The 56,798-nt window shown below is 62.3% G+C and carries 56 protein-coding genes and 1 pseudogene (2 of these 57 running past the window's edge); 36 read left to right on the plus strand and 21 right to left on the minus strand.

Annotation, left to right across the window (positions count from 1 at the left end; translation table 11 throughout):
- The 3 genes in view from K9B33_RS14200 to nadA are tightly spaced (at most 44 nt apart) and all read left to right on the plus strand, a layout consistent with a single transcriptional unit that may run on beyond the window.
- Positions 1-692 carry the 3' portion of an MBL fold metallo-hydrolase gene (locus tag K9B33_RS14200; protein ID WP_224549674.1) on the plus strand. It extends 187 nt beyond the left edge of the window, so 692 of the gene's 879 nt are visible here — the last part of the coding sequence; its start codon lies off the left edge, out of view; it ends in the stop codon at positions 690-692.
- Positions 677-1,402 carry a DUF4230 domain-containing protein gene (locus K9B33_RS14205; protein ID WP_224549675.1) on the plus strand — a complete coding sequence of 242 codons (726 nt, stop codon included), beginning with the start codon at positions 677-679 and terminating at the stop codon, positions 1,400-1,402. The genes K9B33_RS14200 and K9B33_RS14205 overlap by 16 nt, the downstream gene beginning before the upstream one ends.
- 44 nt (positions 1,403-1,446) lie before the next feature.
- On the plus strand, positions 1,447-2,448 hold the full coding sequence (nadA, locus tag K9B33_RS14210) for a quinolinate synthase NadA (protein ID WP_224549676.1): 1,002 nt from the start codon (positions 1,447-1,449) through the stop codon (positions 2,446-2,448).
- A 6-nt stretch (positions 2,449-2,454) separates the two neighbouring features.
- On the opposite strand, the gene K9B33_RS14215 is transcribed toward nadA, so the two are convergent.
- On the minus strand, positions 2,455-2,883 hold the full coding sequence (locus tag K9B33_RS14215; RefSeq protein WP_224549677.1) for a type II toxin-antitoxin system VapC family toxin: 429 nt from the start codon (positions 2,881-2,883) through the stop codon (positions 2,455-2,457).
- Positions 2,880-3,131, minus strand: coding sequence for a type II toxin-antitoxin system Phd/YefM family antitoxin (locus K9B33_RS14220; protein WP_224549678.1), 252 nt, complete (start codon positions 3,129-3,131; stop codon positions 2,880-2,882). Before K9B33_RS14220 ends, K9B33_RS14215 begins: the two co-directional genes overlap by 4 nt.
- 86 nt (positions 3,132-3,217) lie before the next feature.
- On the opposite strand from K9B33_RS14220, the gene nadC reads away from it, so the two are divergent.
- Together nadC and K9B33_RS14230 are read left to right on the plus strand one after the other, a co-directional pair.
- A complete protein-coding gene (nadC, locus tag K9B33_RS14225) occupies positions 3,218-4,081 on the plus strand; it encodes a carboxylating nicotinate-nucleotide diphosphorylase (RefSeq protein WP_224549680.1) in 864 nt (287 codons plus the stop codon).
- Positions 4,074-4,781 carry a ribonuclease T2 family protein gene (locus K9B33_RS14230; RefSeq protein ID WP_224549682.1) on the plus strand — a complete coding sequence of 236 codons (708 nt, stop codon included), beginning with the start codon at positions 4,074-4,076 and terminating at the stop codon, positions 4,779-4,781. Before nadC ends, K9B33_RS14230 begins: the two co-directional genes overlap by 8 nt.
- Positions 4,782-4,990: 209 nt before the next feature.
- On the opposite strand, the gene K9B33_RS14235 is transcribed toward K9B33_RS14230, so the two are convergent.
- Together K9B33_RS14235 and K9B33_RS14240 are read right to left on the minus strand one after the other, a co-directional pair.
- Complete coding sequence (locus K9B33_RS14235) at positions 4,991-5,413, minus strand: DUF4112 domain-containing protein (RefSeq protein WP_224549683.1); 423 nt, start codon at positions 5,411-5,413, stop codon at positions 4,991-4,993.
- 90 nt (positions 5,414-5,503) lie between these two features.
- Positions 5,504-6,994 (minus strand): ABC transporter substrate-binding protein, encoded by a 1,491-nt coding sequence (locus K9B33_RS14240; protein ID WP_224549685.1) that lies wholly within the window; start codon positions 6,992-6,994, stop codon positions 5,504-5,506.
- Between the two features lie 139 nt (positions 6,995-7,133).
- On the opposite strand from K9B33_RS14240, the gene K9B33_RS14245 reads away from it, so the two are divergent.
- The gene (locus K9B33_RS14245) at positions 7,134-8,537 is read left to right on the plus strand and encodes an OprO/OprP family phosphate-selective porin (RefSeq protein WP_224549687.1); all 1,404 of its coding nucleotides are present in this window, start codon (positions 7,134-7,136) and stop codon (positions 8,535-8,537) included.
- 48 nt (positions 8,538-8,585) lie between these two features.
- Here the strand turns inward: K9B33_RS14245 and dapE are convergent, their stop codons facing one another.
- Positions 8,586-9,725 (minus strand): succinyl-diaminopimelate desuccinylase, encoded by a 1,140-nt coding sequence (gene dapE / locus K9B33_RS14250; protein ID WP_224549688.1) that lies wholly within the window; start codon positions 9,723-9,725, stop codon positions 8,586-8,588.
- Positions 9,726-9,807: 82 nt separating this feature from the next.
- On the opposite strand from dapE, the gene K9B33_RS14255 reads away from it, so the two are divergent.
- Both K9B33_RS14255 and K9B33_RS14260 read left to right on the plus strand, forming a co-directional pair.
- Positions 9,808-10,251 carry a cupin domain-containing protein gene (locus K9B33_RS14255; RefSeq protein WP_224549689.1) on the plus strand — a complete coding sequence of 148 codons (444 nt, stop codon included), beginning with the start codon at positions 9,808-9,810 and terminating at the stop codon, positions 10,249-10,251.
- Positions 10,252-10,253: 2 nt separating this feature from the next.
- A complete protein-coding gene (locus tag K9B33_RS14260) occupies positions 10,254-11,288 on the plus strand; it encodes an LD-carboxypeptidase (protein ID WP_224549760.1) in 1,035 nt (344 codons plus the stop codon).
- 49 nt (positions 11,289-11,337) lie between these two features.
- Here the strand turns inward: K9B33_RS14260 and K9B33_RS14265 are convergent, their stop codons facing one another.
- Complete coding sequence (locus K9B33_RS14265; RefSeq protein WP_224549690.1) at positions 11,338-12,609, minus strand: dipeptidase; 1,272 nt, start codon at positions 12,607-12,609, stop codon at positions 11,338-11,340.
- A gap of 107 nt (positions 12,610-12,716) precedes the next feature.
- On the opposite strand from K9B33_RS14265, the gene aat reads away from it, so the two are divergent.
- Positions 12,717-13,466, plus strand: a complete 750-nt coding sequence (gene aat / locus K9B33_RS14270) for a leucyl/phenylalanyl-tRNA--protein transferase (RefSeq protein ID WP_224549691.1) — start codon at positions 12,717-12,719, stop codon at positions 13,464-13,466.
- Positions 13,467-13,501: 35 nt separating this feature from the next.
- Here the strand turns inward: aat and K9B33_RS23170 are convergent.
- The 4 genes and pseudogenes from K9B33_RS23170 to K9B33_RS14290 form a co-directional block, all read right to left on the minus strand.
- Positions 13,502-13,924: pseudogene (locus K9B33_RS23170) on the minus strand (DUF2155 domain-containing protein); the annotation flags it as partial.
- Entirely contained in the window at positions 13,921-14,319 is a 399-nt protein-coding gene (locus tag K9B33_RS14280) for an NADH:ubiquinone oxidoreductase subunit NDUFA12 (protein WP_224549692.1), read from the minus strand. The pseudogene K9B33_RS23170 and the gene K9B33_RS14280, both read right to left, overlap by 4 nt.
- Before the next feature lie 50 nt (positions 14,320-14,369).
- Positions 14,370-14,897 carry a DUF192 domain-containing protein gene (locus tag K9B33_RS14285; RefSeq protein WP_224549693.1) on the minus strand — a complete coding sequence of 176 codons (528 nt, stop codon included), beginning with the start codon at positions 14,895-14,897 and terminating at the stop codon, positions 14,370-14,372.
- Between the two features lie 145 nt (positions 14,898-15,042).
- Complete coding sequence (locus K9B33_RS14290; protein ID WP_224549694.1) at positions 15,043-15,402, minus strand: hypothetical protein; 360 nt, start codon at positions 15,400-15,402, stop codon at positions 15,043-15,045.
- A gap of 290 nt (positions 15,403-15,692) precedes the next feature.
- On the opposite strand from K9B33_RS14290, the gene K9B33_RS14295 reads away from it, so the two are divergent.
- Positions 15,693-15,995: a LysR family transcriptional regulator gene (locus K9B33_RS14295; RefSeq protein WP_224549762.1), complete on the plus strand. Its 303-nt coding sequence runs from the start codon at positions 15,693-15,695 to the stop codon at positions 15,993-15,995.
- A gap of 169 nt (positions 15,996-16,164) precedes the next feature.
- Here the strand turns inward: K9B33_RS14295 and K9B33_RS14300 are convergent, their stop codons facing one another.
- On the minus strand, positions 16,165-16,692 hold the full coding sequence (locus tag K9B33_RS14300; RefSeq protein ID WP_224549763.1) for a regulatory protein RecX: 528 nt from the start codon (positions 16,690-16,692) through the stop codon (positions 16,165-16,167).
- Positions 16,693-16,840: 148 nt separating this feature from the next.
- On the opposite strand from K9B33_RS14300, the gene K9B33_RS14305 reads away from it, so the two are divergent.
- Positions 16,841-18,601 (plus strand): fatty acyl-AMP ligase, encoded by a 1,761-nt coding sequence (locus tag K9B33_RS14305; RefSeq protein ID WP_224549695.1) that lies wholly within the window; start codon positions 16,841-16,843, stop codon positions 18,599-18,601.
- Positions 18,602-18,736: 135 nt separating this feature from the next.
- Positions 18,737-21,034: a putative bifunctional diguanylate cyclase/phosphodiesterase gene (locus K9B33_RS14310; protein ID WP_263499591.1), complete on the plus strand. Its 2,298-nt coding sequence runs from the start codon at positions 18,737-18,739 to the stop codon at positions 21,032-21,034.
- 7 nt (positions 21,035-21,041) lie between these two features.
- On the opposite strand, the gene K9B33_RS14315 is transcribed toward K9B33_RS14310, so the two are convergent.
- The 5 genes from K9B33_RS14315 to aroQ all read right to left on the minus strand — a co-directional run bounded on the left by K9B33_RS14315 (position 21,042) and on the right by aroQ (position 24,683).
- Entirely contained in the window at positions 21,042-21,791 is a 750-nt protein-coding gene (locus K9B33_RS14315; protein WP_224549697.1) for a ParA family protein, read from the minus strand.
- Positions 21,792-21,952: 161 nt separating this feature from the next.
- Positions 21,953-22,297 carry an arsenate reductase family protein gene (locus K9B33_RS14320; RefSeq protein ID WP_224549699.1) on the minus strand — a complete coding sequence of 115 codons (345 nt, stop codon included), beginning with the start codon at positions 22,295-22,297 and terminating at the stop codon, positions 21,953-21,955.
- Positions 22,294-23,646, minus strand: coding sequence for an acetyl-CoA carboxylase biotin carboxylase subunit (accC, locus tag K9B33_RS14325; RefSeq protein ID WP_224549701.1), 1,353 nt, complete (start codon positions 23,644-23,646; stop codon positions 22,294-22,296). The genes K9B33_RS14320 and accC overlap by 4 nt, the downstream gene beginning before the upstream one ends.
- A 13-nt stretch (positions 23,647-23,659) precedes the next feature.
- A complete protein-coding gene (accB, locus tag K9B33_RS14330; RefSeq protein ID WP_224549703.1) occupies positions 23,660-24,148 on the minus strand; it encodes an acetyl-CoA carboxylase biotin carboxyl carrier protein in 489 nt (162 codons plus the stop codon).
- A gap of 94 nt (positions 24,149-24,242) precedes the next feature.
- Entirely contained in the window at positions 24,243-24,683 is a 441-nt protein-coding gene (aroQ, locus tag K9B33_RS14335) for a type II 3-dehydroquinate dehydratase (RefSeq protein WP_224549705.1), read from the minus strand.
- Positions 24,684-24,797: 114 nt separating this feature from the next.
- Here aroQ and thiS point away from each other — a divergent pair, with 114 nt between their 5' ends.
- Positions 24,798-25,823, plus strand: a complete 1,026-nt coding sequence (thiS, locus tag K9B33_RS14340; protein WP_224549707.1) for a sulfur carrier protein ThiS — start codon at positions 24,798-24,800, stop codon at positions 25,821-25,823.
- Between the two features lie 100 nt (positions 25,824-25,923).
- On the opposite strand, the gene K9B33_RS14345 is transcribed toward thiS, so the two are convergent.
- The gene (locus tag K9B33_RS14345) at positions 25,924-26,814 is read right to left on the minus strand and encodes a LysR family transcriptional regulator (RefSeq protein WP_224549709.1); all 891 of its coding nucleotides are present in this window, start codon (positions 26,812-26,814) and stop codon (positions 25,924-25,926) included.
- 91 nt (positions 26,815-26,905) lie between these two features.
- On the opposite strand from K9B33_RS14345, the gene K9B33_RS14350 reads away from it, so the two are divergent.
- The 16 genes from K9B33_RS14350 to K9B33_RS14425 all read left to right on the plus strand — a co-directional run bounded on the left by K9B33_RS14350 (position 26,906) and on the right by K9B33_RS14425 (position 43,563).
- Positions 26,906-27,616 carry a CoA transferase subunit A gene (locus K9B33_RS14350; protein ID WP_224549710.1) on the plus strand — a complete coding sequence of 237 codons (711 nt, stop codon included), beginning with the start codon at positions 26,906-26,908 and terminating at the stop codon, positions 27,614-27,616.
- On the plus strand, positions 27,616-28,488 hold the full coding sequence (locus K9B33_RS14355; RefSeq protein ID WP_224549711.1) for an HAD family acid phosphatase: 873 nt from the start codon (positions 27,616-27,618) through the stop codon (positions 28,486-28,488). Before K9B33_RS14350 ends, K9B33_RS14355 begins: the two co-directional genes overlap by 1 nt.
- A gap of 2 nt (positions 28,489-28,490) precedes the next feature.
- Positions 28,491-29,126, plus strand: a complete 636-nt coding sequence (locus K9B33_RS14360) for a CoA transferase subunit B (RefSeq protein ID WP_224549712.1) — start codon at positions 28,491-28,493, stop codon at positions 29,124-29,126.
- Between the two features lie 11 nt (positions 29,127-29,137).
- Positions 29,138-29,578: an HIT family protein gene (locus tag K9B33_RS14365; protein ID WP_224549713.1), complete on the plus strand. Its 441-nt coding sequence runs from the start codon at positions 29,138-29,140 to the stop codon at positions 29,576-29,578.
- A 15-nt stretch (positions 29,579-29,593) separates the two neighbouring features.
- Positions 29,594-30,889, plus strand: a complete 1,296-nt coding sequence (locus K9B33_RS14370) for a glycosyltransferase family 4 protein (protein ID WP_224549714.1) — start codon at positions 29,594-29,596, stop codon at positions 30,887-30,889.
- A 90-nt stretch (positions 30,890-30,979) separates the two neighbouring features.
- Positions 30,980-32,641 carry a beta-3-deoxy-D-manno-oct-2-ulosonic acid transferase gene (locus K9B33_RS14375; RefSeq protein ID WP_224549715.1) on the plus strand — a complete coding sequence of 554 codons (1,662 nt, stop codon included), beginning with the start codon at positions 30,980-30,982 and terminating at the stop codon, positions 32,639-32,641.
- Positions 32,634-33,920 (plus strand): capsule biosynthesis protein, encoded by a 1,287-nt coding sequence (locus tag K9B33_RS14380; RefSeq protein ID WP_224549716.1) that lies wholly within the window; start codon positions 32,634-32,636, stop codon positions 33,918-33,920. Before K9B33_RS14375 ends, K9B33_RS14380 begins: the two co-directional genes overlap by 8 nt.
- 297 nt (positions 33,921-34,217) lie before the next feature.
- On the plus strand, positions 34,218-35,102 hold the full coding sequence (gene rfbA, locus K9B33_RS14385) for a glucose-1-phosphate thymidylyltransferase RfbA (protein ID WP_224549717.1): 885 nt from the start codon (positions 34,218-34,220) through the stop codon (positions 35,100-35,102).
- A complete protein-coding gene (rfbC, locus tag K9B33_RS14390; RefSeq protein ID WP_224549718.1) occupies positions 35,099-35,644 on the plus strand; it encodes a dTDP-4-dehydrorhamnose 3,5-epimerase in 546 nt (181 codons plus the stop codon). The genes rfbA and rfbC overlap by 4 nt, the downstream gene beginning before the upstream one ends.
- A gap of 1 nt (position 35,645) precedes the next feature.
- Positions 35,646-36,512 (plus strand): dTDP-4-dehydrorhamnose reductase, encoded by an 867-nt coding sequence (rfbD, locus tag K9B33_RS14395; protein ID WP_224549720.1) that lies wholly within the window; start codon positions 35,646-35,648, stop codon positions 36,510-36,512.
- Entirely contained in the window at positions 36,505-37,575 is a 1,071-nt protein-coding gene (gene rfbB / locus K9B33_RS14400) for a dTDP-glucose 4,6-dehydratase (protein ID WP_224549722.1), read from the plus strand. The genes rfbD and rfbB overlap by 8 nt, the downstream gene beginning before the upstream one ends.
- A 203-nt stretch (positions 37,576-37,778) precedes the next feature.
- Positions 37,779-38,921 (plus strand): hypothetical protein, encoded by a 1,143-nt coding sequence (locus K9B33_RS14405; protein ID WP_224549724.1) that lies wholly within the window; start codon positions 37,779-37,781, stop codon positions 38,919-38,921.
- A 2-nt stretch (positions 38,922-38,923) separates the two neighbouring features.
- Positions 38,924-39,733 carry an ABC transporter permease gene (locus K9B33_RS14410; protein WP_224549726.1) on the plus strand — a complete coding sequence of 270 codons (810 nt, stop codon included), beginning with the start codon at positions 38,924-38,926 and terminating at the stop codon, positions 39,731-39,733.
- Positions 39,726-40,385 (plus strand): ABC transporter ATP-binding protein, encoded by a 660-nt coding sequence (locus K9B33_RS14415; RefSeq protein WP_224549728.1) that lies wholly within the window; start codon positions 39,726-39,728, stop codon positions 40,383-40,385. The genes K9B33_RS14410 and K9B33_RS14415 overlap by 8 nt, the downstream gene beginning before the upstream one ends.
- An 88-nt stretch (positions 40,386-40,473) precedes the next feature.
- A complete protein-coding gene (locus tag K9B33_RS14420; RefSeq protein WP_224549730.1) occupies positions 40,474-42,471 on the plus strand; it encodes a glycosyltransferase in 1,998 nt (665 codons plus the stop codon).
- A 102-nt stretch (positions 42,472-42,573) separates the two neighbouring features.
- Complete coding sequence (locus tag K9B33_RS14425; RefSeq protein WP_224549732.1) at positions 42,574-43,563, plus strand: phytanoyl-CoA dioxygenase family protein; 990 nt, start codon at positions 42,574-42,576, stop codon at positions 43,561-43,563.
- 35 nt (positions 43,564-43,598) lie between these two features.
- Here K9B33_RS14425 and K9B33_RS14430 read toward each other — a convergent pair whose 3' ends face one another.
- Positions 43,599-46,847, minus strand: coding sequence for a glycosyltransferase family 4 protein (locus tag K9B33_RS14430; protein WP_224549734.1), 3,249 nt, complete (start codon positions 46,845-46,847; stop codon positions 43,599-43,601).
- Positions 46,848-47,117: 270 nt separating this feature from the next.
- Positions 47,118-47,810: a hypothetical protein gene (locus K9B33_RS14435; RefSeq protein ID WP_224549735.1), complete on the minus strand. Its 693-nt coding sequence runs from the start codon at positions 47,808-47,810 to the stop codon at positions 47,118-47,120.
- Positions 47,811-47,956: 146 nt separating this feature from the next.
- Between K9B33_RS14435 and K9B33_RS14440 the strand changes: the two genes are divergently transcribed.
- The 4 genes from K9B33_RS14440 to K9B33_RS14455 all read left to right on the plus strand — a co-directional run bounded on the left by K9B33_RS14440 (position 47,957) and on the right by K9B33_RS14455 (position 52,746).
- Entirely contained in the window at positions 47,957-48,829 is an 873-nt protein-coding gene (locus K9B33_RS14440; protein ID WP_411974026.1) for a class I mannose-6-phosphate isomerase, read from the plus strand.
- Between the two features lie 81 nt (positions 48,830-48,910).
- Positions 48,911-50,005 carry a hypothetical protein gene (locus tag K9B33_RS14445; protein ID WP_224549737.1) on the plus strand — a complete coding sequence of 365 codons (1,095 nt, stop codon included), beginning with the start codon at positions 48,911-48,913 and terminating at the stop codon, positions 50,003-50,005.
- A 478-nt stretch (positions 50,006-50,483) separates the two neighbouring features.
- A complete protein-coding gene (locus K9B33_RS14450; protein WP_224549739.1) occupies positions 50,484-51,140 on the plus strand; it encodes a hypothetical protein in 657 nt (218 codons plus the stop codon).
- Positions 51,141-51,591: 451 nt separating this feature from the next.
- Positions 51,592-52,746, plus strand: a complete 1,155-nt coding sequence (locus tag K9B33_RS14455; protein WP_224549740.1) for a DUF2264 domain-containing protein — start codon at positions 51,592-51,594, stop codon at positions 52,744-52,746.
- Positions 52,747-52,889: 143 nt separating this feature from the next.
- Here the strand turns inward: K9B33_RS14455 and K9B33_RS14460 are convergent, their stop codons facing one another.
- The gene (locus tag K9B33_RS14460) at positions 52,890-53,609 is read right to left on the minus strand and encodes a hypothetical protein (RefSeq protein ID WP_224549741.1); all 720 of its coding nucleotides are present in this window, start codon (positions 53,607-53,609) and stop codon (positions 52,890-52,892) included.
- A complete protein-coding gene (locus K9B33_RS14465; protein WP_224549742.1) occupies positions 53,606-54,019 on the minus strand; it encodes a hypothetical protein in 414 nt (137 codons plus the stop codon). Before K9B33_RS14465 ends, K9B33_RS14460 begins: the two co-directional genes overlap by 4 nt.
- Positions 54,020-54,665: 646 nt before the next feature.
- Here K9B33_RS14465 and K9B33_RS14470 point away from each other — a divergent pair.
- From K9B33_RS14470 to K9B33_RS14480, 3 genes are all read left to right on the plus strand, one after another.
- Complete coding sequence (locus tag K9B33_RS14470; protein ID WP_224549743.1) at positions 54,666-55,709, plus strand: polysaccharide pyruvyl transferase family protein; 1,044 nt, start codon at positions 54,666-54,668, stop codon at positions 55,707-55,709.
- A 118-nt stretch (positions 55,710-55,827) separates the two neighbouring features.
- Positions 55,828-56,772 (plus strand): glycosyltransferase family 2 protein, encoded by a 945-nt coding sequence (locus tag K9B33_RS14475; RefSeq protein WP_224549765.1) that lies wholly within the window; start codon positions 55,828-55,830, stop codon positions 56,770-56,772.
- Positions 56,773-56,787: 15 nt separating this feature from the next.
- A protein-coding gene (locus K9B33_RS14480) for a hypothetical protein (protein ID WP_224549744.1) crosses the window boundary here: on the plus strand, positions 56,788-56,798 show its 5' end (the start). It continues 3,160 nt past the right edge of the window; only the first 11 of its 3,171 coding nucleotides appear in the window; it begins with the start codon at positions 56,788-56,790; the stop codon falls past the right edge of the window.

Genomic DNA, 56,798 nt, shown 5'->3' on the forward strand with positions numbered 1-56,798 from the left:
CGCTGACCGCGGCCATTGCCGGACGCCCGGTGGTGGCGATATTATGCACCCATACCCATCGCGACCATAGCCCGGCCGCGCGGCCGCTCAGCGCGATGACCGGTGCGCCGGTGATCGGCTGCGCGCCGCTGACGCTGGACGATGACGGGCCGCGGGCGGATGCCGCCTTCGACGCCGATTACCGGCCAACCCAAGTGCTGGACGATGGCGAGCAGGTGACGGGGCCGGGCTGGACGCTGGAGGCGGTGGCGACGCCGGGGCATACCTCCAACCATCTCTGCTTCGCCTTGCTGGAGGAGAATATCCTCTTCACCGGCGACCATGTGATGGGCTGGTCGACCAGCGTGATCTCGCCGCCCGATGGCGACATGAGCGCCTATATGCGCTCGATGCAGCGGCTGCTGGAACGGGACGACCGCATCTATTATCCCGCCCATGGCGAGCCGATCGAGACGCCGCAGCGGCTGGTGCGCGGCATGATGGGCCATCGCAAGCAGCGCGAGGGGCAGATTTTGCGCTTTCTGGCGCGCAACGGCGACAGCGCCATCCCCGACATGGTGGCCGAAATGTACAAGGGCGTCGATCCGCGCCTCTATGGCGCGGCGGGGCGATCGGTGCTGGCGCATCTGATCGATCTGGACGGCCGGGGTCTGGCCGCACCGCTGGAGGATGGGCGATGGCAGATGCGCTGAGGCGCCCATGGCAACGCTATGCCGGGCCGATCCTTGGCGCGCTGCTGATCCTGTTCGTGGGCGCGGCGATGCTGGTCGGGTGGCAGCGCTATGATCGCGACTATGTGGTCGCGGTCGAGGATGACGGGTCGGCGGTGACGAAGATCATCGCGGAGAAGATCGCGGGCGCCAGCGATTTGCGCGTGTCGCGATTGAATGGCACGGTCCAGAGCACGGCGAAGGATGTGCGCGGCTTTGGCTGGCTGAAATCCGATCAGCTGGTGAAGATGCCCTATTCCGTCGATTATTTCATCGACCTGTCGGGGCTGAGCGCGCGCGACCTGGAGTGGAACGAGAAGAGCCGCACGCTGATCGTCAATGCGCCCGATGTGACGCCGGACAAGCCCAATGTCGACGAGGCGCGCCGGACGCTGGTGCGCACCAGCGGCCTGTTCGTGACGCGGGCGGCGGGCGAGGCCCTCAGCCGGAAAGTGTCCGCCCATGCGCAGGCGCGGGCGGAGGCGTCGGCGCGCTCGCCCGAACGCATGGCGCAGGCGCGTGAATATGGGCGCGGCGCGGTGAGCAAGATCATGAGTGCGCCGCTGGCCGCGATGGGCTTTGGCGATGCGCGGGTGATCGTCACCTTTCCGGCCGAGCGGCGCAGCAAGGACCAGTGGGACGTCACCACACCGATCAACGAGGTACTGGCCAACAGGCGGCAGCAGCGCTAGGGCGCGGACAAAGGGCCAGCCATGGGACCGAGGAGTTACAGGGTATGAACGCGATCACGGATATTCCGCAGGGCACCGACCTGCGCGCCGAAATCGACCGGCTGCGCAAGGAGCGCAACGCCGTTATCCTCGGCCATTATTACCAGTCGCCCGAGATCCAGGATTTGTCGGACTTCGTTGGCGATTCGCTGGAATTGTCGCGCAAGGCGGCGGAGACGGACGCGGACGTGATCGCTTTTTGCGGCGTGCGCTTCATGGCGGAGACGGCCAAGATCCTGTCGCCGGAAAAGATCGTCGTGCTGCCGGACATGGATGCGGGCTGTTCGCTGGAGGACAGTTGCCCGCCCGCCCAGTTCAAGGCGTTTCGCGAGGCGCATCCCGATCATATTGCGCTGAGCTACATCAATTGTTCGGCCGAGGTGAAGGCGCTGTCCGACATCATCGTGACATCGTCATCGGCCGAAAAGATATTGGCGCAGATCCCCAAGGACCAGAAGATCATCTTCGGTCCCGACAAGCATCTGGGCGGATACCTCAAGCGCAAGCTGGGCCGCGACATGCTGCTGTGGCCGGGCGTGTGCATCGTGCATGAGGCGTTCAGCGAAACCGAACTGCTCAAGCTCAAGGCCCAGCACCCCGACGCGCCTATTGCCGCGCATCCCGAATGCCCGCCCTATATCGTCGACCATGCCGATTATGTCGGATCGACCAGCGGCATTTTGGACTTCGCCAAGACGATGCCGGGCAACACGCTGATCGTCGCGACCGAACCGCATATCATCCACCAGATGGAAAAGGCGGTGCCGCACAAGAATTTCATCGGCGCGCCGGGTGCGGACGGCAACTGCAACTGCAACATCTGCCCCTATATGGCGCTCAACACGATGGAGAAGCTGTATCTGTCGCTGCGCGATTTGCAGCCGCGCATCGAGATGGACGAGACGCTGCGCGTGGCTGCGAAGAAGAGCCTGGACCGGATGCTGGAGATGGCGAGCGGGACTGTGGGGCAGGGGGATGTAGGGGCGAGGGATGTGGGCGCGCGGTGAGGCGCGTCAGCCCCGATATGCGAGTCCCTGTTCGCTGAGCAGGGGCTTGTGCCACAATGTCTCGCAAGGGAAAGTGATGAAAGCGGGATCGCGGGTCACCAGGACGAGTCCTTCCAATTCGGCTTGCGCCGCGAGCATGCGATCGAACGGATCACGGTGTAGCGCCTCATAAGCACCGGCGTGCAGGCCATGGCGCATCGTCAGGTTTAATTGCCTGAAATCCGCATCCGCGACCGCCGCTTGATAGCGGTCGAGATAGGGGAGGAGTTGCGGCAACTTGCCCAAGCGCGCCTTGGTCGCGATTTCCCAGGCGCTGACGCTGCTGACAAAAATCTGGTCGGCGCCGCTTTCGATCATCGAATCGACAGTGTCGGGCAGCAGGCGCCGGTCCGTCCACCACCAGATCAGCACATGGGTATCGAGCAGCAGTCTCAATCGCCATGCCCCTCCCACAGGCGCAATTCTTCGTCCGGCAATGGATCGAAAATCTCGTCGCCGACCGCGAACAGTCCAGCAAACTGACCGCCCCGCCGTTTGGGTCGGGCCTGCACGGCGTCGATCGGCACCAATTTCGCATAGGGTTTGCCTGCCTTGGCAAGGATGATTTCCTCGCCGGCATGGGCGCGTTCCAGGAGTTTGGAAAAATGCGTCTTGGCTTCATGAACATTGATGATCGCCGTCATTCCGAAGATATGGACTTAGTCCATGGACTAAGTCAAGTGAGGAATCAGGTTGCGGCGCGTCGGGCGGCGGGGCTAGAGGATGGGCCATGACCTTCACGCTTCCTGTCTTATCCCTCCCCGGCTTCGACCTCGCCGCCTTCGTCGCTTCCACCTTGGCCGAAGATCTTGGCCCGGGCGGATGCGACGTCACCAGCGAGGCGGTGATTCCGGCCGATGCGGTGTTCGACGGGGTGATGGACAGCCGGGACGACGTGACGCTGGCGGGGCTGCCGGTCGCGGTCGCGTTCTTCCGCGCGCTCGACCCCGACGTCGCGATCGAATTGCTGGCGCAGGACGGCGACCGGGTGGCGGCCGGGACCGACATCATGCGGATCAGGGGCAAGGCGCGGGCGATGCTGACGGCGGAGCGGTCCGCGCTCAACACCGTCCAGCATCTGACCGGCATCGCGACGATGGCGCGGGCCTATGTCGATGCGATCGACGGGACGGGGGCGACCCTGCTCGACACGCGCAAGACCATACCGGGCCTGCGCGTGCTGGAGAAATACGCCACGCGCATGGGCGGGGCGACCAATCACCGCATGGGGCTGTGGGACGCGGCGATGATCAAGGACAATCATGTCGCGGTCGCCGGATCGGTCGAGGAAGCGGTGCGCCGCGCCGTGGCGGCCGGGGTCGCCAGCATCATCGTGGAGGTCGACCGGGTCGACCAGATCGAACCGGCGCTTAGCGCGGGCGCGACGCATCTGCTGCTCGACAATATGGATGCGGCGACGCTGCGCGGGGCGGTCGCTCTGGTGGACGGGCGCGTGCCGACCGAAGCGTCGGGCGGCGTCACGCTGGAAACGATCCGCGCAAAGGCGCAGACCGGCGTCACTTATATCAGCGTCGGGCGGCTGACCCAGTCGGCGCCGGCCGCCGACATCGGACTGGATTTCGCTTATGCTTAAGATGGTGCTGCCGTTGATCGCGCTGGCGACGCCCGGCATCGCCCTGGCGCAGGCCAATCAGTGCCGCCTGCCGGACGTCATCGCCCGGCCGCGAATCGAGGGGCCGACGGCCGAAGACCCCAAACGCGTCCTGCCGATCGGCTATTACACGCTGGCGGTCAGCTGGACCCCGCAATATTGCAAGACGTCGCGCGGGGGCGCGCGCGATGCGTTTCAGTGCCAGTCGGACAACAGCTTCGCCTTCACCCTGCATGGACTGTGGCCTGACGGCTATGGCGAGCAATGGCCGCAATATTGCAAGGCCGCCGGCATTCTGCCGCGCAAGGTGATCCGCGATCATCTCTGCGCGACACCGTCGGTCCAGCTGATCCAGCATGAATGGGTCAAGCATGGCACCTGTATGCCGACCAACCCGACTGCCTTCTTCGCCCTGTCGCGCAAGCTGTATCATGCGCTGCGCTATCCCGACATGGCGGAACTGGCGCAGCGCCCGACCCTGTCGGCGCGGGCTTTCGCAGAAGCCTTCGCGGCACGGAACAAGGGCATGGTCGCCGACGGCATTCGCCTGAACGTCACCCGCGACGGATCGCTGAGCGAGGTGTGGATCTGCATGGACCGTAAATATCGCTACATCAGTTGCCCGCCGCAGCAGGGCGGCGTCAGGGACCGGGCGCAACTGCGGATCGAACCGCCGCGCTGATCCCTGGAGCATCGTGCGGGAAAGTGGGAACCGGTTTTCCGCTAAGAACGATGCGAAAACAAAAAACTAGAGCGTGCGACTTGCGTCCGATCAAACGCAGCGCGCTCTAGAGCGATTTCCACTCAAACGGAATCGTGTGACGGTTAAGAAATCGCGTCAAACCAATAAATTAGAGCGGCCAATCCAACGCAGTCGGGTCACAGGCCGCTCTAGCCGTCGATCGTCACCGTCGCGGGATGGTGGCGGTCGAGATGCTTGCGAATGATGCGCAGATTCTTGGTGTTGGACTTGTAGAGAAAGTCGAACAGGTCGCCCGCGAAGGGGATGGCGCCGACCAGCGTATCGACGCCGACATTGGCGGCCATGCGGGTAATCTGCCATTTCGACATGCCCAGGTTGCGGGCTTCCCACACAATCCACGCGCCCATAGCCGCGGTGGCGAGGTCGCCGACGACGGGGACCAGCCCCACCAGGCTGTCGAGGCCCACCCGATATTTGGTGCCGGGGATGACGAACAGCCCCTCCAGCACCGCTTCCATCGCTTCGATCCGGCGGCGGATCGAGGCCGGGTCACGGCCGAAACCCGGTAGTTCCCGCGCTAGCCGGTCGAACTGGTCCTGCGAAATCGCCATCGTCTCTGTCTCCTCGCCCCGTTTGCGACGGGGGCCTGATCCCTATACGCACGCAACGCCCAAGCGTTCATCGCACGCATGATCCAATCCCTAATTGGTGGTGCGGAAGAGATGGTTCAATGGGTGACGCGCGCGCGCGGACGGTTGGAAGCCGGTGAGCCGCTTGGCCACCAGCGACCAGCGTACCGGCGCGCCGAGCGCAATATAGCCGTCATGCGCGACCATCTGCGCTTCGGCTTCGGCGATGCGGGCCGTGCGTTCCTCGGATGAGCTGGAGAGGCTGGCGGCCTGAAGCTGGGCGTCGGCGACGTCGCTGCAATGGATTTTGCGGGCGCAGCCGATACGGCCGAGATACCAGAGGGCGCTGTCATAGGCGGCGACTTCATCGATCAGGCGCAGGTCGGCATCCGCATTGATCGCGACGCGCTGTGCGGGCAGACCGATGGCGGCAAGGTCGCGCTGCAGCAGGCCGAACAGCAGCGTGGCGCCAGGACCGGCCGGCAGGGCGATGCGCAGCGATGGCGGTGCGCCATTGTCGGCGCGCCAGCGGGTGACGCTCGCCCCGGCCTGCGCCCGTCGTTCGTCCAGCGACAGCGCCGCCCAGGCCGGATCGGTGGGGGTGCGGCCCAGATCCATCGGATCGGGCAGGATGCGCTCGCTGGTCGCCCAGCCGCCCAGCGGGAACAGGGCGGGCAACTGGCTGCGGTCGATCGTCATGTTGATGGCGGCGCGAATCGCGGCGTCGTCCAGCAGCTTGCCCCGGCCAGTGACGGCCAGGCCGAGCAGGCCGCGCACCGGATCGACCCGCACATTGTCGCGATCGATCCCGGCCGGCACCAGCAGGGGCAGGTCGGTGAAGCGGCCGCCCAGCACCAATGCAGCATCGCGTTCGCGAAAGCGGATGATCGCCAGCGCGGCGCGTTCCGCGCGCAGGACGCGGGTCTGCCAGGGCGGAACCGGCTCGTCCGCCGCCGCGTCGTCGCCGCTGGCGCGGTCGATCGGAGTGAGCACCAGCGCATTGCCGCGCGCGGCGCGACGATAGGGGCCGGTGCCGCCGTCGCGCGACAGCACCGCCATCTGCGGCTGGGCCAGCATCTGCAGCACATAGGGGCGCGGTGCGGCCAGGCGAATCTCGATCACCTCGCCGGTCATCGGCACCACCGCCTGCACCGCGTCGAGCGGGCCGTCGGGATCGAGTCGCCGCAGCGATTCGATCCGCGCCATCAGCATCCGGGCGACATCGGGCGCGGTGACGCGCGCGCCATTGGCCCAGAAGGCGCGGCGCAGGCGAAAAATATAGCTGCGCCCGTCATCCTCTACGATCCAGCGCTGGGCCAGCGCCGGCAGGACTTCGCCGCCCGCGTCGAAGGCGACCAGTCCCTGCGCGGTCGCCTCCAGGATCAGCTTGGCGCCGGGGTCGGGCAGGGCGGCCAGCGGTTTCGCAAAATCGTCGCGATTGCCCACTACGCTCACCACGACGGGATCGTGGCCCTCATCGGAACAGCCACCCGCCAGCAGGCACAATATCGCACCGACGACCAATGACGGCTTTCTGACGGGAGGGCGGGCGCGCGTGAACATGGGACAAGGAGTAGCCTGCGATGGCCGCCCCGCCAACCGGGGATCACCGCCACAGTCATGTCATAAAAGTGACATGTCAAAGACGCGCAGTTGTCACGAAAAATTCATACGGGCTTGGCGAGACAGGAAGGGGAAATCGATGCGTCCCATATTGCGACCGGTGATGGGCCGACTGGCCGCCGGCACCGCCATCGCGCTGGCGATGGCGCCCGCGCCGCTGTGTGCGCAGGCGATCAGCGCCGCGGAAGCCGACGCGTTGCGCGCCCAGATCGCCGCGCTGAAGGCGCAGGTCGATCGGCTGGAGGCGCGGCTGGACAGCGCGCCGGCGGCGTCCGCGCCCGTTGCAGCATCGGCCGCCCCGCCTGCGCAGGTGGCGCAGGCCAGGCCGGCGAGCGACAGCGTCATCGGCTGGAAGGGCGGGCCGGTGTTCAGCAAGGGCGCCGCCAGCTTCCATGTGAAGGGCCGCATCCAATATGACGCCGGGCTGCTGATGACCCCGGACAGCATCACCGATCGCGCCAAGGGCTATTCCAACGAACTGCGCCGCCTGCGTCTGGGCGGCGAGGGGCAGTTGGGCGGTGGATTCGGCTACAAGCTGGAGCTGGAGCTGTCCGACAACAGCGTCGATCTGGTCGACACCTTCATCACCTATGAAAAGGGCAAATGGCTGGTCACGCTGGGCAATCACAACAGCTTCCAGTCGCTGGACGAACTGATCGGCGATACCGGCGGATCGGTGATGGAGCGGGCCGCCTTCACCGACGCGTTCGGCTTCGAGCGGCGGCTGGGTCTGTCGGCGCAATATCGGTCGGGCATCGTGCTGGCGCAGGCGGGTATCTTTTCCGACAGCGCGGATTCGCTGACCAACGATGCCGACGGGGCCGATGGCGGAGACGAAAATAACAGCTATGGCGTCGATGGCCGGGTCGTGCTGGCGCCCAGGTTCGGCAAGACGCAGTTGCATTTCGGCCTGTCCGGCCATTGGCGCGATTTCCAGCGGCTGGCGGAAAATCCGCAGCGTTATCGCCAGCGCGCCTATCTCCACAGCGCCAACAGCCGGTTCCTGGCGACGGCCAATATCCCGGCCGACGGAGAAAGCCATTATGGACTGGAACTGGCCGGCGAGCGCGGGCCGCTATGGTGGGCGGGCGAGGCCCACTGGCTGCGGGTTTCGCGGCCGGGGCTGGCCGATCCCACCTTCTTCGGCGGCTATGGCGAGGTCGGCTATGTCCTGACCGGCGAAACGCGCGGCTACAAGAACGGCATCTTCGGCATCGTGAAGCCCGACAGCCCGGTCGGCAGCGGCGGCTGGGGTGCGTTGCAGGCGACGGTGCGCTACGATTATCTGAGCCTCAACGACAAGGATATCGTCGGCGGCAAGCAGAACGGGATCATCGCCGCGCTGGTGTGGACGCCGGTCGAATATCTGCGTTTCAACGTCAATTACGCCCATCTGGATTATACCGACGCGGCGATCCTGGCCGGTGGCAAGAGCGATTATGGCGTGGATGTCATCGGCTGGCGCGCGGAACTGGATTTCTGACGCCCGCGGACCGGAACAGGCAGGTATCTTCCCCCGCCGCGCCCGGGTTCATCCCAGCGCCCGCGCCACCACCAGCGCATAGATGCGCGTCAGGTCATGCAGATCCTGCACCGCCACCGCCTCGTCCAGCTTGTGCATGGTCGCATTGTTCAGGCCGAATTCCACCACCGGGCAAATCCGCGACAGGAAGCGCGCGTCGGACGTGCCGCCGGTGGTCGACAACTCCGTCTCCACGCCCGTCACGTCGTGAATCGCGCCGCTGACCAGATCGCTGAACGCGCCCGGCGCGGTCAGGAAGGATTCGCCGCTGATCTTGGCTTCGACCGTGCCGCCCTCGGTCGCCGCCAGCCCCTTGATCCGCTCGATCAGCGACGCGCCGCTATGCTGGTCGTTGAAGCGGATGGAGATGCGCGCGGTCGCCGCGCCGGGGATCACATTATGCGCGACATTGCCGACCTCCAGGTCGGTGATCTCGATATTGCTGGGCTGGAACCAGTCGGTCCCCTCGTCCAGCACCTCGGCTTCGATCGCCGTCAGGATGCGCACCAGTTTCGGGATCGGATTGTCGGCCAGATGCGGATAGGCCACATGCCCCTGCGACCCGGCGACCCTGATCCACATATTGACCGACCCGCGCCGGCCGATCTTCACCACATCGCCCAGCCGCGCCGACGATGTCGGTTCGCCCACCAGGCACAGGTCCGGGCGCAGGTCGCGCGCCTGCATCCGGTCCATCAGCGCCAGCGTGCCATAGACGGCCGGCCCTTCCTCGTCCCCGGTGATGATCAGGCTGATCGTGCCGGGCAGGTCGTCTGGCAGCGCGTCCAGCGCCGCGACGAAGGCGGCGATCGATCCCTTCATGTCCACCGCGCCCCGCCCGTAGAGCAGGTCGCCGCGAATTTCCGGCGCGAACGGATCGCTGGTCCAGCCCGCGCCCGGCGGCACCACGTCCAGATGTCCGGCAAAGGCGAAATGCGGTCCCGCCCCGGTGGTGCGCCAGGCCAGCAGATTTTCCACCGGCCCGTCGGGCGCTTCGCCCACGGTGAACCGATCCACGGTAAAGCCGCGCGGGACCAGCATCGCCTCCAATGCGGCGAAGACTTCGCCGGTGGCGGGGGTTACGGACGGGCAGGCCAGCAGGCGCCGGGCCAGTGCCACCACATCGTCATTGGTGCTGGTCATGCTCATCCTGCCGCGTTAGCGAAAGCCATGCGGGTTGGCCAGCTTTTGGGGGCCAGCCCCAAGAGGACAGGCCACAGGAGGACCGGCCATGCCACGGATCGACCTGGACAGCATCGCGCAGACGAACAGCACCGGCTATCCCGCCGGCCATGCGGCTATCGTCGACGGGCGATGGGTGCGACGGCTCGGCCCCGCCCACGGCCTCAGCGATTTCGGCGTCAGCCATGTGGTGCTGAAACCCGGCGCGGCGTCGTCCCAGCGCCACTGGCATGAGGATGAGGACGAGTTCGTGCTGATGCTGGCGGGAGAGGCCGTGCTGGTGGAGGAGGGCAAGCGCACGCCGATGACGGCCGGCGACATGGCGGCTTTTCCGAAAGGCGATCCGAACGGCCATCATCTGGTCAATGAAAGCGCGGCCGATTGCGTGTTCGTCGCGTTCGGCCGGGTGCCGACGGGGGATTGCCATTATCCCGATATCGATCTTCTCTGGTCGGGCGGGGCCTACCGCCACAAGGATGGGAGCAGCTATTGACGATGCGGATGGACCGGCGCGGCGCGCTGACCGGAATGGGCGCGATGCTCGCGGCGATGAGTATATCGGCGCGCGCCGCGCCTGCTCCCCTGGTGAAGCCGCCGCGGCTGCGCGCGGGCGACACGGTGGGCCTGATCGAGCCGGCGGGGTTCAGCGACGACGCGTTCGACCTCGATCTGGTCAAGGAAACGATTGTCGCCATGGGACTGAAGCCCAAGGCCGCGCCGCATCTCGCCGGGCGCTACGGCTATCTGGCCGGGACCGATGCGGATCGGGCGGCGGACGTCAACGCGATGTTCGTCGACCCGCAGGTCCGGGCGGTCTTCGCGGTGCGCGGCGGCTGGGGCTGCGCGCGCATCCTGCCTCGGCTCGATTTCGCGACGATCCGTAAAAATCCCAAACTGCTGGTCGGCTTTTCGGACATCACCGCGCTCCATCTGGCCTTCGCCGCCAAAGCGGGCTTCACCACCATCCACGGCCCCAATGCCGCGAGCAGCTGGGGAGCGTTTAGCTGGGACGCCTTCCGCGCGGTCGCCTTCGACGCGGCGACGCCGACCTTTTCCACCCCGGTCGGGCATGACGATCGGCTGGCGCAGCGCACGGGGCGCATCCGCACCTTCCGCCCCGGCGTGGCGCGCGGGCGGCTGCTGGGCGGCAACCTCACCGTGCTGGCGGCGCTGATGGGCACGGCTTATCTGCCCGATTTCACCGGCGCGATCCTGTTCATCGAGGATGTGAGCGAACAGCCCTATCGCATCGACCGGATGCTGACCCAGCTATCGCTGGCGGGGATATTGGGCAAGCTGGCGGGCGTGGCCTTCGGCCAATGCACCGACTGCGGGCCGGGCGGCGCCAGCTATGGCGGCTTCACCCTGTCGGAGGTGCTGCAACAGCATCTGGAGCCGCTCGGCATCCCCGCCTTTCAGGGCGGCCAGTTCGGTCACGTCGCCAACCAATATAGCCTGCCGCTGGGTGTGGCCGCGGAAATGGACGCGGAAGCGGGGACGATCAGGCTGCTGGAGGCGGCGGTCAGTTAGGCGGTCTGAAAATCCTCCCCAGGCCTTTGGCGCAGAGGACCAGGGCTGCCTATGGTTTCACGCCATCCAGCCCCGCCACGGTCCCGCTCCCCGCCGGTTCGCCCGCCATCCCCGCCGCGACCTTCTCCGCCGCCGCCATCACGCGCAGCACATTTTCGCCCGCCAGCTTGGCGATATCCTTGTCGCTCCAGCCCCGGCGCATCAGTTCGGCCAGCAACGCCGGATAGGTCTGCACCCCGCCCAGTCCCTGCGGCAGCGCGCCAACGCCGTCGAAATCGCTGCCGATGCCGACATGGTCGACGCCGGCCACTTTGGCGATATGGTCGATATGGTCGGCGACCTGCGCCAATGTCACCACCGGCTCGGGATTGGCCTTCTCCCATGCCGCCAGCGCCGTCTTCGCGCCTTCGGGATCGCCGATATAGAGGCCGCCAAAGGGCGGTGCATTATAGCGTGCGACTTCCGCACTGCGGGCCGCGCTCCAGATACGGCGCGCTTCCGACACATATTGCGGCGCATAATTGACCATCACCACGCCGCCATTGGCGGCCACCTGCGTCAGCACCGCATCCGACACGTTGCGCGGCGTGTTGCAGATCGCCCGCGCGCTGGAGTGGGAGAAGATCACCGGCGCCTTGCTGACCCGCAGCGCGTCCAGCATCGTGCCCTCGCTGACATGGCTCAGATCCACCAGCATCCCCAGCCGGTTCAGCTCATGCACCACCGCCTCGCCGAACGGGGTGAGCCCGTCATGCTGCGGATTGTCGGTCGCGCTGTCGGCCCAGGCGATCGTGCGGGCGTGGGTCAGCGTCAGATAGGATGCGCCAAGCTGGCGATAGCTGCGCAGCACGGCCAGGCTGCCGTCGATCTGGCCGCCGCCCTCCACGCCCAGCAGCGATGCGACCCGCCCCGCCTTGTGCGCGGCGCGTAGCTCCGCCGCCGTGGTGACGAAGGCGAAGTCGCTGGGGTAACGGCGCGCAAAACTATGGGCCAGGTCGATCTGCTCCAGCGTGTCCTTGACCTGCTGCAGTTCGGGCAGGTCGGCCGACACCCAGACCGACCAGAATTGCCCGCCCACGCCGCCCGCGCGCAGCCGTTCGATATCGGTATGGAAGGTCGCCGGGTCCAGCCGGTCGAGCGCCATCGTCCAGCGTCCTTCCTTGGCCTTGTCGGCCAGCGCTTCGGGCCAGTCGTTATGGCCGTCGATCAGGGGGGTGGCCTTCAGCACCTTGGCGACCCGATCCGCATAGGGATCGGCGGCGGCGTGGACGGCGGGGGCGGCGAGGAGGAGCGGCAGCAGGGCCAGGGACAGGCTTTTCATGGGGCGGCAAGCTAGGGCCGCGCCGTCGCAAGTCAATCTCCCGCCGGATGCCATAATCGATCCAGAGGGCTTTCCCCTTCCGCCCCGTCTGCTACTCCTTGGCCAGAATGATGATCGATCCGCTCGTCCTGCTGCAGGCCTATTCCATCGGCGTCTTTCCCATGGCCGACGACCGCGATGCGGACGAGGTCTATTGGGTCGAACCCAAGCGGCGCGCGATTCTGCCGCTCGACGGTTTCCACCTGTCGCATTCGCTCTCCAAGACGATCCGCAGGGACCATTTCCGGGTCAGCGCGAACCGCGCCTTTGCGCAGATATTGGCGCTGTGCGCGCAGGCCGCGCCAGATCGCCCCTCGACCTGGATCAACCATCAGATCGAAGCCGCCTATCGCCACCTGCACGAAGCCGGCTTCGCCCATTCGATCGAGATATGGGAGGGCGACGAACTGGTGGGCGGCCTCTATGGCGTCGCGATCGGTCGCGCCTTTTTCGGCGAATCCATGGTGTCGCGCCGGACCGATGCGTCGAAAGTGGCGCTGGCCTGGCTGGTCGCGCGGCTCCGCGTCGGCGGCTTCACTCTGCTCGACTGCCAGTTCATGACCGATCATCTGCGCACGATGGGCGCCGTCGAAATCAGCCAGCGCGACTATCTTCAGTTGCTGGGCGCGGCGGCCGGCGGCGTGGCGCTGGGGGCCGGGGCGGGCGCATTGTCGCGCGGTTCGGGCGTGGCGGCCGAACGGGCGTTTGCGCCGCTCGCGGGCGATGCCGTCACGGGCTCGCCCTTGGCGCCCAGCTTCACCGTCTCCGGCCCGGTTTCGGGCCAGGCCATTGCACAGCTTCTGACCCAGACGTCATAGATCGGGTGCTGCACGACATTGCGGTCGGGCCGTTCGCGGAACAGCCAGCCGGAAAAATTGCGCCGCCATTTGCCGTCGGCGCTGCTGCGCACGTCCAGTTGGATGAAGGCGCCGGTTTCTTGCACATTTTCCCAGGGCGCGCTGGTTTCGCACGCCTGTAGCCGCACGATCGCGTCGCCCACGCGCAGCGCTTCGCCCGGCTTCATCGTCAGGTCGCGGGTCAGGCCGTTGCGCTTGTTGAGCAGGCCGACGACGGCGGTGCGTTCCGCCATCGGCGTGGTGCCGGGCAGGGCGGTGCCGGCGACCGACCGGATCGGCGATCCTTCCACCTTGACCGGGCCGGTCTGGTTGCCCGCAGGCACGTCATTCTTGCCGCACGCGGCCAGGGCCAGCGCGCAGGACAGCAGAGGCGCGTACAACAGGATCGGCGGGACGCCCCCCGCCGGACGCCGGCTCATGCCGCGTCGGGGCTCCACGCCTCATAATCGCCGGTCGCCTTCTGGCGCTGGCCGCCCTTTTCGAGCGCGCCCGACGGGCGATAGGCGTGGGCGGTGCCAGTGGCGTTGGGGGTCGATTCCAGTTCCCAGATGCGCGGCGGCGGCAGGAAGCTTTCGGGCGCACCCTCGATCGAATGATGCAGCCAGCCATGCCATTCGGCGGGCACGCGGCTCGCGTCGTTGACGCCATTATAGATGACCCAGCGGCGCGTCAGGCCATTGGGGTCGATGCCGCCCTGATAATAGACATTGCCCTGATGGTCTTCACCGACCTTGCTGCCCTTGCGGGAGGTGAAGAGAGCGGTGCCGATGGTCGCGCCATCCCACCAGGTGAAGATCTTGCCGAGGATTCCCATGGGCCAAGCGCTTAGCCGCTGCGACGGGCGCGGGCAAGGAGGATATGGCGCTATCGGGGCGCGGCCGGACAGAAATTGCGGTCGGTCGTGACCTTGCCGCCCGGCACCGCGCAACCGCCCCAGTTCACGCGGTCGCCTTCCGCGATGCCCAGCTCCGCCGCGCGCCCGCCGCGCAGTTCCAGCACGGCGGCGACGGGAATGCCGGCGGACACCGGGATGCGCGAATACGGTTCGGCGTTGCTCTTCAGGAAAGCGATCGTCCCGTCGGTATGGATGAACAGCATGTCGAGCGGGATCAGCGTATCCTTCATCCAGAAGCTCGCGGTGCGCGGCGGGTCCATCGGGAACAGCATCCCTCCGTCAGCGGCGAGTTCCTTGCGGAACATCAGCCCCTTTTCCTGCTCCTGCGGCGTGGCGGCGACCTCGACGTCGAACCGATGCCCGCCCTTGGCGGTCGAGATGACGACCGGCAGCGCGGCGGTGACGGCCTGCGCCTGCGCGCTATTGTCGGCAGCGGGCTTGGGGCTGGAGCAGGCGGCCAGCAGGCCGAGGACGAGAAGGGCGGGGAGGCGGATCATGCCCCCTGCCTAATGCGATTCGCGGCCGTTGGGGAGGGTATTAACCGTCAATGTGCTGGGGGAGGGGAGTAGCTGCAAGCGACCAAAAGAGGTCGCTTCTGTTTACCGATTTGGCCGTCGCTTTTGACGCCGAGTTCGCTTGTCATTATCGCCCCGACAACCAACGGATCGGTTGAGTTTTAGTCCCAAACAGACGACAGAAGATGTTCTGGACAGCTTGTGCTGCAATCATCGATAGCCAAAATGATGCGATGATGGAAAGGCCAACTGCGACATAAGTGGCCGTTTTGCTGAAGTCGCCGGTTAAGCGGCCTACAATCAGGCTAATACCCGTTGGGCCGAGAAGCAACGGTATCCGCACCGCCAAGATCGGAACAACCCAACCTGTCCGTGGTCTGCCCGGTAGGCTTGCCAGATAGCCGCCGATCAACCCACTTCCAAGCAAACCAACTATCCAAAGGACGCCAGCACGAATTGCGATGGTCTCTGTCGTCAAATCTGTCACGCTTCCCCCACAGGGAGGGGTTACCTAATTGAACGTCTTCAATCCAGCACCATCGTCCTTAACCTGACAGTCCGCTTCCCACCCCTTTTTGCCATTCAAAGATAAGCCGATATCGTCACGTCTCCGCGTTCTCCGCGCGATAAAAATCTAATCGTGCGGAGAACGCGGAGATTAAGCGGAAAGAGGCCTCCGGTCGTTTTCGCGCTGTTGAGAGGGCATGAAAACTGCGGCGACCTTCCAACCCAAAATCCCTCTTCCAATGTAGGATTTCATCTGATTTATCCTTGTCGATGGAACCGCACCCCACCGCCAATCCGCCCGCGCCCTGCGCGCCCATCGCGACCGACCCCGTCCGCTGGACGCCCGACAGGCAGCGCCGCTTCCTCACCAGCCTGCTCGCCACCGGCAATGTGACGCAGGCGGCCCGCGCCGTCGGCATGTCGCCCGCCAGCGCGCATCGCCTGCGCCGCCGCCTGGCCGGTACGCCGTTCGACCAGACCTGGGCCAATGCCCTGGCGCTCCATGCGCAAAGCCTGGCGGATCCCTTCGGCGCTGATCCCACCCGACCCGTGACCCGACAGCCGCGTGGCTGATGCGCGGGCGGCGCGCGATCCTGACCCAATAGGGACGCGACTATGACCCAAGGGGCGCGTCGCTATGGCCTCACCGGCGCTTGACCGACGCTTCGTCCTGTCTTTCGCGCGCGAAATCATGCCATCAACGGTGTGAACTTCGCGCCCATGACCCGGTTGTGACCCCGATCTATTCCTCTTCCGCCGCCATCGGCTCCCCTGGCGGGGCATCGACCCAGCGCCGTGCGACGGCATAATCATGACCCGCGCGCAGGAAAGCCGCGATCGCCTTCTCCCGCTGCTTGGGGTCAAGCGGCCCGGTCGCATAAGGGCCGACCCGCTTGCGCCGGGCGAAGCGGTCCGCCGCCGCCCAGGCTTCGGACGCGATCTGCGCATCGGCCTGTTCGCGATCCTCCTCGCCGATCCCCGCCGCGCGCAGTTCCTCGCCGATGCGCCGCGCGCCATAGCCGCGCCGAGCCAGCGCCCCGCTCTTCATCACGGCATAGCCGGCATCGTCGATATAGCCCAGTTCCCCGAAGCGGTCGGCCAGCCCTTCCGGGTCAGCGGGCTGTTCGCCGCCCCAGCCGCGCTCCTTGATCTTGCGCTTGAGATAGGCGAGCAGCTTGCCCCGGCTGGTGGCGAAGCGGGCGACATGGCGCAGCGCCATGTCGCGCAACGCGCTTTCGTCGAGCGGTGGAGGGAGGCGTTTGCCGGTCATCATGATGCAACATGCGACATGCGCCATCTTTATGCCACAGTCGGGCCGGAATTTCACCGCGCCTTGTCGGCTATGAGTGCGTGCTGGAATGCAATATCCGGTGCATGTCGCAGTCAAAGATGATAGCGGCCGCGCCTTCACGATTTTTATGACATTGGGTGAAACCAATATGACGGGTTCGCAAGAGATGATGGCACCGACGCCGACCACCGATGATCTGCCGCGCCGCTTCTCCGATTTCGGGACGCTGGGCGAAGCGCTGGACTATGCGGCGCAGGGCAAACGCGGCCTCAATTTCCACGATGCGCGGGGCAATCTTGCGCGGCCCTATCCGTTCAGCGAATTGCGCGCCGACGCGCTTGCCTGCGCCCACCGCCTGATCGCCCATGGCGTGAAGCCGCAGGACCGCGTCGCCCTGGTCGCCGAAACCGGCGCCGATTTCGCCCTGCTCTTCTTCGGCATCGTCTATGCCGGCGCCTGGCCGGTGCCGCTGCCGCTGCCGACCAGCTTCGGCGGCAAGGAAAGCTATATCGACCAGCTCAACGTCCAGCTTTCCAGCTGCGACCCGATGCTGTTCCTCTTCCCCAAGGAACTGGAAGAGATGGCCGGCGAATCCGGCCGGCAGAAATCGGTCGAAAGCATCGCCTTCGAGGATTTCATCGCCCGCGACGCGTCGCCCGTCGACCTGCCGCAGGCGCGCACCGACGAGATCGCCTATCTTCAATATAGCAGCGGCTCGACCCGCTTCCCCCATGGCGTCGCGGTGACGCATCATGCGCTCCTGTCCAACCTGTCGGCGCACAGCCACGGGATGCAGGTGCAGGACAGCGATCGCTGCATCAGTTGGCTGCCCTGGTATCATGACATGGGCCTGGTCGGCTGCTTCCTGTCGGTCGTCGCCAACCAGGTGTCGACCGACTATATGAAGACCGAGGATTTCGCCCGCCGTCCGCTGGCCTGGCTCGACCTCATCAGCCGCAATGAAGGCACCTCGATCAGCTATTCGCCGACCTTCGGCTATGACATTTGCGCCCGCCGCATCTCCAGCCAGACCAAGGCGGAGGACCGGTTCGACCTGTCCCGCTGGCGGCTTGCCGGGAATGGCGCGGACATGATTCGCCCCGACGTGATGCAGAGCTTCGTCGATGCCTTCGCCGATGCGGGGTTCAGCCCCAAGGCCTTCCTGCCCAGCTATGGCCTCGCCGAAGCGACGCTGGCCGTGACCATCATGCCGCCGGGCGAGGGGATCATCGTCGAACTGGTCGAGGAAACCGACCTGTCGGGCGGCGACGCGACAGAGGGGCGTCCCCAGCGCTTCCGCTCGATCGTCAATTGCGGCAAGCCGGCCAAAGACATGATCGTGGAAATCCGCGACGAGGATGGCGGCCTGCTGCGCGAGCGCCAGATCGGCAAGGTCTGGACCACCGGCCCCAGCCTGATGGTCGGCTATTTCCGCGACGAAGCCGCGACCAAGGCGTGCATGGCGGATGGCTGGCTCGACACCGGCGACATGGGCTATCTGAGCGACGGCTATCTCTACATCGTCGGCCGCGCCAAGGACATGATCATCATCAACGGCAAGAATCACTGGCCGCAGGATATCGAATGGGCGGTCGAGCAACTGCCCGGCTTCAAGCAGGGCGACATCGCCGCCTTCGCCATCACCACGCCGGGCGGCGAGGAAGCGCCCGCGGTGCTGGTCCATTGCCGCACGTCGGACAATGAAGAACGGTCGCGCCTGCGCGACCAGATCCGCGAGCGGGTCCGCGCCATCACCGGCATGAACTGCGTCGTGGAACTGGTGCCGCCACGCACCCTGCCGCGCACCAGTTCGGGCAAACTCAGCCGGTCGAAGGCGCGCAACCTCTATCTGACCGGCGAAATCCGGCCCTATGATATCGCCGCCTGACACTCGGCTCGATCGCGATATCCTCTCGGCCAAGGTTACCGATTGATAACCCATGACTGCTAACCCGGTCATGTGGGTAGCAAGCAGGACCAAGCCGTAGAACCGGACCGCCAGGCGCGCGCGTCGCTGCGCGCCATGGCGGGCCTTTCGCCCGTGAAGGACGAAGCGGGCCTGCGCGTGCTGGAGGCCCAGCTGCGATCCGCCGACAGCGTGGCCATCCTGCGTCATGGCATGAATATCTGCGGCCTGCTGTTTCTGTGGGAGGTCTTTTCTCATTGCTGCTCGCCGGTTCTGCTGGGCGGGTGGAGCGCGGCGCTGATCGCCGCGACGACCATCGCCCTGCTGCTCGACCGGCAACGGGGGCGCGCGAAGAATATCGGCCTGTCGCCATCCGATCTGCGGCGGCATGGGCTGGGAGGATTGTTGCAGGGGCTGGTCTGGGCTGCCTGCATGGTGCTGGTGTCGCGATCCGGCCAGACTGCTGAACTGGTGGCGCTCTGGACCCTCATCAGCTGCATCATGGTCTGCGGCGCGATCAGCTATGCGGCGACCCCGCTGTCCGCCACGGCCTATTTGCTACCCTGTATCCTGGGTCTTTTCGCCATGTTCGACCAAGGCGGCCAGATGCCGTTGCGGGCGCTGGCGACCAGCTACGCCCTGTCGCTGCTGGCTGGCTGTTTCATCTATGCCCGCACCTTTGCGCGGCAGCACAGCACGACCGCGCAACTGGCCGAAAAGAGCGAAGTCGTCAGCCTGCTGCTGCGGGAGTTCGAGGGAGGGGGATCGGACTGGCTGTGGCAGACCGACGCGCTGCGGCGGATCAGTGGCGTGTCCGGCCGTTTCGCCGAAACGATGGGGATGCAGCCGGCGGAGCTGGAGGGAGCGCCGCTGGTGCAAATGCTGGCGGGCAGCGGTTGGGACGACGGCCGGTTCGCAGCCGGCCTGCACAGCCTGGCCGACTATTTGAAGCGGCGCGAGAGTTTCAGCAATCTGCTCCTGCCGGTCGAGGTCAAGGGCCAATGGCGCTGGTGGGAGCTGTCGGCTTCGCCTCGCCACGATGAAAACGGCATTTTCCAAGGGTTCCGCGGGGTCGGGTCGGACGTGACGGCGCAGCGCGAATCGGCCGACAAGATCGCGCAGCTCGCCCGTTTCGATCCGCTCACCGGCCTGCCCAACCGCAGCCATCTGCGCGAGGTGCTGGACCAGTCGATGGACGCGGCGAAAGGCCGCTCGCCCGGCTGCGGTTTCCTGATGATCGATCTCGACCGCTTCAAGTCTATCAACGACACGCTGGGCCATCAGATCGGCGACAAGCTGTTGAGCCAAGTGGCGCGGCGGCTGCGCCAGGTCTGCGCGACCGACATATTCTGCGGCCGGATCGGCGGCGACGAATTCGCCGTCATCATGCCGGATGTCGCCGATAGCGCGGCCATCCCCCGCCTGTCGTCGGCGATCATCGGGGCGCTTTCCGCCCCCTACCAGATCGACCAGCATATGCTCTATGTCGGCGCATCGGTCGGATCGGCTTTGTCGCCGATGGATGGCCGCGCGTCCGAAGCCTTGATCCGCAGCGCCGACCTCGCCCTCTATCGCGCCAAGGATGAGGGCGGCGGTGTGCATTGCGCCTATGAGCCGCGACTCCACGCGCAGGCGGAGGAGCGGCGGCAGCTGGAACTGGCGTTGCGCGAGGCGCTGGAAAAGGATCAGTTGCACGTTCTCTATCAGCCCGTAGTCGATGCCGACCAGGGCGTGGTGCTGGGGTTCGAGGCGCTGGTGCGCTGGACCCATCCACAACTGGGCGTCATATCGCCGGTCAAGTTCGTACCGGTGGCGGAGGAAGCGCGGCTGATCGCGCCGATCGGCGAATGGGTGTTGCGCACCGCCTGTATGGAGGCGGTGACCTGGCCGGACGATATCCGGATCGCCGTCAATGTCTCGGCCGAGCAGCTGACCCATCCCAGCTTCGTCGCCGCGGTCGTGACCGCGCTGGCGCAGAGCGGGCTCGACGCGCGCCGGCTGGAGCTGGAGGTCACCGAAAGCGTGTTCATGAACGAGGATGCGGGCGCGCTCAAGGTGCTGGACCAGTTGCTCAGCCTGGGTATCCAGCTCTCGCTCGACGATTTCGGCACCGGCTATTCCTCATTGGGCTATCTCAGCCGTACCCGGTTCAACACGATCAAGATCGATCGCAGCTTCGTCGTTGGCGCGTCCAAGAATACCGCCGAAAGCCTGGCCATCATCCGGGCCGTGGTGACGCTGGCCGAAAGCCTGGGCATGAGCACCACGGCCGAGGGCGTGGAGACCGAGGCCGAATTGCAGATGGTCCGGCGGCTGGGCTGCAAGAAGGTGCAGGGCTATTATTTCGGTCGGCCGATGCTGCCCCAGGACGCGGCGCGCCTGTTTCCGAAACCCCAGCGGGCCGCCATCGGCTGACGCCGCTCTAGCCGGCCTGCAATTGCCGCTCGACCATCGTCCACAGCGAGGCGAAGGCCTGTGCCGGCGGCGAAGTCGGGGCGAAAGCGCCTAGCGGCTTGCGGCGCACCGTCATCTGCTCGATCGTGCTGGCCATCGGAATGGCGGGCCAGCCCGACTGGCTGTCCAGCGCCGCGCGATGCAGGCTGCGGCGGCGATCGACCATCGAATAGACCGGCAGGATCGGCGCATGGTTGCCGCCGCGCTGGACCAGGTAGCGGGCGACCTCGCCCATCGCCCGCTGCGACAGGGGGGACGGGATGACGGGGATGACGATCAGGTCGGCGGCGCGCAGCACCTGCTCGCTGGTCTCGGTCAGGCCGGGCGGGCAATCGAGGATGATCCGGTCATAGTCGCGCCCCAGGCTCTCGATCAGCTTGGCCAGCCGCTTCTTCTTGTCCATTTCGCGGAACAGATGGTCGAGGCTGCGCAAGGAGGTGTCGGCGGCGATCAGGTCCAGTCCCGGCACGGTCGACGGCTGGATCAGCTTGCGGACGTCCACATCCTTGCTGAAGATCGCCTGCGCCGCGTCGCGGCTTTCCGTGTCGGTGGAGAGCAACCAGCTCGACGCGGCCTGCGGGTCGAGATCCCAGAGGAGGGTGCGCCGCTTGGAGATGCAGGCCGATGCCCAGGCCAGGTTGATCGCGAAGGTGGTCTTACCCACGCCGCCCTTCAGACTGTAGACGGCGATGGTCGCCAATGTCGGTTCCTTTGCCATGAGGAGAGAAGCTACGGCTTCCCGCCATCAAAGCAAGCGCTCAGATCATGGCTTTGTTACGCGCCTGTGACGTGGCGACATGAGACAGGGAGTTGGACAATTATATCGCATTTTCAGAACATAGATCGTTTCGGATATGCAATGATAGAGTGTTTAGATTTTTATAGAATTTCCAATACCTTATCCTGCGGCCGGCAGAAGCGAACGCCCTTCTCGGTCTCGACGAAGGGGCGATTCACATAAGCCGGATTTGACGCCATTGCGTCCAGGATCGCACTGGCGTCCAAGGTAGGCAGGCCGCGTTCCTCTGCGTCGGTGCCCATCTTGCGGATCGCCTCCGCCGGGGTCAATCCGGCGTCGGCGATGATCTGCGCCAGCTTGTCGCGGGTGAACGGGGTTTTCAGATACTCGATCACCTCGACCTCGACGCCCGGCGTCTCTTCGAGGATCGCCAGCGTCTTGCGCGACGTGCCGCATTTGGGGTTGTGCCAGATGGTCGCCTTCACGCGTCGCCCTCCCGCGCCAACCATTCCTCCAGCCATTTGATCGTGTAGTTGCCGTTGAGGAAATCGGGATCGCGCAGCAGCGCCTGATGCAGCGGGATGGTGGTCTTCATCCCTTCGATCACATATTCCTCCAGCGCCCGCTTCAACCGCATGATCGCGCCCTCGCGGGTGCGGCCATAGACGATCAGCTTGCCGATCATGGAGTCATAGTAGGGCGGCACCTTATAGCCCTGATACAGGCCGCTATCGACGCGGACATGCATGCCACCCGGCACGTGATAGCTGGTCACGGTGCCCGGCGACGGCGCGAAGGTCTTTGGGTCTTCGGCGTTGATGCGGCATTCGATGGCATGGCCGGTGAAGCGCAGTTCGTCCTGCGTGACCGACAGCGGCTTGCCTTCGGCGATGCGGATCTGTTCGCGGACCAGATCCATGCCGGTGATCATTTCGGTCACCGGATGTTCGACCTGAAGCCGGGTGTTCATTTCGATGAAGTAGAATTCCCCATCTTCCCACAGAAATTCGATCGTGCCCGCGCCGCGATAGCCCATATCGGCCATCGCCTTGGCGCAGACGCCGCCGATGCGGTCGCGATCGGCCTGGCTCAGAATCGGGGAGGGGGCTTCTTCCAGCACCTTCTGGTGACGCCGCTGGAGCGAACAATCGCGCTCGCCCAGATGGATGGCGTTGCCATTGCCGTCGCCGAACACCTGGATTTCGATATGGCGCGGATTGCCGAGATATTTTTCGAGATAGACGGTCGCGTCGCCAAAGGCGGCCTTCGCTTCCGACCCGGCCTGCTGCATCAGCGTTTCCAGCTCGTCGGGCGAATTGCACACCTTCATGCCGCGACCGCCGCCGCCGGACGCGGCCTTGATGATGACCGGATAGCCGGCCTTTTCCGCGATCGCCTTGGCTTCCTCCAGGTCGCTGATCGCGCCGTCGGAGCCGGGGACGAGCGGCAGGCCCAGCGCGCCGGCGGTGCGCTTGGCTTCGATCTTGTCGCCCATGGTGCGGATATGTTCGGGCTTCGGCCCCACGAAGGCGATGCCGTGCGCTTCGACGATTTCGGCGAACTTGGCGTTTTCCGACAGGAAGCCATAGCCCGGATGGATCGCATCCGCGCCGCTGATCTCGGCTGCGGAAATGATCGCCGCGACGTTCAGATAGCTGTCCTTGGCCGCGGGCGGCCCGATGCAGATCGCTTCGTCGGCCAGCCGCACATGCATGGCGTCGGCGTCGGCGGTCGAGTGGACCGCCACCGTCTTGATGCCCATTTCATGGCAGGCGCGGTGGATGCGCAGCGCGATTTCGCCGCGGTTGGCGATCAGCAGCTTTTCAATGGCCATGGGTCCGACGGCCTTATTCAATGACGATCAGCGGCTGGTCGAATTCGACCGGCTGGCCATTGTCGACCAGCACGGCCTTGACCGTACCGGACACGGGTGCGGCGATCGCGTTCATGACCTTCATCGCTTCGACGATCAGGATCGTCTCACCGGCGGCGACCTGCGCGCCGATGCGGGCGAAGGGGGCGGAGCCGGGTTCGGCGGAGAGATAGGCGGTGCCCACGATCGGGGATTTGACCAGCGTGCCGGCGGGCAGTGAAGCCTCGGCCGGCGCGGCGGCGGGCGCCGGAGCAGCGGCTGCCACAGGGGCCGCGGCGGCGGGCGCAGGCGCGGCGGCATAGACCGGCGCGGTGCTGGCGGCGGCCTTGCGCGCGACGCGGATCTTGCGGTCGCCGTCCTCGACCTCGATCTCGGTCAGATTGGTGTCATCGAGCAGCGCGGCCAGATCGCGCACCAGCTGTACGTCTACCTGCATTGCGCCCTTTTCTTGTTTTTCGGTCATGTTGAAGTCCCTGGCCGGTGAATATCGTTTCTGGTGCCCGCGCCTATGCGCATTTACGGCAAAGCGCAACTTTTGTACGCCCAAACGCGCCCCTTCACAGTTCCAGCGCGGCTTCCAGCGCCAGCATGTAGGACATGGGGCCAAAGCCGGCGATCGTCCCCTTGGCCGCCATGCCGACATAGCTTTTGTGGCGGAAGGCTTCGCGTTGATGCGGGTTGGACAGGTGGATTTCGATCACCGGCACGGTCACGGCCTTGATCGCGTCATGCAGCGCGACCGACGTGTGCGTGAGGCCGCCGGGATTCATGATGATCGCGTGGGCGCCTTCCGCATGGGCTTCCTGCACCCAGTCGATCAGATGGCCTTCATGGTTGGACTGGCGAAAATCGATTTCGACATGGGCGCGCGTAGCGGCGTCGTCCATCCGCTCGGCAATGTCGTCCAGCGTGTCATAGCCGTAGATTTCCGGCTCGCGGGTGCCCAGCATGTTCAGATTGGGTCCGTTCAGCACATAGATTTTACGCATGTCGGCCATGGCGATCCCCTTGCATGTTGCGACCGGGGCAAGGCCGCCCCTATATGCGGCACGATCCTTAGCCCTTCATGTCTCGCTTAGTCGAGACATCTTCGCATGTTCGGGAAAGCTATAGTGAGCACAGACGGCACCATCTCCATCCACATCAATGGCGAACATCGCCGCATCCGCGACGGCCTGACGCTCGCGCAACTGGCGAGCGAACTGGGCTTCGTGCCCGAAAAGGTCGCGGTGGAGCGCAATCTGGAGGTCGTGCCGCGATCGACCCTGGCGCAGGTCATGGTCGAGGATGGCGACGAACTGGAGATCGTCCATTTCGTGGGCGGCGGCGATCATCCTGTCGCCGGCAACGGCGGGGCGGTATCCGCCGCCGACGATAGCTGGACCGTGGCGGGCAAGACCTTCCGGTCGCGCCTGATCGTGGGGACCGGCAAATATAAGAGCTTCGAACAGAATGCGGCCGCGCTGGCCGCTTCGGGCGCGGAGATCGTCACCGTGGCGGTGCGCCGCGTCAATGTCAGCGATCCCAAGGCGCCGATGCTGACCGACTATATCGATCCCAAGAAGATCACCTACCTGCCCAATACCGCGGGCTGCTTCACCGGGGAGGATGCGATCCGCACCCTGCGGCTGGCGCGCGAGGCGGGCGGCTGGGACCTGGTGAAGCTGGAAGTGCTGGGGGAAGCGCGCACGCTCTATCCCGACATGGTCGAAACGCTGCGGGCAACCGAGATATTGGCCAAGGAAGGCTTCAAGCCGATGGTCTATTGCGTCGATGATCCGATCGCGGCCAAGCGGCTGGAGGATGTCGGCGCGGTCGCGATCATGCCGCTGGGCGCGCCGATCGGATCGGGCCTGGGCATCCAGAACCGGGTGACGATCCGCCTGATCGTGGAAGGGACCAAGCTGCCGGTGCTGGTCGATGCGGGCGTGGGCACCGCGTCGGAAGCGGCGCAGGCGATGGAACTGGGCTGTACCGGCGTATTGATGAACACCGCCATTGCCGAGGCCAAAGACCCGGTGCTGATGGCCGCCGCGATGAAGGCGGGGGTCGAGGCCGGGCGCATGGCGTATCGCGCCGGGCGCATGGGCAGGCGGATGTATGCCGATCCGTCCAGCCCGCTGGCGGGGTTGATCTAGCGTTTATTCCGTGTGTTCCCGCGAAGGCGGGAATCCAGTTCTGCCGTCTGGCCTGGGTTCCCGCCTTAGCGGGAACACGCGGCGCTTTTGCAGGACCGCTCTAAGGCCCGGAATTCGCACGCAGGTCCAGCCGGCTCGCCCGGTCGAAAATCGCCAGCACCAGCGGATCGGACTCCGCTGCGCGCATCGCGACCTGAAATTCGACCGGGGGCATGGCGGGCGCATCGGGCACCGGCACCAGCCGCCCGCTTGCGATGGGTTGGCGCACCATCGGATGGGGAAAGATGCCGATCCCGCCGCCTTCCAGCACGATGTCGATCATCGTGCGGACATTGTTGCACAGGTTGAGCGGGCAATCGGCCAGGTCCGACGCGGCGATCGCCTCCTTCATGATGCGATAGAGCGGCGACAGGTTGGTCAGCGACCAGATCGGCGTCCCGGCCGCATCCATGGTGCGCACCGTCGACGGACTGGCCAGCCAGAGCAGGTCGACGCTGCCGATCGGCGCGGTGCGCAGCATCGGATGGGCGATCCGGCCGGCGGCAAAGGCGATGTCGGTGCGGCCGGAGGCGAGTTGCTGGATCAGGTCGACCGTCAGCGCAATGTCCACCTCCAGCGACACGTGGGGCAGGTCATGGCCCAGTTGCGCGACGAAGCCGGGCAGGCAACTGGCCGCAGCAATCTCGCCCGCGCCGATTCGGATGATCCCGGTCGCGCCCGATATGTCGCTACACCCCATCAGCACCCCCTGGAAGCGCGCCCAGAGCGGTTCGCTTTCGCGCACCAGCTCGCGCCCGGCCGGGGTCAGCGCCATGGCTCGCCCCTCCCGCCGGAACAGGGCGGTGCCCAGATGACTTTCCAGTTCGCGCACGCGCGCCGAAATGGCGGGCTGGGTCGTGTTGAGCCGCGCCGCCGCCGCTGCGAAGGTGCCCAGCCGGGCGATCCAGAGCAAGGTTTCAAGATGGTAGAAGGCGATGCGATTGATAGACATTGCTTATGCTTAACTGAAAAAACAAATCATTGGTATTGATTGGTCGCGCTGCCTAAGAACGGTGTGAACTTTCAAAACAGGAAGGATGCCGATGGCCAGGAAGCTTTACCCCGATGCCGCTGCGGCGCTGGAAGGATTGCTGTTCGACGGGATGCATCTGTGCGCGGGCGGCTTTGGCCTGTGCGGTATTCCTGAACGGCTGATCGACGCGATCCGCGATTCGGGGGTCAAGGATCTGACCATCGCCTCCAACAATGCCGGGATCGACGGCGAGGGACTGGGCAAGCTGCTGCGCACGCGCCAGGTCAAGAAGATGATCTCCTCCTATGTCGGCGAGAACAAGGAGTTCGAACGGCAATATCTGGCTGGCGAACTGGAAGTCGAATTCTGCCCACAGGGCACGCTGGCCGAACGCTGCCGTGCGGGCGGGGCGGGCATTCCGGGCTTCTACACCAAGACCGGCGTCGGCACGCAGGTGGCCGAGGGCAAGGAAGTGAAGAGCTTCGACGGCCAGGATTATATCCTGGAGCGCGGTATCTTCGCCGACGTCGCGGTCATCAAGGGCTGGAAGGCCGACGAGAGCGGCAACCTGATCTTCCGCAAGACCGCGCGCAACTTCAACCAGCCGATGGCGACCGCGGCGAAGATTTGCATCGCCGAAGTCGAGGAAGTGGTGCCGACCGGCAGCCTGGATCCCGACGCGATCCATCTGCCCGGCATCTATGTGAAGCGCATGATCGTGGGTGCGCCCTATGACAAGAAGATCGAATTCCGGACGGTGCGGACGCGGGAAGCGGCCTGATGTCGGTGACGATGCGCATGGCGCCGGCGCTGCTGCTGGCGCCGCTGGCCGCCTGCGCGACCGTAGCGCCTACGCCTGTTGCCGCGCCGGCCGCCAATCCGCCGGCCGGGATGCAGTATCTCTACGGGTCGGGCGAGGGCGCGGCGCTTTCGGTGCAGGCCTGGAACGCGCTGCTGGCCTATGTATCGGCCAAGGTGAAGGCGCGCCCGGCCGACAGCGTCGTGCTGGCGGAGGGCGCGCGCCTCGCCGCGCCGCGCTTCGTACCCTGTGGCGACAAGCCGTTCGCCGCGGTGTTCGACGTGGACGAAACGGTGATGCTCAACACCGGTTATGAATATCATGACGCGAAGACCGGCCGGGGCTTCGACGCTGCCGCCTGGGACGCATGGGAGAAGACGGGCGAGGGTGCGGTCGGGCCGGTGCCGGGCGCCGACCATGGGCTGGCCGCGCTGCGTGGCTTGGGCGTTACCGTCATCTTCAATACCAACCGGTCGGCCGCCAATGCTGATTCGACCGCGCGCGCGATCAAGGCCGCAGGGCTGGGCGATGCGGTGCATGGCCAGACGCTGTATCTAAGCGGCGACGATGCGATGGGATCGCGCAAGGATGGCCGCCGGGCGACGATCGCGGCGCGCTATTGCGTCATCGCCATGGGCGGCGACCAGTTGGGCGACTTTTCCGATCTGTTCAACGCCGCGCAACCCGTATCCGCGCGCCGCGACGCGACGCTGCAACCGCTGGTCGCGGGTCTGTGGGGCAATGGCTGGTTCGTAATGCCCAACCCCGTCTATGGCAGCGGCCTAAAGGGCGGGTTCGACGACATATTTCCGATGGACAAAAGGTGGGCGCCGCCCGCCATAGGGGAGAAATAATCATGCCCTGGACTCGTGACGAAATGGCCGCGCGCGCGGCGAAGGAATTGCAGGACGGTTTCTACGTGAATCTGGGCATCGGCATTCCGACGCTGGTGGCGAATCATATTCCCGATGGCGTGGAGGTGACGCTCCAGTCGGAAAACGGCATGTTGGGCATCGGCCCCTTTCCCTATGAGGGCGAAGAGGACGCCGACCTTATCAATGCGGGCAAGCAGACGATCAGCGAATTGCCGCAGACCGCCTATTTCAGTTCGGCCGACAGCTTCGCCATGATTCGTGGCGGGCATATCGACCTGACCGTGCTGGGGGCGATGGAGATTGCCGAAAATGGCGACATCGCCAACTGGATGATCCCCGGCAAGATGATCAAGGGCATGGGCGGCGCGATGGATCTGGTCGCGGGCGTCAAGAAGATCATCGTCGTCATGGAGCATACGAGCAAGAATGGCGATCCCAAGTTCATTCCGGCCTGCACCCTGCCGCTGACCGGCAAGAATGTGGTCGACATGATCGTGACGGACCTGTGCGTTTTCCAGCGCCCCGACCATGACAGCCCGTTCAAGCTGGTCGAATTGGCGCCGGGCGTGACGGCGGAGGATATCGCGGCTAAGACCAGCGCTCATTATGTGAGCTGAGGACGGCCAGGATGAGCCTTGACGGCGTGTATGACGACAATAATCCCTTCGCCCTGATCCTTGCGGGCAAGATTCCGTCGACCAAATTATACGAGGATGCGCACACGCTCGCCTTCCTCGACATCCTGCCGCAGTCGAAGGGGCACAGCCTGGTCATTTCCAAATGGTCCAGGGCGCGCAACATCCTGGAGATAGAGGATGAGGCGCTGGCGCAGGTGATGGCGAGCGTGAAGAAGGTCGCCAACGCCACGCGCCGGGCGCTTGCCCCCGACGGCATCCACATCGCCCAGTTCAACGGCGCGCCGGCGGGGCAGACGGTGTTTCACCTCCATGTCCATGTCGTGCCGCGCTGGGAAGGCGGACCGCTGGGATTCAGCGCCCATGCGCAGGGCGATTTCGCCGACGCGGCGCAACTGGCCGCGCTCGCCGAACAGATCCGCGCGCAGTTCTGACAGCGGACCGACTCCTTGGTTCTCAAACCGTTCAAGGCGCCCGGCGCCCGTCTCGCATTGCGGACCAAGCGGCCCGCCAAGCCTTCCACCAGCATGGAGGGCGACGCCGAAATCATCCTGGACCTGTCGCGTTTGCTGTCGCGCTGTTTCCATCCCACGCCGACGGGCATAGACCGTGTCGAATATGTCTATGCGCGCGAGTTGCTGGCGCGAATGCCCGATCGGCTGGCCTTTGCCGCGGTGCATCCGGCCGGCGGCTATTATGGTCGGCTCGATACGTCGGCCGTGCGCCAGTTCCTGGCCTTCACGATCGCCAAATGGCGCAATGTGGAATCGCCCGATCAGCGGAAGAACCGCGCGACCATCATCGCGCATCTGTTCGCGCTGCGCCCCCGGCCGGTACCCCGCGCCAGCCGGCCGCGCGTCTATCTGCAGGTGTCGCCGCATCATCTGGACGATGAGGAGCAGGTCGGCGCGATCCTGCGCGCCGAAGGGGCGAAGTTCGTCACGCTGGTGCATGACGTCATCCCGCTGTCCCATCCGGAATATGCGAGGCCGCAGGGCGCGGAAGAACATCGCCGCCGCGTCCGCACGATCGACGCCCATGCTGCGGGGATCATCGGCAACAGCCAGGCGACGATCGATGCGCTGGCGCCGCACATGCAATATGGGCTGGAAGGCCGCGCCGTCCGGGTGGCGCATTTCGGCGCCGATCCGCAGGATGTGTTCGCGCTGAAAGGCTATGCGGGGCCGGAGCGGCCCTTTTTCGTCTATATCGCGACGATCGAGCCGCGGAAAAACCATATGCTGCTGCTCAATGTCTGGCGGCGGCTGGTGGAGCGGCTTGGCAAGGATGCCCCGGTTCTGGTCATGGTCGGGCGCCGCGGCTGGGAGATCGAGAATGTCATCGATATGCTAGAACGCGGCGAGGCGGTGCGCGATCATGTGGTCGAGGCGGGAGAATTGTCCGACCGGGAAATGGAGGAACTGATCGCCGGAGCAAGGGCCATGATCATGCCGTCCTTCATCGAAGGTTTCGGAATGCCGGTCGTCGAGGCGTTGTCGGCCGGCGTCCCCGTGATCTGTAGCGACATTTCCGCGCACCGGGAGGTCGGCGGCGACGCGCCCGACTATCTCGACCCGATCGATGGCCTGGGGTGGCTGAGGTTGATCGAGGCTTATAGCCAGCCGAACTCGCCGGAACGCGATGCGCAAATCGCCCGGATCGCCGCCTGGCGTGGACCGACTTGGCAGGGCTATTTCGACATCGTAACGGATTTGCTGGAAGAAGTCACTGCGCAAGTTTCTTGACGCTCGCCGACGCAGCCCGCATGGAAGTGTAGAACCGATTGAAAGACCGGCCGTTTGCGCTGGATGGGGGCAAGTTGATCGAGCCAGGACATGATCTCTGGCGCTGGCGTGGCAAGCCTGCTCATGCATAGACCGGTGACCCATCCCTTGTTCCTGCGATCGCCGCCCTTTCCCGGCGTGGCGACATCGGTGGCGGCCGTGAGCGTCGCCGCGCAAGGCGCGCCGGTTCAGGACAGCGTGCTTCATGCCATCGCGGATGCACGGGTGGGCGGCGCCTTCTGGGGCGACCGGCCGCAGGGTGTCGCCATCGTCGTGCGCGCCGGTGTCGCCGTGCAGGCCGACCGGGTCAGCGGGATCGATCCGGACCACATCGGCATCGTCGGCGATATGCCGTCATCGGTGCATGGGCGCATATTGCGCGACCCTGTCGATCCCTGGCATCTGATCGCCGCCGCCGATGCGGTCCATGCCGATGCCGAGGACGAACTGGCGGTCGTTGCCGGCATGCTGGGCGTTGCGGTGTTCGATGCGCAGGGGGAAGAGGTGCCGGCCGACCGGTTGCGGGATGTCGCGCGTGCGCGCATCGGCATGGCGCGCTATCGCGACTGTTTCACGGACCGGGACGTGCCGGTCGAGCAGGTCATCGAGCGGCTGGGCGAATGGCGCCGCCATCTCGACAGCAATCGCGATATCGCCGCCGCCAGCGGCATGGCCTTCTGGAAGCGGGACATGATGCGCCAGTTTCTGTGGGACGGGTTGCGCGCGCCGCCTTTCCTTGCACCAGAGAAAGGCCTGCGCAGCGCGCAGCAATCGGGGCGTGCGCTGGCCATCTGGCCTTCAAGGGTGCCTGCCTCGACGGTGAGGGATGCCGAGCGGATGCAGGTTCCGATCTGCCGGGTGGAGGACGGGTTTCTGCGGTCCAATGGGCTGGGGGCCGGGCTGCATCCGCCCAGTTCGGTGGTGGTCGATCATGCCGGCATCTATTATAATGCGCTCGTTCCCAGCGAGCTGGAGCAATTGCTGGCCACCCATCCCTTCCCGCCGACGTTGATCGAGCGGGCGAAGCGTTTGCGGACCGCCATCAGCGATGCGGGCGTCACCAAATATGGGATCGAGGGTGGCCGTATGTTGGATTTGCCGGCCGGTCGCCGCACCGTGCTGGCGATCGGTCAGGTCGACGACGACATGTCCGTCCGGCTGGGTGGGGCAGGGGTGGAAGGCAATCTGGACTTCCTGTCCCGCGTGCGTCGCAGCGAGCCGGACGCATGGATCATCTACCGCCCCCATCCCGACGTCCAGGCCGGGCATCGCCGCGGCCATTTGAGCGATGCCGCGATCCTCAGCCATGCCGATGCGATCGATAGCGGGGCGCCCTTGATGGAAATGGTGCAGGCGGTCGATGACGTGCATGTCCTGTCGTCGCTGACCGGGTTCGAGGCGCTGGTGCGCGGGCAGTCCGTGACCGTCCACGGCATGCCCTTCTACGCCGGCTGGGGCCTGACCCGCGATCTGGCCGAACCCACCGGCCGCCGGGGGCGCCGCCTTACCGTGGATCAGCTTGTCGCCGGAACACTCATTCTCTATCCTCGATATATTGATCCGGTGACGCGTTTGCCGTGCGGGCCGGAATTGATGGTGGATCGCATGGCAAGTGCATCGACACCGAACGTCACCTGGCTTATCAGGGCACGAACGGCACAGGGAAAGCTACGAAGATTTATGACTTTGTGCGCAGAGTTTCTTCATGACTGACGCCTCGATCCGGACATTTCTCTTCCTGCAGGGCCCGCATGGCCCCTATTTTGCAATGCTGGCCGATGCCTTGCGCGCGCGGGGACATAGCGCGCTGCGGATCAATATAAATGGCGGCGACAAAGTCGACTGGCCGGGTGACGCCAGCGATTATCGCGGCACGTTTCGCAACTGGCCTCTGTTTTTCGACGATTTCATCGTCAACCATGGCGTGACCGACCTTATCCTCTACGGCGACTGCCGACCCTATCATGCCTCCGCGCACGGCATGGCCAGATTGCGGTCCGTGCGGGTACATGTCGTCGAAGAAGGGTATATCCGTCCCGACTTCCTGACGTTGCAGGATGATGGCGTGAACGGCAATTCGACCCTGCCGCTCGATCCGCAATGGTATTTGGACGAAGCCCGGAAGCTGGATCGGGCGGAGGTGACTTTTCCGCCCGTGCCATCGACCTTTCACGCGCGTGCGCGCAACACCATGCGCAACGGCATGGCGTCCGCATTGATGCGGCCGCTTTTCCCCTATTACCGCACGCATCGGCCACATAGTTTCATCATGGAATCAGTGGCATGGACCTATAAACTGCTGGTGGGCAAGCATGACGCGGCCAAGTCGCTGAAGGAATGGGAGAAGGTCAGAGGCCGTCCCTATTTCGCGCTGCCGTTGCAGCTCAATTCGGACTATCAGATTCGGATTCATTCGCCATTTGGCGACATGCGCGCCGCGCTGCGTTTCGTCCTCAAGAGCTTTGCGCGCCATGCGCCCGATGACGTCGCGCTGGTGGTGAAGCGGCATCCGCTCGATCCGGGCCTGGTGTCCTGGTCACGGCTGACGCGCAGGCTCGCGGCGAAATATGGCATAGGCGACCGGGTCTTCTACCTGGAGGAAGGCGACATCGCAGAACTCGTTCGCAACGCGGAGGGTGTCGTAACCGTCAACAGCACGGTCGGTACATTGGCGTTGAACGAAGGCAAGCCTGTCACGGTGCTCGGCCATGCGGTCTACAAGGTGCCTGGAATCGTCAACACCGGTCCGCTCGACGCCTTCTGGGCCACGCCCGGAAAGATGGATCACGATCTCTATTCCGCATTCCGCCGTGTGCTGATGGATCGTTGCCTTATCCATGGTGGTCTTCTGAGCGAAGAAGGGCTGACGTTGCTGGTCGATAATGCGGTGCGCCGTCTGGCTGGGAAACGGACACCTGCGACAGGCGCTACGATCGTCGCTCATCCCGCCATCGGCCGTAAATCCCTTGCCAATTCCCGTCCGTCAACTTGAACCATTTACCGGACGATTTGAGAGCGAACGATGTGACAGGTGAGGCTGGCAAGGCGCAGTTTTGCAGCGGCTGAAAGACGAAAGGCGTCTCGGGGGAAAAGGGAGAGCCGGTTTTTCCGCCAAAATCGATGCTGAAAAACTGGCGTGCGCGATCTGGATTCGACTAAATATCGCATTCCAGGCTCAAGATGATTTCGCAAGTCGCGATCCGACCGCAACGGGACCGATCATGCGGCAATATTATATTCCGTTTTCTGATGTTCGATCGAATGCGGCTTTGAACAGCAAGGACCATAGATGCGCAAGGGTATCATTCTCGCTGGCGGTTCCGGGACGCGGCTCTACCCATTGACAAAGGGCGTGTCGAAGCAATTGATGCCCGTCTATGACAAGCCCATGATCTATTATCCGCTATCGACGCTCATGCTCGCGGGTATGCGGGATATCCTTATCATCACGACGCCCCATGACCGGGCGGCATTCGAGGCCGCGCTGGGCGACGGGTCAGGGCTTGGCATCCACCTGCAATATGCGGTCCAGCCCGAGCCGGCAGGACTTGCCCAAGCCTATCATATCGGCGCGGATTTTGTAGGAAGCTGTCCTTCCGCGCTGATTCTGGGCGACAATATCTTCTATGGCCATGGCTTGGCCGACATGGTCCGCACCGCCGCGGCGCGCGAAACCGGGGCGACGGTGTTCGGCTATTATGTGAAGGACCCCGCGGCTTATGGCGTCGTGTCCTTCAATGCCGACGGACGGGCGGAAACGATCGAGGAAAAGCCTGCGCAGCCCAAGTCCAACTATGCCGTCACCGGACTGTATTTCTATGATGGGCACGCGGTCGAACTGGCGCGCAGTCTGGTGCCCTCGCCGCGTGGCGAACTGGAAATAACCGATCTCAATCGCCTCTATCTCGAACAGGGCAACCTATCGGTCGAGATCATGGGTCGCGGCTATGCGTGGCTCGATACGGGCACGCATGGGTCGTTGCTTGACGCGGCAATGTATGTTCGGATCACCGAGCAGCGCCAGGGATTGAAAATCTGTTGCCCGGAGGAAATCGCCTGGCGTCAGGGCTTCATCAACGATGCGCAGTTGGAGGAGTTGGCGGCGCCGTTGCGCAAGAGCGGCTATGGCGATTATCTTTCCGGCCTTCTCGAAGGCAGGGCGGCGCATTCATGAAGGTCATTCCCACCGGCATTGCGGGTCTGGCGATCCTGGAGCCGCGCCTGTTCCAGGACGATCGCGGCTTCTTCATGGAAAGCTGGAACAGCCGGACTTTCCGGGACGCCGGCCTGGACCTGACATTCGTCCAGGACAATCACAGCCGTTCGGATCGGGGCGTGCTGCGCGGACTGCATTTCCAGCATCCCAATCCGCAGGGCAAGCTGGTGCGGGTCACCAGCGGCAGCGTCTGGGATGTCGCGGTAGACCTGCGGCGATCTTCGGCGACATTCGGGCGCTGGTTCGGGGTTGAACTGTCGGCGGCGAACAAGCGGATGTTCTGGATTCCACCGGGCTTCGCCCACGGCTTCCTGTGCCTCGAAGACGGGACGGACTTCCTGTATAAATGCACGGCTTTCTATCAGCCCGCGCAGGAGCATTCGTTGCTGTGGAACGATCCGGCGCTGAATATCCCATGGCCTGTGGCTGGGATGGATATCCAGCTATCGGCCAAGGATCGCGACGGTCTGCCCCTGGCGCACATCCAGGCGTGCGACTGAGATGGGGGACAAGAAAGCGCTCATCCTGGGCGCCCATGGCCAGCTTGGCCGTTGCCTCGCCGCCGCCGCACCTGATGATGTGATGGTGACCGCTCTCGGATCGCATGACCTCGACATAAGGGATAGGGCAGCCGTTGGGCGCTTCATTCGCGATCTGGCGCCGGACTTGGTGTTCAACGCAGCGGCCTACACCGCCGTCGATCGTGCCGAACAGGAGGAAACGATCGCCCATGCGGTCAACGCCACCGCCGTCGGCCATATCGCCGAGGCGGCCGCTGATGCGGGTGCAACCTTGATCCATGTTTCGACCGATTTCGTATTCGACGGCGCGTCGGCCACGCCCTATGCGCCGGACGATCCGACCAATCCGCTGTGCGCCTATGGGCGCACCAAGCGGGCGGGGGAATTGCTGGCGGGCGACGCCGCTCTGGTCGTGCGCACCGCATGGCTTTATGGCCCTGACGGTGCAAATTTCGTGCGCACGATGGTGCGGCTGATGGCCGAACGGCCCGAAGTGCGGGTCGTGGCGGATCAGGTGGGGTCGCCAACCTATGCGCCAGATCTGGCCGCGGCGTTATGGCGCCTGTCGGCGCTGGGCGTGACAGGTGTGCATCATTATACCGATGCTGGTACAGCGAGTTGGTATGACTTCGCGGTGGCGATCCGGGACGAGGCGCTGGCCGTGGGGATATTGGCGCGCGGGGTGCCCGTCATCCCGATCGATACCGCCAGTTTCCCGACGCCCGCCCGCCGACCGGCTTATTCGGTGCTGGACAAGGGTTCGACATGGGCGGCGCTGGGGGAGCCATCCTCCCACTGGCGCGCCAACCTGCGCCGGATGATGACGGAGATAGGCACGCATGGCTAAGGTGATGGTGACTGGCGGCGCCGGTTTCATTGGCGCGAATTTCGTCCATTTTTGGCGTCGCACGCAGCAGAGCGATGAAATCGTCGTGCTCGACGCCCTGACTTATGCGGGAAACGCGGCCAATCTGGCGGGATTGGACGGTGTCGATCTGATACATGGCGACATTTGCGATACCGCGCTGGTGGACAAGTTGATCGCCGATTACGGCATCGACACGATCGTGCATTTTGCGGCCGAAAGCCATGTCGACCGGTCGATCACCGGCCCCGATGCGTTCGTCACGACCAATGTCGTTGGCACGCACAGCCTGCTCAAGGCGGCAAAAAATGCCTGGCTGGACCAGGGGACGGGCCGTCCGCACCGCTTCCATCATGTTTCGACCGACGAGGTCTATGGTTCCCTGGGCCCTGACGACGCGGCATTCCACGAGCAGACGCCTTATGCGCCCAATTCTCCCTATTCCGCGTCGAAGGCCGGCTCCGATCATTTGGTGCGTGCCTATCACCACACCTACGGGCTGGAAGTGACGACCAGCAATTGCTCGAATAATTACGGGCCGTATCAGTTTCCGGAAAAGCTGATCCCGCTGTTTACGCTCAATGCTTTGGCTGGACGAACAATGCCCGTCTATGGCGATGGCATGAATGTGCGCGACTGGTTGCATGTGGAGGATCATTGCGTCGGCATCGGCCTTGTCCTGCAGCATGGCAGGGTGGGCGAAACCTATAATATCGGCGGCGGTCAGGAACTGCGCAATGAACAGGTGGTCGAAGCCATTTGCCATGGGGTCGATGCGGCGTTTGCGGCCGACCCGTCCCTTGGCAGCCGATACCCCGATGCACCGGCGGCTCAGGGGCGGTCCACGATGGAACTCAAGACCTATGTCGAGGATCGCAAGGGGCATGATCGGCGCTATGCGATCGACGAGCGCAAGATACGCAGCGAACTCGGTTACGTGCCTGCCCGCGATTTTCCGCAAGGTTTTGCCGAGACGCTGGACTGGTATCTAGCCCATGAGCCTTGGTGGCGCCCCCTTGTGGCGCGCGCCAGCCTTGCCGTCTGAACGATCAATATATGGCTTGAGACGGTCGGCATCGACGTGCGATGGAACAGGTAATGCGGCCAGGCGAGGCGGCCCGGCAGGGTCCGGGCAACAGAATTTTCTTGGACTTTAAGAAGCTTTTCTGCCATTGCGTGGCCCTAGCGGGCATATCGTATTTGGAGTAACCGCGCAATGAACTTTAAATCGGGATCGAGATGCCTGTGATGCACGACGTTGTCTATCCAAATGATGGGGTTCGCTTGAGCCGATTTCGGGATTATCTCTCCAAGTTAAAGCCAAGCTTCTGGGCAATTGTTGTTATTCCAACATCCATAGCTATTATATATTATGGATTGCTTGCATCCGATGTTTATACATCCGATTCCTATTTTGTTGTAAAAAGTTCTCAGCGCGAGAAGTCGGTCACCGGATTTGCTTCCTTTTTTGCCGGTGAAGGGGCGGGTGGCTCGACTGACGAGGTTCATGCGGTCGAGGAATATCTGAAATCGCGCGACGCCCTGCGGGACGTCAATAAGGATGGGCTGGTGACGAACGCCTTTACGCGTTCTTCCATCTCGATATTCGACCGTTTTGGTAAGCTGGGAAGTGACAGTGAGGAAGCGCTGTACAAATATTTCAGCAAGCGGGTGGATTCCACTTATGACGGCGGGACATTCGTCGCGCATCTGAAGGTGCAGGCCTATACGCCGGACGATGCCTTCGAGATCAACCGGCGTCTGCTCAATCTGGGCGAAAGTCTCGTCAATCGACTGAACCAGCGTAGCCGGACCGACCTTGTTCGCTACGCGGAAAAGGAGGTCGATGAGGCGAGGGCGCGGGCTGCGACGGCAGCCGTGGCGCTGTCTACCTATCGCAACAAGCGCGGCGTGGTGGATCCTGAAAAGCAGGCGGCCGTTCAAATTCAGCTCGTGACGAAGTTGCAGGACGAACTGATCGCCAATCAGACGCAACTTGATCAATTGAGGCAGTTTACCCCGGAAAATCCCCAGGTTTCCGTCTTGCAGGAGCGCGTCGCGAGTATTCGTCGGCAAATGAGCACGGAGATGCAAAAGGTTGCGGGAGGCGCCCAGTCGCTCGCAGGCAGCGTCGCGGGCTATGAGCGTGTCCAGATGGATAGCGAATTTGCGGCCAAGCAATTGGCGAGCGCGATGGCCTCGCTGGAGGATGCCAAGAATGAGGCGCGTCGCCAGCAAATCTATGTCGAGCGTATCGTGGCGCCGAACAAGCCGGATGCCGCCCTTTACCCCAAGAGGCTTAAGGGTGTGGTTTCGGTCTTGCTGCTGGGCCTTGTGATATACGGCATCTTCCAGCTTCTCGTGGCCGCCATTTTCGAGCATCGCCAATGATAATGGGTTGGGATTTTGCTGGAGGGCTGACGCGTTTTTTTAAATCCCTGATGGTGCAGAAGCGCGTGATTTTCGCGCTTCTCATGCGCGAAGCTCTGACCCGGTACGGCCGGCATAATATCGGCCTCTTCTGGCTCTTCGCGGAACCCATGATGTTCACTCTGGGCGTTACCGCCCTATGGTCTGCGACAGGTAGAGGACATGCCAGTCAGCTACCGATCGCGGCATTCGCGCTGACCGGCTATTCCAGTGTTCTTCTCTGGCGTAACATGCCTGGTCGATGCATCGGCGCCATTCAGCCCAATGCATCGCTGATGTATCATCGCAACGTGCGGATCATAGATATCTTCATGTCGCGGCTGATCCTGGAGGCGATGGGCGCAACCGGGTCCTTCCTGGTGCTGACTCTCGCTTTCAATTATGTCGGCTTGATCGATTTACCTGAAGATGTCTTCAAAATCATCATCGGATGGACATTGCTCGCCTGGTTCGGTGCGGCGCTCGCGATTACGTTGGGGACGCTTGCGGAACATTCCGAACTGGTCGACAAGCTCTGGCATCCGGCCTCTTACCTGATGTTTCCATTATCCGGGGCTGGCTTTTTGATGAGTGCGGCGCCGCCGGCTTTCCAAAAAGTCGTGGGCTGGATCCCCATGGTCCATTGCACCGAATATATCAGAGAAGGCTATTTCGGGTCCAAGATCGTGGCCATTCACAATCTTGGCTACGTCCTGCTGGTCAATTTGATTTTGACGGCCTTCGGCCTTTTGCAGATCAGAGTAATCGCACGGAGGGGTGTGCTCAGTGATTGAGTTGCGGGACGTAACGAAAAGCTATCGCACCTCCACCGGGCTAGTGACGGTGCTCGACAAAATAAATCTGCGTGTCGAGAAAGGCGAGAAAGTCGGCATTCTGGGCCGCAACGGTGCCGGCAAGTCCACACTGGTGCGTTTGTTGGGCGGCGTCGAGCAGCCGACATCGGGCAAAATCCAATGGGATATGAGCATATCCTGGCCATTGGCGTTCGGCGGCGCGTTTCAGAGTTCGCTGACGGGGCTGGATAATCTGCGGTTTATCTGTCGCGTGTACGGCGTCGATTATCGTGACAAAATCGACTATGTGGATGATTTCTCCGAGCTAGGGCGGTATCTGCGGGAGCCGGTCAAGACATATTCTTCGGGTATGCGGGCGCGCCTGGCCTTTGCCGTCTCCATGGTGATTGAATTCGACTGTTTCCTGATCGATGAGATCACGGCCGTCGGCGATCAGCGCTTTCATGAGAAATGCCATGTCGAGCTGTTCGAGAAACGCGCTGACCGCGCGTTCCTGGTCGTATCTCACGATAATTCCTTCATACGCGACCATTGCAACAAGATGGGCGTCATTTCCGGCGGTCGCTTGGAATTGTTCGACGAGGTAGAAGCGGGTTATGAATATTATCACAAAGTGACCCATACGCATTGATCGTATCGGAGCCGGCTGTCCGATGAAGAATCTTCTAGGCATCGCGAGCGCGCGCCTTGCGTCCCGCAGGGCAAAGAAAACACAGGATGTGCGCGATTGGCTGCTGGCCGCCGACGCTTGGGGGCGGGTGGTCCGCACCGTGCGGCGTAGCAGCCGCATATGGCTCCAATATGCCCATGCGCTGCGACGCTCTGGCCAGTCTGTCGAGGCGGGGGATGCCTATCGTCGCGTTCTGGCGTTGAAGCCGGGCACCGCGGCCGCCTGGACGGGCCTTGGTATTGCATTCAAGGCGCAAGGACAGCGATCGGCGGCCATCGATGCTTTCGTCCAGGCGTTGCGGATCGACCCTCTATCGAGATCGGCTCGCGAGGAGCTTCTTCGCTATGGCGCGCGCGGAGCCGTGCCGGAAGCCGCCCATGGTCGTGCCGCCATCGCCGATGCGCTGGCTGGTCTGCGCCTGAGCCTGGACCAAGCCAATATCTGGCGGGACGAGGTCGAACAGGCCGGAATCTTTCCCGCGCTCGACTATGATGCCTTTCGCAAGCAGTCTATTATCGGCCCGCCTCCCGGCGAGGGAGCCGGCCTTGATTGCCTGAACATAAGGATCGATGCGCGCGGAGCGGCCCCTGCGCGGCTTCGTGCGACATTGCGCAGCCTGATCGTGCAAAGTCGGTCGAATTGGCGAGCGGAAGTCCTGTCTTCGTCCGATCTGCGGGAATCCCCGATCGGCAGCATGGCGCATGTCGAGCCGCGCATCCATTTCATCGATGCAGCATGGGCCGACGAAAGCGGATATATCCTCCATCTTCAAGCGGGAACGGTGCTAAACCCGCACGCATTGGCCTGGTTCGGCTGGACTGCCGGAGAGACGGGCTGTTCCCTCGCCTATTGCGACCATGACCATATGGCGCAGGACTGGAAATATGGCGCATCCTATAGCGCTCCGGTGCTGCAGCCGGTCTATGATCCTTATTGGTTCGACGATGCGTTGGTGTGCCCCGCCGCCTTCCTGACGTTTGGCGACGTGCCGGGCGGCGGCGATCGCAGGACGGTGCTGCGATCTGCCGCGGCACGCGGCACAGTGGCCCATATTCCGCGTATCCTCGCCTCCAATATGGGCGGCTCGGCGTCTTTCGTCGCTTCCGCCATGCCGGAAGGATTGGGCGCCGCTGCCCGATCGATCGCCGTCGTCATTCCCACGCGCGACAATCCGGCCTTGTTGGAACGTTGCGTAGCCAGTTTGCTGGCCAAGGCGGATAATCCCCAGCAAATCGAGATTTTGATCGTCTCCAATCGGTCGGCTCATGCCGAAACCCATGCGCTGCTTGGGCAGTTGGCGAAGCGGCCGTTGACGCGCATCCTGAATTTCGATGAGCCGTTCAATTGGTCGCGGGCCAATAATGTCGCGGCGCAGGAGACAAATGCGGAGATATTGTTGTTCCTCAATGATGATACCGAAATGTTATCATCCCATTGGGACTCGCTTCTGATCGCAACCTGGGAAAATGACGATAAGGTGGGCGCCGTGGGTGCGCGCTTGCTTTACCCTTCCGGTGGCGTTCAGCATGCCGGTATCATCCTGGGCCTGGATGGAGACGGGCCGCAGCATGAAGCGCGGTGGCAGAATGCCGATGAGTGCGGGCCACATGGGCGTTGGCTTCGGTTGCGCACAACTTCTGCGGTGACCGGCGCCTTTCTCGCCATGCCTCGTCAGCTGTTCGTGCAGGTGGGCGGCTTCAATGAGCTGGATTTCGCCATAGCCTATAATGATATCGACATGTGCCTGCGGCTTCGCGAATTGGGACGGGTCATCCTCTATGATCCCAGACTGATCTTGACTCATTATGAGTCGGTTTCGCGCGGTGCGAACTTGACCTCGCAAATGCTCGAGTGGGATCAGAGCGAACTCCATACGCTGTACATGGGTTGGGGCGACGCCTGCCTGCGCGATCCCGGTTACAACCCGCATTTTGCAACCGGCGGATATCCCTTTGACGGCTATCGCGACCCGCCGCTGGAAGAGATATTGCGTCATGTCCAGCATAGCGCATCCCCGGAACCCTGGCGTGTCGCGCGCCGTTCCTGATAGGGTGGGCATGTCGCTTGTCCTGTCACGCCGCCGACAGGCCTGCGCCGGCGATCGGTATCTTTGGACGTCGCAGAATAACCGCCATTTTCGGAAAGCCGGATGATGTTGTCAAAAAAGCAAATGTTGCCGGGCCTGCCGTTGATCGAATCGCCGCTGTTTCCAAGCTTCGTTGCCGACATGGATCTGAGCGAGTCGGAACGGACCGTCGCGGAAGATCTTTATCGGCGCGGCTACGCGGTGATCGATTTCCCTGATCCGACGATTGCAGAACGCATCGACCGGATAAAGAATCGGCTGGCTCCCATGTTCGCCATCAACATGGACGATCCTGATGCCGTCATGCCGGAGGGAGATTTGCGTATCCAAGACGCATGGCAACAGGATGAAGATGTCCGGGCGATCGCCTGCAACACGCAGATGATCGATCTGCTGAGCAAGCTTTATGGCCGGCCGGCCTTCCCCTTCCAAACGCTGAATTTCCCGGTCGGAACGCAGCAACATATGCATAGCGATTCCATTCATTTTTCCAGCCTGCCGGAACGGTTCATGTGCGGCGTTTGGCTTGCGATGGAAGATATCGGACCGGAATCCGGTCCTTTGATCTATTACCCCGGTAGCCATAAATGGCCGATCGTCTCCAATGAAATGCTGCAAATTTCGAGAGAGAACGAGCCGCGCAATGCGCCGCAGGCGCCATATGAACCGATCTGGCGATCCTTGATCGAGCAAGCGGGCATCGAGGGGGAAACTTTTCATGCGCGCAAGGGGCAGGCGCTGATCTGGCTTGCCAACCTGCTACACGGGGGCAGCACCCGCACGGATTTGCGGAGAACACGCTGGTCCCAGGTCACGCATTACTATTTTGAAGGCTGCACTTACTATACGCCTGCCTATTCCGAACCCGCGCCGGGTCGGATCGATACGCGGCATATCCTGAACATCGCCACTGGCGACATGATGCCCAACATGGTGCTGGGCAAGGTCGTGCCGGAATTGATGCCGCCGGAGCCGATATTGCAGAAAAAGCCGCTTTGGCGTCGACTCCGCCGACGCCTTATTGGCAAGGGACGCCCCCGGAAGACCGGCTAGGCGCGTTGCAAGGCCTGCGCCGTCCGGCCCGCCGATCAGGCTGGCTGATCGGCGGGAATGGGCTCTGCCTGCGATATGCGGCTGATCTTCCCGGACACCAGCTTAAGTCTCCATTCGACCTGATCCTGGTTGCCCAGCAGGATAGCCAAACTATCCGCCTGGACGAAAGCGCGTGCCGGACATTGCACGGTAAGGAGCCCATAGCCGGCAGGGTCCAGTCGGGAAAAGCTCGAGACGATTTTGCAATCGCCGATCGAACGTGATGCGTCGTCCAGCATGGCGATACGAAGGACGTCGCCGGATGCATGATCCGACATGTCGATGCCGTGATGGGTTGCGTTCATCAAGCCCAGCAGGAGGAATTTGCCCGATTGGCCGGGAACCGAAAAAGGTTCGCGCAACAGCATCGGCCTCAAGTCCGCAACCGAACCGTCCCGGTCTTTGCCGGGGCTGACGGGCGGCTGCGTCAGATCGAGGCGGAATGTGGTGCCGAACCAATCCACCGCTTCCTGCACGACCTCCACATCGACGTAGCGCGCCCCGCGCGCGAGCCAGTCCGCATTGACGTAAATGGGGAGATAGAGCTCATCGCCCGGCGGCAGCACGAATGGTATGGGCGTGCGCGGATTTTCATAGTCCAGCATCGCTCCATCTTCGGCAACGATATGGGAGCCGATATTGATCTCCATGCCCTTGCCCGGCAGGCCATTGCTCGACCACAATTTCGAACTCTCGTTACGCAAGGCAATGATGAACTGCAGCCGGCGGCCATCGTCGGACACGATCGGTCCTTCGACATATCGGAAGCTGTGCTTGCGATCAGGCAGGTCCAGCGGCTGACGCATACGGATGTTGCCGATCAGCGCCGGCACCGCATTGGGCGAGAGATTGCGTGGGCGATAACGGCGATACCAGTTGTCGCCCAATATGATGTCCCGCACCTCCTGCGCGGTTCCTTCCCAAGTGGGCCAAGCTGTTCCGTTCTGGGTATAGGCCAGGCGGTCCTGTCCCGCCATCTCCTCGACGACCTGCGCCAGGGCGCCTGCATTGCCCATCTCGAAATATTGGGCGACCGGCGCGCCTTGCCCCACCTCTCGAAAGACCGGGATGTCGCTGAGGATCACCGGGCAACCGAAATGCCCTGCTTCGACCACGGGCAAGCCAAATCCTTCCAGATAGGATGCCATGATCAAGGCGGTGACAGCGCTATAGGCGGCGCGCAACTGCCCGTCGCGGACCTCTTCTCGCAGGAAAAGGCGGCGTTCCGCCTCCGGATGGACCTTGATGCGCTCGTACAGAATCCGGGTGTTCCAGCCCGGCTTGCCGATCAGCAGCAGGTTGACATCGACGCCGCGGGACCACAGTCGTTCAAATGCGTCGAGGACGATACTGTGCCCCTTGCGCGGTTCGATCGTCCCGACCATCATGAAAGTCGGTCGGTCGCCCAGAAAGTCCAGCCATTCCGGATCCGCGGGCGCGGCACTGAAATCGGCGCCCAGACGGATATATCCCACGTTCATCGGTCGCGGCAGCTCGATCGCTTCCAGCAAGGCGTAAACCTCGTCCGCGACGGCCCGCGAAACGCAGATAATTCCGGTGGAGTGGCCCAATATGAATTCGAACCATCGTCTGAAGACAGCCGGCATACTTTCGATCGTCATGCCCGGTTTGGTCAGCGGCCCGATATCGTGAATGCCGTGGACCACGGTTTGGCCCATCGCCATGGCATTCAGCAGGCGCGGCCCCTGAATTTCCGGATATCCCCAGGAACTGTCGATCAGGAAATAGCTGTCGTCGGCCGAGTATGGCAGGCTATCGAGCGGGTTTCGTGTGATCGCTGCATTGCTGAGGTTCTTCATGCGATACCATCCCGATGAATCATCGGCATAGCTGAGAACAGTCTCCGATACTGAAGGCGTATCGCTGTTGACCAACGCTGTCGTGAGACGATGGATGACGCGCTGAATACCGGAAAGCAAAGTGCTTTGCGCCGTCGAGGTCACGTCCATGATCAGTCGAGGTGGCGCCGCGTTCGCGGGGCGAGCTTCTATCGCCGGCGCGCGGGAAGGCGCTGATACCAGCTTTTCTTCCAGCATGGCGCGCAACGCCGATACCGTGATCTCCGCGGATTTTTCCCAGCTGAACTCCTTCGCGCGTTGCTTGCCGAAGGCGACGGCGTCCTGCCGAAAGGGCGTATCCTTCAGAATGTGGCTCAGCAGCTTGGCGAGTTCGTCCGGCGTCTGGCCATCGAACAGCAGATCTTCCCTGGCAACCACTTCGCCGACCGCACCGCCGCGCGCAGCAATGAAGGGGCAGCCGGAGGCCATGGCTTCCAGCGCGGCCAAGCCGAAGCCCTCCATCAGCGAGGGCTGAACGGCTATGCTGGCGTTTCGATACAGTTTGACGAGTTGGGCATCGGATACCCATCCGGTGACGACCAGGCCGTCATCAGGCAGGCCATTGGCCGCCCACAGGTTGCGGAGTGGCGCAAGTTCCGGTTCGCTGTGATCGCCCGCGAGCACGAATTGCATCATGCCGCTTTGAACAGCCGGGATACGGGCCAGCGCTTTGACGAGCATGCCGACATTCTTGCGCCAGTCCAAACCGCCGACGTAGAGAACATAGGCCGTCAGCGCCTTTGGCAGCTTGACGTTCGTCAGGTCGGCCGCGAGCAGGTCCTCGAAATCTGCGGGCAGACCGGCACCGATCGTAACGCAATTATCCTTGTCGAACAGTTCCCGATATTCGTCCTGCGTAAAATCGGAATTGCACAAGACGAAGTCATATTTCGGCAGAGAATAAAATCGGCGATAATAGGCCGGTGCGATATTGGGGTGATGGAAATAGCGTTCCGGGAAACGGTGCGGGATCGCATCATGAAATATACAGGCGGTGGGACATTCGACATCGTCAAGGGTGACGAGGGGGGAGCTGTTGTCCTCAAAACCCTCGAAGGAACTGGGGCATAGCGCCACATCCGGCGCAATGGCGTTGATATGCGCCGCCAAGATGCGGTCATCGGCGATGCGCTGTGGCGTGTAGCCATGCGCAATCTCGCCCGCTGAGGCCGTCCCATACCATGTTTCTATGCGAATGTTCGGCAGCGTGTCGGCCAGATAGGTTCGGGCCGCGACAGCCTGATGCTTCAAATTCGCATTGAACGACACAGTAAGCTGAACGTCGGTCCGCAGGTGCAGCGCACGCAGCAGTTCACTGACATAGCGTCCGATGCCGCGAACATTGCTGGCCGTTTGAAGGCACTGACCGTCTATCCAAATATGCATTTTCTGCTGCTTCCGCAATGTTAACTCAGCATTCGAACGAGGCGTATGCATCGCCTGCATTGCCGCACCTCATTCCCGTCGATTCGCGTGTGGCTCACTTGCTGTTTCTCGCCGTTCCGCCTTTCATGCAGCGCCCCACGATCAGGCGGGCGCCAAAAAGGGGGCGCAGCTATTCAAGGCCACAGGACAGGCTTGTCGGGGCTCGCACGCATTCCCGTTATCCCGTGACATGACTGCCGCCGCCAGGCCAACAGTGGCGACAGTCAGGTTTCAATCTATCCCGTTACTGCGTCCTTCCGCCAAGCCGTGCGATATATAGTGGATCAGCGGGTCGATGCCGGCGCCGGCGACGTCGGGATATAAAGTGAGATAAGCATCGGCATCGAACAGGCCACGACGGCGGAGGCGCCGTCGAATTTTTATCGAGCGCCAGGCGTCCGACATCAAAAACCACCAGCGCGGCCGGTCATGCATGAGGACATAGACGGTACGCAGCCATTCGGCTTCGTGCGCATAGCGCTTCGCTTCCTGATTGGCGTCTTGCAACCGCGTCATCACTTTGATGATCTCGGACTGGGCGCGCGCTTCGGCGGTACGCGCGGCCATGCGATCGGATTCGGCGCGCGACAACAAGTTGCTTTCCGCAGCGGCTGCGCTGGCGGACAATCGCATGACCTGTTCGTCGGCTGCGGATAATTTGGTTTCAAGCTCCGCTATCTTGCCTTCCATGGCTTTCGCGCGCTCCATCCACCATCGCGCACCGGCGGATGGCGCCACCTGCTCGTCCTGCGCCGCGTCGGCCTGTGGCCGTGGCGATTGTTCCGATGATGTCGTTGCCGGTGCTTTCGACCGTGAGGTCGCTGCATCCGCTTCGGGGCGTTTGCGGCCCACCCTTTCCGGCGTACCGGGGATGTCTCGCTTCATCGCTTTGGGAATCGCGTCACCGCGATCGTTCTGCTTCAACTCTGCCTCCCTGCCTCATTCACGCGCTAACCTGATGTCATGGAGATCGGCGCGGCGCAACCGGAGAGGAAAGGCCGACACTTGTACGCGGCAGAAAATCTTTCCTATCGCCTTCATATCGACGTGATCGCGCAGCAGTAGATCGAATGCATATTGTCCGGGCGTCAAAGCCTGCCTATAGCTCGCGGGCCATAGATATTTGTTGGATCCCTATTCGCATGACCGCTACGAAGTTGAAGGCGCATTATGTCGAAAAGATCTGGGGAAGGTCGGATATCGCGAATTTGCCAGCTTCGCTCGAGGGCAGGCACATCGGTGAGATTTGGTACGAGGGGGCAGCCGCAGCGCCTTTGCCGTTGCTCATCAAAACCATATATACGCGCGAGAAATTGTCTATCCAGGTTCATCCGGACGACGCATATGGGCGTAGCCATGGCGTCGCGGGCGGCAAGGAAGAATGCTGGTACATATTGGACGTCGAGCCAGGCGCGACCTTGGGTATCGGCACGATCGTCCCGATGGATGCCGAGGCGCTGCGCCACAGCGCGCTGAACGGCGAGTTGGAGCAGATGATGGATTGGAAGCCGGTGGCGCCGGGCGACTTCTACTTCATTCCTGCCGGGACCGTACACGCCATCGGGGCCGGAATTTCGCTGGTCGAGGTGCAGCAAAACGTCGATATCACCTATCGCCTCTACGATTATGGACGTCCACGGGAATTGCATCTGGACGATGGGGTGGCCGTCAGCAAGGCGGCCCCTTATTTGCGCGAACCCGTGCGCCATCCGATCGGCGAGACGGCTGCCTTGCTCGATGAAGGGCCGTTCAAGGTTCATTTGCGCCATATGGCAGCGCGCGACACGCTCGACCTTGACGGTCCGCAATATTGGGTGATGGCGTTGCGCGGGAAAGGCCATTTCGGCGAGCTCCCATGGGAAGGGGGGGATTGTTGGCTGGTAGAGGGCGGTGCATCCATCTCCGCCGACATCGCTTCGGATATTATCATCGCTCATTGTTGATCGATTGCAGCTCCAGGCATCGCCAAAGCCGCGGCGGGAGCCATTTTGCCATGCGCGTGCAGGCATGTTAGTGGGGCCGATATGACAAAAGTAAAATTCGTGCAGACTTCAGATCATCTCTTTTACAAGAGAATGATGGATGCGACCTCGAAGACTGTAATAGCGTATTGCCGCAGTAACAATTTCGAATATGAAAGTTATACTGGCATTAAATTTGGTGATATGCCGTGGCATGCGGCCTATAATAGGATCGCGCAACTCAAGGAAATTCTTTCCAGAGGCTATGATGGATGGGTTTTCTACCTTGATGCCGATGCCTATATAGCCGATCTTGGCTTTGATCTGCGTAATTTCCTTGCAGACAAAGCGCATTTTGCCGGGATTTTTGCGGGTTATCACTCTCCAGATGTGAGCTATACGATAAATTCCGGCGGATTTGCGCTGAATTTTGCTCATCCAATAGCCCGTCAACTGGTTACGGACTATTTTCTATCTCTTGAACGTATCGGAAAAGAAGAGTTCAGTCGATCTTTGATATGGGGTGAGGATATCCCGGAAGATCAGTTGATGCTTCACCTGATTCTCAAGGATTATGTCGAGGAGCGTCACCTGGAACCTCATTTCATGTTCCAGCTTCCGGATCAAAGTCATGTCAACAATGGCCCATTCATAAAGCAAATCCTGCGATCGCATATCGGAGATTTTGAATCCCGATGCGCATATATCGAGGATGAAGTGGAAAAGGTGCTGTCGGGTGTCGGGTATCCGGCGCTGTCAGCGCCCGGAATCTATATTCCCGCAAAGCATGAAGTCATTCGATCGCAAATAGCCAGGAAAACAGACTGCGGCCTCTCCGTGGATGGGCAGGTCGGCACTTTGTGTTTTGGTCCCTATATTGCTTTGGCGCCGGGGACATATTTGGCGCGTGCATTCGGTCGGGTCAGGTCACTGCCGCGAGGCGGGCGTTTGCATATTCAGGGCGATGTCGTTTGCGACCACGGGCGGAATGTCCTCGCCGAAGGAGAAAATAGACTGGAGCAGGAAGGTTACGGCATATTGATGTCTTTGCCTTTTCAACTCAGTGAGCGGGCGGACGCGCTGGAATTCCGATTGAACATGCTCGACCCCGCCGGTTTGGATCTTCATGCGCTGCAGTTCCTGCCCGTGCGGGAGTAGGCATTTTTCGCGAAGCAGGCGTGCATCAGAGATTCTCGGGCGAGCGAGAATCTGATCCATTGCAGGATGCGACCATCATCGCGTGACGCGGAAGGTCTAGGCGAGTGGTAAGATTGCCAGAGCATCGCGCGCTGGCGCTGGCATTTCTTGCGCCAAGGCCTGCCATCCTGACGGATCGAACTTGACGCAAAGAGTGCCGGGCCTGAAGTCGGGCGATCGACTGGCGTCTAGGCCCGGGCGGGATGCCTGGGCGCACGCGGGGGCGTGTTGCGGCCGACATTCCGTCCGAAGCCATCACCGTATAAGGTCGATCATCCTCATGTTGACAGGCACTTGAGGCGAAGAGGGCGGCTGCGGCCGTGCAGTCGCCTGTGGCGTAAAGGTTTGATCGGCGCTTGCCCATCCGATCGGCAATGTACATAAAGGAAGAATGCTACATTCAAAGAGGCCATGCGCGTCTTGGGATTTTGGAGAGTATATGCCACAAAAAGAAAAAAAAGAATATATCTCAAACGATATAGTGGATTATGTCACATACTTATCAGGTAATGATACCGTTATTGTGTGGTTTGGTGGGATAAATGAACCATTCATGAGCGAGAATTTTGCCAATTCTCAGGATAAAGATATTGTTTTGTTGAGAGACTGCGGGAATGACTGGTATTCTACCGGCGTCCTGCCAGAGCATTCGTCGATCGAGGAGGGCGTGGAATTTCTCGATACTATTCTGGCCAATTATAAAAAGAAGATATTTTGCGGACAGAGTAGTGGGGGATATGCCGCTTTGCTGTACTCATGGCATTGTGATGCTGATTTATGTATTCCGTTCGCGCCGCAAACGAGCAATATGTTCAGCGGGCAGTGTACGATGATTCCCCATGTCCCAATAGTCGATGTGGCAAAACTTCATTTGGATACGCCACGTCCCCATATTGTCATAAATGTGTCACGATCTGAGGCGGAGCATGAGGACGAGTTCTTTTGGGACGACTGGCGCCACATTAGGCGACTGGCGGCTAGTCCCTATGTGACGATCATTGACCATCCCTACCATGCCCATGCAGTGACCGTGCGTCTGCACCAGGATAGCCGATTATATCTGCTCGTCCGGAACCTCATCAATATCTACGCCTGATGGCTGCAGAGACGGGGCCGGCCGCGGCGTCGGCCTCCCATGGCGCGATCGCAGGCTGTCATCATCAGGTCGCCGACGCGCATGACCCGCATCGACGTCCGGCCATCGGCAGTATGGCGCAGGCTCGGCGCTTGCGGATCACGAGAGACTGCCGAAGACGGGAAGGGTTTCTCGCGAGTAGGTTGGGGATAATATTCTCTTCTCCGGAAGATCGCGCTTTTGTGGCGTTGTGCTGCAATAGATGCGGTCTTACGGAAGACTGGCGTGAGGAAGCCGCCAAGCTGGAGCGACCTGACAGAATGTCGGGTTCGGGCGCTGGCTATTCGCTTGGTTCAATTCAAGATCGACAGGAGCGGCTCGCGTCGAAGGGCGCGCGCCCTCCTTTCGGTGTCTGCTTGAACGGGTGCCGGCCAAACTCGTCCGACTTTCCTCATCGAATGGAGGGCATGACGTGATCGAAGAAGCTCGGGGCGACAGCCACCGTCGAATGAAAGCCTTGATTGTAAAAATCTCGGCGCCGGTTTTGGTCGCCGCCAAAAGGGGCGGACTGGCTGCTCAAATGCCAGTTGAGGTTGCGCCAGGCAAAAAAGATAGAAGGCAATTTAGTGCCCTGGAGGCGGTGGGGCGGCTTCTGTGCGGACTATCCGCCCTGCTCGAACGAGAGATGCTGGACGGGACCGTCGGGGCGATAGATATCTCGGATGTCCACAACCTGATTGGAGCCAGCGTCGACCCCGATGGCCCGCATAAACTGAACTTTTCAGACGGATTGCAGCCATTGGTTGATGCTGCATTTCTTGCTCAGGCCGTGCTGCGGGCGCCCCATGCGCTGTGGACAAGCCTGTCGCCGGATATCCAGCGCAATCTGGTGGACGCATTGCATCAGGCGAGAAAGATTGAACCCTATTACAATAACTGGCTTTTGTTTTCCGCGACAATCGAGGCCATGCTGGCGAAAATCGGCGAACCCTGGGATCCGGTTCGCATCGACTATGCGCTGCGTCAACATGAGCTTTGGTATGCCGGAGATGGAATTTACAAGGATGGCCCCCATCTGCGGTGGGACTATTATAATGGATATGTCATTCAGCCCATGCTGAGCGATATTCTTTCAGCCGTCGGTGCTGTCAATCCGCATTGGCAGTCGATGCGCGTCGCGCATTCCAGCCGCATGGCGCGATATGCCGTGATTTTGGAACGACTGATAGGGCCTGATGGGTCCTTCCCGCCCATTGGGCGATCGCTTGCCTATCGTTGCGCTGCCTTCCAGCCGCTGGCGCAACTGGCGCTGCACGGCGAGTTGCCGGCTGCATTGCCGCCGGCGCAGGTTCGTTGTGCGCTTGAAGCGGTTATTCGACGGACCCTCGATGCGCCGGAAAACTTTGATCAAGAAGGCTGGCTGCGGTTGGGCCTTAATGGATCGCAACCCAACATGGCGGAAGGCTATATCTCGACCGGAAGCCTGTATCTATGCTCAACAGCCTTCCTGCCTCTTGGTTTGCCCAGCGAAGCGCCTTTTTGGAGCGATGCTGCCATGCCGTGGAGCCAGCGCAGCTTATGGGCGCACGGACAGGGCGTGGCTATCGACAAAGCGATGGACATGTGAGGTTGGCCCGCGAGTGGGGCGGACATGGCGCGACCCGGTGGGATAGTTTATGGCGCGCGGGATGGGCGCGATGGTGGACATGGCCAGGCATCTTTGGCTGATGATGAGGCCATTGGGAGAAAGGCGCGTCTTTCGACGGGAGGTTATTTAGTCATTGGCTTCTTTACGGAGGCATCCTGATCTGCGCGCCGCCGCTTCTGCTGTCCGATAACATCATCGATCTGACGCAAGGTTTTCGCCACGGCATCCGCCACTTCGGTTTTGACGTCGGTTGATGTGCGCGGCAGGCTGGGTGCGGCCTTCTGGGTTGGCTGAGCCTGCGTCCTGGTTCGCGACTTCACCTCTATGCGATCCAGGCGTAATCGGATCTCGATCATCGTCTGTTCCAGCGCGCCGATCCGCTTCGAGGCTTGGCCTATCGACTTTCCGGTTGCGGCGATGGAGCTGGATATATCCGCGATGCCGGCGTCGGCATAAGCTTTGGCTTCCAGGCCAGCCATTTGGGCCTTCGCCTCCGCGTCATGCGCGGCGTGACTCCGGGCGTTCATCGCGGCCAGTTGCGAATGGACTTCAAAACCGTAAGCCATGGCTTGCGTCATATCCCGCTGCGCCTGCGCGACGGTTTCCCGGCCGGCAGTCTCGGTTTCCCGGGCTGCCGCCTGACTATTTGCCTCGATCCGCTGTGAAAGATGCGTCAGTTCGGCCAGCTTGCCTTCCAGCCTGCGCACAGCTTCCTCGAGCGCGCGGTGATTGCGGGCATCGGCCTGTTCCGCAAATCCCTGCAGAGCTTGATCAATGCGTGCATCGACGCGGTCGGCGAACGCGTTCTTCAGCCATGAAAAGAGACCGCCGCCCTCGCTCATATATTGCTCCAAACGCGCGGATCGGCCTTGAAGATGACGAGGTCGCGAATTTCGACCAGAACATCCTGCTCCACATGAACGCGCACTTCGGTCTGCCGGGTCTGCTCCGTGACGGTGAAGGGCATGTAGATGAACGAAGCGAGATCGTCGAACAGATCCTGTTGTGCGATGGCCCTTTCCGCGAGCAGAGGCTGTCCATCCTCATTGACATCGATAATGACGTTATTCATCTGGGCTGGACCCATCCGGCGAATGTAGAATCCAGCGACATACCTGCCGGGCTCAAGCGAGATATAAGGCCCGTAGCAAACTATTCCTGCTTCTCCGGTCGAAATGCGGAAGCCATCGTCAGAAATCCCGCCCACAACCGTCGGCAGTTGGCGTGCATTGGTTCGGAGGTAAGAGTTCACTGGCTATCCCCGTTAAGTAATAGACGTGGTCGGTAGCAGACCAATGGGGCGAGCGGCAAGTGCGTATTGGTCGCCGGCACCGCTGTCGGGCCCGGTTGTTTCCGCCGTCTGCGCGTTCCGTTTGCCGCGTTTTTCAAGGCTGGACTGCGCCTCCATGGCGCGCAATCGCCGAAGGGCGATTGCGATGTGCGGCGCCACTCCTCGTGTGAACCATCGGGCAGGGGCGCGTGCTGGCCACAATGTCGTTGGAGCGGCGAATTGGGCTTGATATTCGCCGTTTAATTGGTCCATCCTGCGATGATTGGATCGTCCAGCCGGGTGTTTTGAAAGGGTCATATGGGTGTAAGGTGACCGCAAATTTGGACGGGCGTCAGTATAAAAAGCCCATATGGAGCGGAATCTCCATCGCCTAAACTTCTTATTTTACGGCTTGTCGATTTGATAAGTCATACTAGAAACATGACATTCGGTAGGGTGGCTAGCCGCTGTGATGATCGTCTGCCATTGGGTTTTGCGAGGAAATCTGGCATGTCGAAAGAGTGAGCGGAGGTGGGACGGTCCGAAAAGTTTCCGTGATACAGCTTCTTTTATGTCTTCATGACGCTCCATCATTCCAGGCGTATTGGCACGCATAGGGAGAGACTTTTTGGTTGAAAAACTTCGCCTTGAAACCGGCAGGAAGCCAGTTGTGGGACTGGCTGGCTTTTTTGGTTATGGCAATTATGGCGACGAATTGTTCGTCAGTGTTTACAAGCAATTTCTGCAAGACGACTTTGACTTGCGTTTTCTTGCCGACAAGCTGGAGCAGCCCTATTATTCCAGGCCTCCGCAGGATGTGGTGGCGGAAGTGGATGCTATCGTCATCGGGGGCGGGGACATTATTCAGCCCTGGAATCTCGACGCGCGCTATTTCAGCAAGGAGTTTTTGAAAAAGCCGGTGTTCGTGGTTGGCGTAGGCGTTCCCATTCGGGCAAACACGAATAAGGGGAATGCCGAAAAGGACTGGATAGTTCAGAAGTACAAGAATTTTCTGCAACATCCCTCGGTCAAGATGATTCATGCCCGTGACGAGCAGTCGTGCAAATGGATCATGAGCAAAGCCGAGCCGGCCGTCGAAGTCATTGAATCTCCGGACTTGGTATGCTCTTTGAATCTGCCTCCCGTCGCGAAATCGGCGGACCAGAAAATCCTGGGCATCGTAACCCGCCAGCGACCTGATCTGGAAGATGACTATTCGCAGATTAACGCTCTTGCCGATCAGCAGCGCGCCAGAGGGTGGCGTGTCCGTCATATCATCCTGGGAACAGGCATTGTTGGCGTCCGCGACAGGGCGGATGCGGACGATATCCGCGGCGACAAGGAGCTGATCTACACCGAGTCATTGACCGAACTGACCGAAGCAATCGGCGGCTGTACGGCGTTGGTCAGCATGAAGTTCCACGGCACCGTTGTGGCAACGATGTACGGCGTTCCTTCGATCGTCTTGATCCCCACCAACAAGAACCGCAATTTTATGAAGAGGATCGGTCGCGACGACCTGCTGTCCAAGTTTGACGATCCTACCCTGTGTAGCCGTTTCGATCCCGAACCGGCGCCGCACGATCCCGTTGCGCTGGAAATGCTGAGAAGCCGGGCAACCGATGTCATGGTTAGTTTGCGACAGGGCTTGCATCGCGCGATCGGTTACTAAGGTCGCACGATATTGTTAATTGGGATGGGCGTGCGCGTTGAACGCGCACGCCTTTCAATCGGCGCGCTAAGGAGGCTGGTTTGATCGCTGGGCTGCGCTACGCCTCGACCGGATCATGATGACGACGGAAGCGGACGAAATTCGCGCCTTGGCTCGATCGGCCAGATTGACTCGCGTCGGCGTTTCCAGGCTGGCCGCAGATCGGCCCGGGCAACCCATCGTCATTTGCATTGTCCGCAACGAACTTCGACGACTCCCCTATTTTCTGGCCCATTATCGGCGGCTGGGCGCGGCACATTTCCTGTTCGTCGATAACGGATCGACCGATGGCTCGCGTGAATTCCTGGCGAGCCAGGCCGATGTCGATCTGTTCGAGATGCTGGATCCTTTCAGTGCTAAGGCGAAGCACGGGTGGATCATGCGCCTCGTGGAAGAATATGGCGACCGCTGGTACATGCTCGCGGATGCGGACGAGCATGCCGTCTTTCACGGGACAAAGAATCTGCAATCACTGGCTGCCGCTGCGGAACGATCGGGCCTGCGGCGGGTGCGGGGATTTTTGCTGGACATGTATAGCGACAAGCCATTGGCGATCGACCATCGTCGGTCCGACCAATCCTTTTTGCAGGCCTATCCCTTTTTCGATCCGGAAGGGTATCGCGATAACCGGCTGGAACTGCTGACCAGCCGAATGGGCGGTCCCAGGCAGCGGACCTTGTCGCGCATCAAGCCTGATTTCATGCCGGAAATGACGAAATATCCGCTGTTTCGCTTGACGGCAGATGAAACTCTTGTCAGCCCGCATTATGTCGATCCGCCGCTTCTGGGGGACGACCCATGCTGGATCGCGCTGTTGCATTTCAAGTTCGATGGCGATGCGCTTGCGCATATTTCGGATGCGATTGCGCGAGGGCAATATTGGCAAGGCAGTTACGAATATCGCGTCTATGATGAGGCGATTAGACGTTTCTCAGGATTCAGCTTCATGTATCCTGATAGTCGGCGTTACAGGGGGACGGCGGATTTGGTCGACCTTGGTCTGATCGAAGCGGTTCCGGTATAGCCTGGAAGGCGCTTCTTGACGGAAGC

Origin of the sequence: Sphingobium sp. 3R8 (assembly GCF_020166615.1) — a bacterium.
Taxonomy (GTDB): domain Bacteria; phylum Pseudomonadota; class Alphaproteobacteria; order Sphingomonadales; family Sphingomonadaceae; genus Sphingobium; species Sphingobium bisphenolicum.

Bases quoted from the DNA above. Each gene is read 5' to 3' on its own strand.
- K9B33_RS14205 (WP_224549675.1), top strand. From the start codon at position 677: ATGGCAGATGCGCTGAGGCGCCCATGGCAACGCTATGCCGGGCCGATC.
- nadA (WP_224549676.1), top strand. From the start codon at position 1,447: ATGAACGCGATCACGGATATTCCGCAGGGCACCGACCTGCGCGCCGAA.
- K9B33_RS14220 (WP_224549678.1), bottom strand. From the start codon at position 3,131: ATGACGGCGATCATCAATGTTCATGAAGCCAAGACGCATTTTTCCAAA.
- nadC (WP_224549680.1), top strand. From the start codon at position 3,218: ATGACCTTCACGCTTCCTGTCTTATCCCTCCCCGGCTTCGACCTCGCC.
- K9B33_RS14230 (WP_224549682.1), top strand. From the start codon at position 4,074: ATGCTTAAGATGGTGCTGCCGTTGATCGCGCTGGCGACGCCCGGCATC.
- K9B33_RS14235 (WP_224549683.1), bottom strand. From the start codon at position 5,413: ATGGCGATTTCGCAGGACCAGTTCGACCGGCTAGCGCGGGAACTACCG.
- K9B33_RS14240 (WP_224549685.1), bottom strand. From the start codon at position 6,994: ATGTTCACGCGCGCCCGCCCTCCCGTCAGAAAGCCGTCATTGGTCGTC.
- K9B33_RS14245 (WP_224549687.1), top strand. From the start codon at position 7,134: ATGCGTCCCATATTGCGACCGGTGATGGGCCGACTGGCCGCCGGCACC.
- dapE (WP_224549688.1), bottom strand. From the start codon at position 9,725: ATGAGCATGACCAGCACCAATGACGATGTGGTGGCACTGGCCCGGCGC.
- K9B33_RS14255 (WP_224549689.1), top strand. From the start codon at position 9,808: ATGCCACGGATCGACCTGGACAGCATCGCGCAGACGAACAGCACCGGC.
- K9B33_RS14260 (WP_224549760.1), top strand. From the start codon at position 10,254: ATGCGGATGGACCGGCGCGGCGCGCTGACCGGAATGGGCGCGATGCTC.
- K9B33_RS14265 (WP_224549690.1), bottom strand. From the start codon at position 12,609: ATGAAAAGCCTGTCCCTGGCCCTGCTGCCGCTCCTCCTCGCCGCCCCC.
- aat (WP_224549691.1), top strand. From the start codon at position 12,717: ATGATGATCGATCCGCTCGTCCTGCTGCAGGCCTATTCCATCGGCGTC.
- K9B33_RS14280 (WP_224549692.1), bottom strand. From the start codon at position 14,319: ATGGGAATCCTCGGCAAGATCTTCACCTGGTGGGATGGCGCGACCATC.
- K9B33_RS14285 (WP_224549693.1), bottom strand. From the start codon at position 14,897: ATGATCCGCCTCCCCGCCCTTCTCGTCCTCGGCCTGCTGGCCGCCTGC.
- K9B33_RS14295 (WP_224549762.1), top strand. From the start codon at position 15,693: ATGGAACCGCACCCCACCGCCAATCCGCCCGCGCCCTGCGCGCCCATC.
- K9B33_RS14300 (WP_224549763.1), bottom strand. From the start codon at position 16,692: ATGACCGGCAAACGCCTCCCTCCACCGCTCGACGAAAGCGCGTTGCGC.
- K9B33_RS14305 (WP_224549695.1), top strand. From the start codon at position 16,841: ATGACATTGGGTGAAACCAATATGACGGGTTCGCAAGAGATGATGGCA.
- K9B33_RS14310 (WP_263499591.1), top strand. From the start codon at position 18,737: ATGGCGGGCCTTTCGCCCGTGAAGGACGAAGCGGGCCTGCGCGTGCTG.
- K9B33_RS14315 (WP_224549697.1), bottom strand. From the start codon at position 21,791: ATGGCAAAGGAACCGACATTGGCGACCATCGCCGTCTACAGTCTGAAG.
- accC (WP_224549701.1), bottom strand. From the start codon at position 23,646: ATGGCCATTGAAAAGCTGCTGATCGCCAACCGCGGCGAAATCGCGCTG.
- accB (WP_224549703.1), bottom strand. From the start codon at position 24,148: ATGACCGAAAAACAAGAAAAGGGCGCAATGCAGGTAGACGTACAGCTG.
- aroQ (WP_224549705.1), bottom strand. From the start codon at position 24,683: ATGGCCGACATGCGTAAAATCTATGTGCTGAACGGACCCAATCTGAAC.
- K9B33_RS14345 (WP_224549709.1), bottom strand. From the start codon at position 26,814: ATGTCTATCAATCGCATCGCCTTCTACCATCTTGAAACCTTGCTCTGG.
- K9B33_RS14350 (WP_224549710.1), top strand. From the start codon at position 26,906: ATGGCCAGGAAGCTTTACCCCGATGCCGCTGCGGCGCTGGAAGGATTG.
- K9B33_RS14355 (WP_224549711.1), top strand. From the start codon at position 27,616: ATGTCGGTGACGATGCGCATGGCGCCGGCGCTGCTGCTGGCGCCGCTG.
- K9B33_RS14360 (WP_224549712.1), top strand. From the start codon at position 28,491: ATGCCCTGGACTCGTGACGAAATGGCCGCGCGCGCGGCGAAGGAATTG.
- K9B33_RS14365 (WP_224549713.1), top strand. From the start codon at position 29,138: ATGAGCCTTGACGGCGTGTATGACGACAATAATCCCTTCGCCCTGATC.
- K9B33_RS14375 (WP_224549715.1), top strand. From the start codon at position 30,980: ATGATCTCTGGCGCTGGCGTGGCAAGCCTGCTCATGCATAGACCGGTG.
- K9B33_RS14380 (WP_224549716.1), top strand. From the start codon at position 32,634: ATGACTGACGCCTCGATCCGGACATTTCTCTTCCTGCAGGGCCCGCAT.
- rfbA (WP_224549717.1), top strand. From the start codon at position 34,218: ATGCGCAAGGGTATCATTCTCGCTGGCGGTTCCGGGACGCGGCTCTAC.
- rfbC (WP_224549718.1), top strand. From the start codon at position 35,099: ATGAAGGTCATTCCCACCGGCATTGCGGGTCTGGCGATCCTGGAGCCG.
- rfbD (WP_224549720.1), top strand. From the start codon at position 35,646: ATGGGGGACAAGAAAGCGCTCATCCTGGGCGCCCATGGCCAGCTTGGC.
- rfbB (WP_224549722.1), top strand. From the start codon at position 36,505: ATGGCTAAGGTGATGGTGACTGGCGGCGCCGGTTTCATTGGCGCGAAT.
- K9B33_RS14405 (WP_224549724.1), top strand. From the start codon at position 37,779: ATGCACGACGTTGTCTATCCAAATGATGGGGTTCGCTTGAGCCGATTT.
- K9B33_RS14410 (WP_224549726.1), top strand. From the start codon at position 38,924: ATGGGTTGGGATTTTGCTGGAGGGCTGACGCGTTTTTTTAAATCCCTG.
- K9B33_RS14425 (WP_224549732.1), top strand. From the start codon at position 42,574: ATGATGTTGTCAAAAAAGCAAATGTTGCCGGGCCTGCCGTTGATCGAA.
- K9B33_RS14430 (WP_224549734.1), bottom strand. From the start codon at position 46,847: ATGCATATTTGGATAGACGGTCAGTGCCTTCAAACGGCCAGCAATGTT.
- K9B33_RS14440 (WP_411974026.1), top strand. From the start codon at position 47,957: ATGCATATTGTCCGGGCGTCAAAGCCTGCCTATAGCTCGCGGGCCATA.
- K9B33_RS14445 (WP_224549737.1), top strand. From the start codon at position 48,911: ATGACAAAAGTAAAATTCGTGCAGACTTCAGATCATCTCTTTTACAAG.
- K9B33_RS14450 (WP_224549739.1), top strand. From the start codon at position 50,484: ATGCCACAAAAAGAAAAAAAAGAATATATCTCAAACGATATAGTGGAT.
- K9B33_RS14460 (WP_224549741.1), bottom strand. From the start codon at position 53,609: ATGAGCGAGGGCGGCGGTCTCTTTTCATGGCTGAAGAACGCGTTCGCC.
- K9B33_RS14475 (WP_224549765.1), top strand. From the start codon at position 55,828: ATGACGACGGAAGCGGACGAAATTCGCGCCTTGGCTCGATCGGCCAGA.